General features: G+C 47.1%; 49 protein-coding genes, 2 pseudogenes, 2 riboswitches and 1 other annotated feature (2 of these 54 running past the window's edge). Of the genes and pseudogenes, 21 read left to right on the plus strand and 30 right to left on the minus strand.

Annotated elements, in window-relative coordinates; all coding sequences use genetic code 11:
- On the plus strand, positions 1-1,671 hold the 3' portion of the coding sequence (locus MKY59_RS30490) for an ATP-binding protein (protein ID WP_339275300.1). 1,440 nt of this gene lie to the left of the window's left edge; the window shows 1,671 of its 3,111 coding nt (coding positions 1,441-3,111); its start codon lies off the left edge, out of view; it ends in the stop codon at positions 1,669-1,671.
- A gap of 25 nt (positions 1,672-1,696) precedes the next feature.
- Here the strand turns inward: MKY59_RS30490 and MKY59_RS30495 are convergent, their stop codons facing one another.
- Positions 1,697-2,533 carry a helix-turn-helix domain-containing protein gene (locus MKY59_RS30495; protein WP_236413528.1) on the minus strand — a complete coding sequence of 279 codons (837 nt, stop codon included), beginning with the start codon at positions 2,531-2,533 and terminating at the stop codon, positions 1,697-1,699.
- Positions 2,534-2,908: 375 nt separating this feature from the next.
- Here MKY59_RS30495 and MKY59_RS30500 point away from each other — a divergent pair, with 375 nt between their 5' ends.
- A complete protein-coding gene (locus MKY59_RS30500) occupies positions 2,909-3,358 on the plus strand; it encodes an SRPBCC family protein (RefSeq protein WP_339275302.1) in 450 nt (149 codons plus the stop codon).
- A 113-nt stretch (positions 3,359-3,471) separates the two neighbouring features.
- Here the strand turns inward: MKY59_RS30500 and MKY59_RS30505 are convergent, their stop codons facing one another.
- The 11 genes from MKY59_RS30505 to MKY59_RS30555 form a co-directional block, all read right to left on the minus strand.
- Positions 3,472-7,428, minus strand: coding sequence for a collagen binding domain-containing protein (locus MKY59_RS30505; protein ID WP_339275304.1), 3,957 nt, complete (start codon positions 7,426-7,428; stop codon positions 3,472-3,474).
- Positions 7,429-7,707: 279 nt separating this feature from the next.
- Positions 7,708-8,508, minus strand: coding sequence for a transglutaminase-like domain-containing protein (locus MKY59_RS30510; RefSeq protein ID WP_339275306.1), 801 nt, complete (start codon positions 8,506-8,508; stop codon positions 7,708-7,710).
- A gap of 13 nt (positions 8,509-8,521) precedes the next feature.
- A riboswitch (cyclic di-GMP riboswitch) is annotated at positions 8,522-8,610 on the minus strand.
- Between the two features lie 61 nt (positions 8,611-8,671).
- A riboswitch (cyclic di-GMP riboswitch) is annotated at positions 8,672-8,759 on the minus strand.
- A 246-nt stretch (positions 8,760-9,005) separates the two neighbouring features.
- On the minus strand, positions 9,006-10,520 hold the full coding sequence (locus tag MKY59_RS30515) for a malate:quinone oxidoreductase (protein WP_339275307.1): 1,515 nt from the start codon (positions 10,518-10,520) through the stop codon (positions 9,006-9,008).
- 254 nt (positions 10,521-10,774) lie between these two features.
- Positions 10,775-11,140: a dihydroorotate dehydrogenase (quinone) gene (locus MKY59_RS30520; RefSeq protein WP_339275308.1), complete on the minus strand. Its 366-nt coding sequence runs from the start codon at positions 11,138-11,140 to the stop codon at positions 10,775-10,777.
- A 15-nt stretch (positions 11,141-11,155) separates the two neighbouring features.
- Positions 11,156-11,578 carry an Imm7 family immunity protein gene (locus tag MKY59_RS30525; RefSeq protein ID WP_339275309.1) on the minus strand — a complete coding sequence of 141 codons (423 nt, stop codon included), beginning with the start codon at positions 11,576-11,578 and terminating at the stop codon, positions 11,156-11,158.
- 38 nt (positions 11,579-11,616) lie between these two features.
- Positions 11,617-12,072: a hypothetical protein gene (locus tag MKY59_RS30530; protein ID WP_339275311.1), complete on the minus strand. Its 456-nt coding sequence runs from the start codon at positions 12,070-12,072 to the stop codon at positions 11,617-11,619.
- A gap of 376 nt (positions 12,073-12,448) precedes the next feature.
- The gene (locus MKY59_RS30535; RefSeq protein WP_339275313.1) at positions 12,449-14,176 is read right to left on the minus strand and encodes a diguanylate cyclase; all 1,728 of its coding nucleotides are present in this window, start codon (positions 14,174-14,176) and stop codon (positions 12,449-12,451) included.
- A gap of 298 nt (positions 14,177-14,474) precedes the next feature.
- The gene (locus tag MKY59_RS30540) at positions 14,475-15,254 is read right to left on the minus strand and encodes an AAC(3) family N-acetyltransferase (protein ID WP_339275314.1); all 780 of its coding nucleotides are present in this window, start codon (positions 15,252-15,254) and stop codon (positions 14,475-14,477) included.
- Between the two features lie 148 nt (positions 15,255-15,402).
- Positions 15,403-16,827, minus strand: a complete 1,425-nt coding sequence (araA, locus tag MKY59_RS30545) for an L-arabinose isomerase (RefSeq protein WP_339275315.1) — start codon at positions 16,825-16,827, stop codon at positions 15,403-15,405.
- Between the two features lie 66 nt (positions 16,828-16,893).
- On the minus strand, positions 16,894-17,589 hold the full coding sequence (locus tag MKY59_RS30550) for an L-ribulose-5-phosphate 4-epimerase (RefSeq protein ID WP_236413539.1): 696 nt from the start codon (positions 17,587-17,589) through the stop codon (positions 16,894-16,896).
- Between the two features lies 1 nt (position 17,590).
- Entirely contained in the window at positions 17,591-19,207 is a 1,617-nt protein-coding gene (locus MKY59_RS30555) for an FGGY-family carbohydrate kinase (protein WP_339275317.1), read from the minus strand.
- Positions 19,208-19,646: 439 nt separating this feature from the next.
- On the opposite strand from MKY59_RS30555, the gene MKY59_RS30560 reads away from it, so the two are divergent.
- Positions 19,647-20,738 carry a GntR family transcriptional regulator gene (locus tag MKY59_RS30560; protein ID WP_236413541.1) on the plus strand — a complete coding sequence of 364 codons (1,092 nt, stop codon included), beginning with the start codon at positions 19,647-19,649 and terminating at the stop codon, positions 20,736-20,738.
- 39 nt (positions 20,739-20,777) lie between these two features.
- Positions 20,778-21,086, plus strand: a complete 309-nt coding sequence (locus MKY59_RS30565) for a hypothetical protein (RefSeq protein ID WP_236413542.1) — start codon at positions 20,778-20,780, stop codon at positions 21,084-21,086.
- Here the strand turns inward: MKY59_RS30565 and MKY59_RS30570 are convergent.
- Positions 21,053-22,276: a HAMP domain-containing sensor histidine kinase gene (locus MKY59_RS30570; protein WP_339275320.1), complete on the minus strand. Its 1,224-nt coding sequence runs from the start codon at positions 22,274-22,276 to the stop codon at positions 21,053-21,055. The genes MKY59_RS30565 and MKY59_RS30570 overlap by 34 nt on opposite strands.
- A gap of 205 nt (positions 22,277-22,481) precedes the next feature.
- On the opposite strand from MKY59_RS30570, the gene MKY59_RS30575 reads away from it, so the two are divergent.
- The gene (locus MKY59_RS30575; RefSeq protein ID WP_339275321.1) at positions 22,482-22,661 is read left to right on the plus strand and encodes a hypothetical protein; all 180 of its coding nucleotides are present in this window, start codon (positions 22,482-22,484) and stop codon (positions 22,659-22,661) included.
- Between the two features lie 83 nt (positions 22,662-22,744).
- Here MKY59_RS30575 and MKY59_RS30580 read toward each other — a convergent pair whose 3' ends face one another.
- On the minus strand, positions 22,745-23,098 hold the full coding sequence (locus MKY59_RS30580; protein WP_339275323.1) for a helix-turn-helix domain-containing protein: 354 nt from the start codon (positions 23,096-23,098) through the stop codon (positions 22,745-22,747).
- Positions 23,099-23,235: 137 nt separating this feature from the next.
- Here MKY59_RS30580 and MKY59_RS30585 point away from each other — a divergent pair, with 137 nt between their 5' ends.
- Together MKY59_RS30585 and MKY59_RS30590 are read left to right on the plus strand one after the other, a co-directional pair.
- The gene (locus MKY59_RS30585) at positions 23,236-23,595 is read left to right on the plus strand and encodes a DoxX family protein (RefSeq protein ID WP_236413547.1); all 360 of its coding nucleotides are present in this window, start codon (positions 23,236-23,238) and stop codon (positions 23,593-23,595) included.
- 342 nt (positions 23,596-23,937) lie between these two features.
- On the plus strand, positions 23,938-24,780 hold the full coding sequence (locus MKY59_RS30590) for a hypothetical protein (RefSeq protein WP_339275325.1): 843 nt from the start codon (positions 23,938-23,940) through the stop codon (positions 24,778-24,780).
- Positions 24,781-24,931: 151 nt separating this feature from the next.
- Here the strand turns inward: MKY59_RS30590 and MKY59_RS30595 are convergent, their stop codons facing one another.
- From MKY59_RS30595 to MKY59_RS30610, 4 genes and pseudogenes are all read right to left on the minus strand, one after another.
- Positions 24,932-25,849, minus strand: a complete 918-nt coding sequence (locus MKY59_RS30595) for a phosphotransferase (protein ID WP_339275327.1) — start codon at positions 25,847-25,849, stop codon at positions 24,932-24,934.
- Between the two features lie 73 nt (positions 25,850-25,922).
- Positions 25,923-26,447 carry a hypothetical protein gene (locus MKY59_RS30600; RefSeq protein WP_339275329.1) on the minus strand — a complete coding sequence of 175 codons (525 nt, stop codon included), beginning with the start codon at positions 26,445-26,447 and terminating at the stop codon, positions 25,923-25,925.
- Between the two features lie 139 nt (positions 26,448-26,586).
- A pseudogene (locus MKY59_RS30605) lies at positions 26,587-27,591 on the minus strand (SMI1/KNR4 family protein); the annotation flags it as partial.
- A 65-nt stretch (positions 27,592-27,656) separates the two neighbouring features.
- Positions 27,657-28,016, minus strand: coding sequence for a MerR family transcriptional regulator (locus MKY59_RS30610; RefSeq protein WP_339275331.1), 360 nt, complete (start codon positions 28,014-28,016; stop codon positions 27,657-27,659).
- Between the two features lie 120 nt (positions 28,017-28,136).
- Here MKY59_RS30610 and MKY59_RS30615 point away from each other — a divergent pair, with 120 nt between their 5' ends.
- Together MKY59_RS30615 and MKY59_RS30620 are read left to right on the plus strand one after the other, a co-directional pair.
- Positions 28,137-28,775, plus strand: a complete 639-nt coding sequence (locus tag MKY59_RS30615; RefSeq protein WP_339275333.1) for a nitroreductase family protein — start codon at positions 28,137-28,139, stop codon at positions 28,773-28,775.
- Positions 28,776-28,899: 124 nt separating this feature from the next.
- Entirely contained in the window at positions 28,900-29,325 is a 426-nt protein-coding gene (locus MKY59_RS30620) for an exosporium protein C (protein WP_339275335.1), read from the plus strand.
- A 158-nt stretch (positions 29,326-29,483) separates the two neighbouring features.
- On the opposite strand, the gene MKY59_RS30625 is transcribed toward MKY59_RS30620, so the two are convergent.
- Positions 29,484-30,362, minus strand: coding sequence for a helix-turn-helix transcriptional regulator (locus tag MKY59_RS30625; protein ID WP_339275336.1), 879 nt, complete (start codon positions 30,360-30,362; stop codon positions 29,484-29,486).
- Between the two features lie 205 nt (positions 30,363-30,567).
- Here MKY59_RS30625 and MKY59_RS30630 point away from each other — a divergent pair, with 205 nt between their 5' ends.
- From MKY59_RS30630 to MKY59_RS30640, 3 genes are all read left to right on the plus strand, one after another.
- Entirely contained in the window at positions 30,568-30,870 is a 303-nt protein-coding gene (locus MKY59_RS30630; RefSeq protein ID WP_236413556.1) for a Dabb family protein, read from the plus strand.
- Positions 30,871-31,102: 232 nt separating this feature from the next.
- A complete protein-coding gene (locus MKY59_RS30635; RefSeq protein ID WP_339275338.1) occupies positions 31,103-32,119 on the plus strand; it encodes a hypothetical protein in 1,017 nt (338 codons plus the stop codon).
- A 27-nt stretch (positions 32,120-32,146) separates the two neighbouring features.
- Positions 32,147-32,305, plus strand: a complete 159-nt coding sequence (locus tag MKY59_RS30640; RefSeq protein WP_339275340.1) for a hypothetical protein — start codon at positions 32,147-32,149, stop codon at positions 32,303-32,305.
- A 195-nt stretch (positions 32,306-32,500) separates the two neighbouring features.
- On the opposite strand, the pseudogene MKY59_RS30645 reads toward MKY59_RS30640, so the two are convergent.
- The 3 genes and pseudogenes from MKY59_RS30645 to MKY59_RS30655 form a co-directional block, all read right to left on the minus strand.
- Positions 32,501-33,881, minus strand: a pseudogene (locus tag MKY59_RS30645) (FAD-binding oxidoreductase).
- Between the two features lie 245 nt (positions 33,882-34,126).
- On the minus strand, positions 34,127-36,307 hold the full coding sequence (locus tag MKY59_RS30650; RefSeq protein ID WP_339275342.1) for an AIPR family protein: 2,181 nt from the start codon (positions 36,305-36,307) through the stop codon (positions 34,127-34,129).
- Between the two features lie 343 nt (positions 36,308-36,650).
- Positions 36,651-36,995 (minus strand): helix-turn-helix transcriptional regulator, encoded by a 345-nt coding sequence (locus MKY59_RS30655; protein ID WP_339275343.1) that lies wholly within the window; start codon positions 36,993-36,995, stop codon positions 36,651-36,653.
- 202 nt (positions 36,996-37,197) lie between these two features.
- Here MKY59_RS30655 and MKY59_RS30660 point away from each other — a divergent pair, with 202 nt between their 5' ends.
- Positions 37,198-38,358 (plus strand): site-specific DNA-methyltransferase, encoded by a 1,161-nt coding sequence (locus MKY59_RS30660; RefSeq protein WP_339275345.1) that lies wholly within the window; start codon positions 37,198-37,200, stop codon positions 38,356-38,358.
- A 609-nt stretch (positions 38,359-38,967) separates the two neighbouring features.
- On the opposite strand, the gene MKY59_RS30665 is transcribed toward MKY59_RS30660, so the two are convergent.
- A complete protein-coding gene (locus MKY59_RS30665) occupies positions 38,968-40,767 on the minus strand; it encodes a hybrid sensor histidine kinase/response regulator transcription factor (protein WP_339278504.1) in 1,800 nt (599 codons plus the stop codon).
- Positions 40,768-40,970: 203 nt separating this feature from the next.
- Here MKY59_RS30665 and MKY59_RS30670 point away from each other — a divergent pair, with 203 nt between their 5' ends.
- The 3 genes from MKY59_RS30670 to MKY59_RS30680 are packed head-to-tail and all read left to right on the plus strand — an operon-like array spanning position 40,971 to position 43,569.
- Positions 40,971-41,882: an ABC transporter ATP-binding protein gene (locus tag MKY59_RS30670; protein WP_339275347.1), complete on the plus strand. Its 912-nt coding sequence runs from the start codon at positions 40,971-40,973 to the stop codon at positions 41,880-41,882.
- Complete coding sequence (locus MKY59_RS30675; RefSeq protein WP_339275349.1) at positions 41,879-42,814, plus strand: ABC transporter permease subunit; 936 nt, start codon at positions 41,879-41,881, stop codon at positions 42,812-42,814. The genes MKY59_RS30670 and MKY59_RS30675 overlap by 4 nt, the downstream gene beginning before the upstream one ends.
- A gap of 44 nt (positions 42,815-42,858) precedes the next feature.
- Positions 42,859-43,569: a hypothetical protein gene (locus tag MKY59_RS30680; protein ID WP_339275350.1), complete on the plus strand. Its 711-nt coding sequence runs from the start codon at positions 42,859-42,861 to the stop codon at positions 43,567-43,569.
- Positions 43,570-43,767: 198 nt separating this feature from the next.
- Here MKY59_RS30680 and MKY59_RS30685 read toward each other — a convergent pair whose 3' ends face one another.
- Positions 43,768-44,229: a MarR family transcriptional regulator gene (locus MKY59_RS30685; protein ID WP_339275352.1), complete on the minus strand. Its 462-nt coding sequence runs from the start codon at positions 44,227-44,229 to the stop codon at positions 43,768-43,770.
- A 160-nt stretch (positions 44,230-44,389) separates the two neighbouring features.
- Between MKY59_RS30685 and MKY59_RS30690 the strand changes: the two genes are divergently transcribed.
- The 4 genes from MKY59_RS30690 (at position 44,390) to MKY59_RS30705 (ending at position 47,868) form a co-directional block, all read left to right on the plus strand.
- Positions 44,390-45,142 (plus strand): SDR family oxidoreductase, encoded by a 753-nt coding sequence (locus MKY59_RS30690; protein WP_339275353.1) that lies wholly within the window; start codon positions 44,390-44,392, stop codon positions 45,140-45,142.
- Between the two features lie 57 nt (positions 45,143-45,199).
- The gene (locus tag MKY59_RS30695) at positions 45,200-46,120 is read left to right on the plus strand and encodes an alpha/beta fold hydrolase (RefSeq protein ID WP_339275355.1); all 921 of its coding nucleotides are present in this window, start codon (positions 45,200-45,202) and stop codon (positions 46,118-46,120) included.
- Between the two features lie 291 nt (positions 46,121-46,411).
- Entirely contained in the window at positions 46,412-47,149 is a 738-nt protein-coding gene (locus MKY59_RS30700) for a glycosyltransferase family 2 protein (protein ID WP_339275356.1), read from the plus strand.
- Entirely contained in the window at positions 47,149-47,868 is a 720-nt protein-coding gene (locus MKY59_RS30705; protein WP_339275358.1) for a glycosyltransferase family A protein, read from the plus strand. Before MKY59_RS30700 ends, MKY59_RS30705 begins: the two co-directional genes overlap by 1 nt.
- Positions 47,869-47,957: 89 nt before the next feature.
- Here MKY59_RS30705 and MKY59_RS30710 read toward each other — a convergent pair whose 3' ends face one another.
- Positions 47,958-48,899, minus strand: coding sequence for a YafY family protein (locus MKY59_RS30710; protein WP_339275360.1), 942 nt, complete (start codon positions 48,897-48,899; stop codon positions 47,958-47,960).
- A gap of 125 nt (positions 48,900-49,024) precedes the next feature.
- Here MKY59_RS30710 and MKY59_RS30715 point away from each other — a divergent pair, with 125 nt between their 5' ends.
- The gene (locus MKY59_RS30715; RefSeq protein ID WP_339275361.1) at positions 49,025-49,798 is read left to right on the plus strand and encodes an alpha/beta hydrolase; all 774 of its coding nucleotides are present in this window, start codon (positions 49,025-49,027) and stop codon (positions 49,796-49,798) included.
- A gap of 55 nt (positions 49,799-49,853) precedes the next feature.
- On the opposite strand, the gene MKY59_RS30720 is transcribed toward MKY59_RS30715, so the two are convergent.
- From MKY59_RS30720 to MKY59_RS30740, 5 genes are all read right to left on the minus strand, one after another.
- Positions 49,854-50,525 (minus strand): YdeI/OmpD-associated family protein, encoded by a 672-nt coding sequence (locus tag MKY59_RS30720; protein WP_236413573.1) that lies wholly within the window; start codon positions 50,523-50,525, stop codon positions 49,854-49,856.
- 161 nt (positions 50,526-50,686) lie between these two features.
- Entirely contained in the window at positions 50,687-52,351 is a 1,665-nt protein-coding gene (gene leuA, locus MKY59_RS30725) for a 2-isopropylmalate synthase (RefSeq protein WP_236413575.1), read from the minus strand.
- 79 nt (positions 52,352-52,430) lie between these two features.
- Positions 52,431-52,695 (minus strand) — a binding site (T-box leader).
- Positions 52,696-52,757: 62 nt separating this feature from the next.
- Entirely contained in the window at positions 52,758-53,609 is an 852-nt protein-coding gene (locus MKY59_RS30730) for an alpha/beta hydrolase (protein ID WP_339275364.1), read from the minus strand.
- A gap of 516 nt (positions 53,610-54,125) precedes the next feature.
- Positions 54,126-54,905, minus strand: a complete 780-nt coding sequence (locus MKY59_RS30735) for a class B sortase (RefSeq protein ID WP_339275366.1) — start codon at positions 54,903-54,905, stop codon at positions 54,126-54,128.
- Between the two features lie 19 nt (positions 54,906-54,924).
- Positions 54,925-57,671, minus strand: partial view of a carboxypeptidase regulatory-like domain-containing protein gene (locus MKY59_RS30740; RefSeq protein ID WP_339275368.1) — the final stretch only. The gene runs 3,670 nt beyond the window's last position; only the last 2,747 of its 6,417 coding nucleotides appear in the window; the start codon falls outside the window, past its right edge — the gene reads right to left on this strand; it ends in the stop codon at positions 54,925-54,927.

The raw sequence follows: 57,671 nt of genomic DNA on the forward strand, positions 1-57,671 counted from the left end.
ACAATTGGCCGACGGATGTCGCAGCTGGTCGACGATTTGCTTGACGTTATTCGGCTCAAGGAGAAACGCATCGGGCTGCAGTATAAAGACGTGTCCCTTGCCTCGGTCGTTTCGGGCGTGGTCAGCATGTTCCGATATATGGCTGAGGGCAAGCCAGTCAACATCGTCATGGAAATTCCGGATACGCTGCCGCTTATTCAGGCAGACGAAAGAAGACTGGTTCAAATCCTGTACAACCTGCTGCACAATGCCCTCAAATTCACCGATGAAGGGACGATTACCGTTGCCGTCGAAGCAACGATGGGAGTACATGCAACCATGCGGGTCTCCGATACGGGCATCGGCATGAGCGAAGAGATGCAAAACAGGATATTCGACGCTTATGAACAAGGGACTTCCAATGCCCGCCTGAGCGGAGGACTTGGATTAGGGTTGAGCATTTGCAAACAACTCGTTGAGCTGCACGGAGGGAGCATTGCGGTACATTCCGTTCTTGGACAAGGTTCTACCTTCATCGTACATCTCCCATTGGGGCAACCGGCTGCTCAGATTATTCCACCGGGACAACGGCAAACGCCAATCCGCCATGAACCCACGGAGACCAGTAATCGTTTGGATGATGAAAACACATTTTCCCGGCCCCACCCTTTCAACGCAGAATCCCATGAAAGGGCGGCAGCTCGAATTCTCGTCGTCGACGATGACCCCGTCAATCTGCGTGTGCTCGTATCCATGTTATCGAGCGAGTCTTATCTGATCCAGCCTGCGGCCTCTGCGCGGCAGGCCCTCGAATGGTTAGAGGGAAAACATTGGGATTTGGTCATTGCCGACGTTATGATGCCGCAAATGTCGGGGTATGAACTGACGGAGAAGCTGAGGGGACGATTCTCGGCTTCAGAGCTTCCAATTCTGCTGTTAACGGCCCGAAACGAACCAGCCGATATTTATGCAGGCTTTCTGGCAGGAGCTACCGATTACGTGACCAAGCCGGTAGATGCCATGGAGCTGAAACATCGTATCCGATCGCTGGTCGATTTGAAACAGTCCGTCGATGAAAGGTTCCGGATGGAGGCCGCGTATTTGCAAGCCCAAATCCAGCCCCACTTCCTGTTCAATACGCTGAATTCCATCATGGCGCTGAGCGACCTGGATACGGAACGGATGCAGAAGCTTGGCGATGCCTTTATTTCATATTTGCAGACGAGCTTTGACTTCCTGAATGCCGAAAACCTGGTTCATATCCAGCATGAACTGGAGCTTGTCCGGGCCTACCTGTACATCGAGAAGGAGCGCTTCCCTGACAGACTCAACATCGTATGGGACATACCGGATACCATTGACGTGCTCCTGCCCCCGTTAACGATCCAACCCCTCGTTGAAAATGCGGTGAGACACGGCGTTCTTAGCCAAGCAGAAGGCGGGACGCTCCGCATTCAAATGGAGGAGCAAAAGGACGGAATTCTCATTGAAATCCAAGATGACGGCGCAGGCATGGACGAGTCCCGGATTGCACAAGCGCTCACTTGGCCCAAGTCAAGAACCGGGCAACCGGGCGGGATTGGATTAACCAACACGAATCGAAGGCTCAACCAGATTTATGGTCAAGGGCTTCATATCGTCAGCAAACCAGGGAAAGGTACGAAAGTTTCCTTCATCATTACAAATGGTTGAAATGTGCTCTCAACTTCAGATCATTTTAAAGCCTCAATGTCTGCTCCAATAAATACCGCTCAGGCGTTTTGCCGATCACAGTCTTGAAATCTTTGCTGAAATGCGCCTGATCATGATACCCCAGCTCCACGGATAAACGCGCGAGGTCGGTGACCTGTCCAAGGTCCATCGCCTCCGCTGCGTTCTGCAACCGAAACAGCCGAATCACCGACTTCGGGTTAACGCCAACGTATTTCGAGAATAGGCGCTGCAATTGCCGGAGGCTGATATCAAAGCACTGCCCCAGCTGCTCCACTTTCGTGATCTCCCGGTTTCCTTCCATATGGTCGATGATCTGGTTAACAAGCGTAATGTTCTCGTCATACCGCGGCACTTTGGCTGCGAAACAGTCATCCAACACCTTGACCATCCCCGCATCATTGGACTGTGCCAGTACCCTCTCTTCCAATTCAGAACCCTGGATTCCCAGTACAGCAACCACGTCGATGGGTTTAACGATACATTCCGACATCTCCCTTTTTATATACGGGTAAAGCCCTCCCGGTCTGAATTTGGCACCAAAAACGACTCCTCTCCCTTCCAAACGCTGGGTGTATCGCTCCTTTGCCGGCCCATAGAAACACGTTTTCCCCTTTTCCACCACCAGGTTGGCGCAAGGGTTGGGGACAACATCTTGAAGGTGAGGCTGCTCCCCCTCCAAGTTCCATTCGACGATCCAGTAATGCTTGATGAATGGGGATATCGGTCCCGTAGCGGGATAACGATCCAAACGGAATTTGCCCCCGGCTCCGTAAAGTCCAAGAACGCCCATACTCGGGCGGGATTTCGAAATGCCCATGCTTTCTTCGCTCCGTTCCGTCAAGATTGTGATCCTTCAGTAATAGGGACAAGTTTCTGTCGCGTTTTTACAATACGTCTGCGTAAGGGTCAATTTATAATGAGTGTACCACACAGCCTCTGACAAACGCAGAAGTTATCTATATAAACCGCATAAAACAAACACACGTTAACGGAGAGGCAGAACCAATCTGGAGAAGCGAAGCGTTCTAAAAGCTTTCTGAAAGAAAGCTGTATCGGAAGCATAGGCCTATCACCGGATTTTCCCGTTGAACAAGGGAATCGAAAAAATCTGGGGATAACAGCGATCGGAAGATGGTACTGCACTCGCAGTGCCTTAGTGTGAATGATTAGTGCGGTTTATATAAAAAAAGTTGCACACTTAAGGAGGAGCATGATTATGGAATTACAGTACATTTTTTATATCGGCGCAACGCCAGAACACGTATGGAATACCCTGGTGAGTCCGGAGGGCACGCGCAGCACGTTTTTCGGCGCTGTCCTCAACACAACCCTGGAACCGGGAGCGGCTTTCCAGTATGTAGGCCCGGGCAACGACGGGGACGAGACGGTGCATGTCTACGGCACCATCCTGCAAGCCGTTCCCGGGAAGGTGCTCAGCTACCTTGAACATCCTGGAGCATCCTACCGTGAAAACCACGCCGATCTTGAATCACGGGTAACTTTTACCTTGGAACCCGTAGGCGGCTGCACCAAACTGACATTGACCAATGACCAATGGACCCCTGGGCACCCGTCCTTTGCCAATGCGAAGGAGCATTGGTGGATGATACTTAGCAGCATTAAAACGTATGCCGAAACGGGAAAAACCTTGGATTTTGGCTGGTAACGGACGGGATCAAACGTATTGACGCTGGACCTGCGTTGATTATGAATTAATACGCCAAAAAAGCCCCTATGTCCTGTCTAACAGAACAAAGGGGCTATATTCAATGCACAATGTTATGATTTCATAGCTTTTCGTTGAAGACCTAACCATGCTCCGATCAAAATCAGCCCCACACCCGCGAAATAAAACGGATATCTGCTTGCTTCGCCCGTTTGCGGAAGCGTCTTGATCGTAATTTCCGATGACGGTGTTTGTGGTATTGCAGTCTGCTGATCCGGCGTTTGCGGTTTCGCAGGCTGCTGATTCGGCGTTTCAGGTTCATTCGTCTGCGGTTCCGGCTCAACGCCGCCGCGCGGAATCTCACCCTCCTCGATCTCGATGGTCGGTGTCTCCGGATCGTTCGTCGAAGGCGTTTCTGGTATCGACGGTTCACCTCTCGGGGTCTCTTCATCCGGTACGTCTACTTCATCAGTCGGCGTTCCTGGCGTTGATGGTGTCCCCGGATCCGGCGTATTTCCAGGAGTTCCCGGGTTAACCGGAGTACCTGGATCCGTTGGTGTGCCCGGATGGGTAGGATTTGTTGGATCCGTCGGGTTCGTTGGGTCCGTCGGATCTGTCGGATCCGTCGGGTTCGTTGGATCTGTCGGATCCGTTGGGTCCGTCGGATCTGTCGGATCCGTTGGGTTCGTCGGATCTGTTGGATCTGTCGGATCCGTTGGGTCCGTCGGATCTGTTGGGTCCGTCGGATCTGTTGGATCCGTTGGGTCCGTCGGATCTGTTGGATCCGTTGGGTCCGTTGGGTCCGTCGGGTCCGTCGGATCAACAGGCTCTTCTTTTTCGTTCGTTACAGTTAATTTCACGACATTGCCCTTACTCACGATACTGGAGTCAATCTTGACGTCCCAAGTTGATTGACCAATCTTATATCCTTCCGGAGCCGCAAGCTCCTCCAACACATAATCGTCATAGAGCAGTTTCGTAAACAGGATCTTTCCTTCTTCATCCGTCGTTTTCACCATTGGGGCGCGTTTGCCTGCTTTGTCGTAAAGCACGAATTTCGCTCCTGCCAACAATTTCGTATCGTCATCCTTATCCACCTTCGTCACTTCCAGGCTGCCTGTTACGCCGCCGCCGGAACCCGAACCCGAAGAGGTACGAACGATGATTTCTTTCGTCGTTTCCCGCATCTCCGTCTTCAGCTGGTCGCCTTCAAGTGCCACCTTATTTCGCACGGCTTCCTTGTCTGCGGCAATAATGAATGACTGATATTCCAGAATATAGGCTGAAGAGATATCGTTCTTGAATTTCAACTCGAATATTTCCTGATCGCCTTCAAGTCTCGTGAACGTTAACGTATAATCTTTTCCTTCAGTCAACTCTCCGGCTTTGACCGCTTCTCCATTCTTATTAACGGATGTTGCATACAAATGGAAAGAGTCCTCGATCAAGATCTGATTTGCACTCGGCTCGTCAATGATCTTGGCGTTTGAAATATGGGATTGGCCTTCATTGATACGAATCGACCAATCGATCTTATTTCCATTTTGGGCACCGCTTTTTGTTACATACTCACCGCCGTGAGGAACAGATACCTTAGCATTCCAGGTAGCGGCTTTGTCGCCACCATTCCACAGTTCGGCCGTGTTATTCATGTCTTTGGTGATCACTGTGCCTTGCAGCGACGTTTTGAACTCGATCCAATACGCCGAGGAGGTTGGACCCTTGAAATGAACGGACAACTCGTTGCTATTCGTTTCGGTAGGTTCGGTCACTTCATACTCGGAAGCCGGTACCTCGGCGCCTTTCGAAACACCGTTCCACCACCCCAGCAGCTTCATCTCGTATACTTTGACCGAGCTCGGGACAAGCTTTTGCCCATCCTTCAGAACATCCTTCACAATCGCATCATTCAACGTGTTGAGGTTGTAGTTCATCTTGATGTTCCATGTGATTTCCTTGTCGACAGGATTGTAGCTGCCATCTTTCCCGCCGTTGTTTTTGGTATATCCGTCGGAGGCAAAGCTCGCATCCCTTTGAATGGGTCCTTTATCCACTCCGTTTTCGCTCCAAGTCATTGAAGCCCGGTTCATGTAATCCAAATTGCTTTTCGTCAACCATTCAATATTAAACTTGGTTTTGTATTCAATGGTATATGTGGTCTTTATGGTATTGAGGAACTTAATGACAAAACCCTGACGAGCATTATCATACGCGACCTCATATTCACGATCGGAAACCTTGGTCCCATCCGCTTTAACGATCACCGAATCGGGAATAAATTCAAGACCGCCCTGCGGGAACGTATCTTTAATGACTACGTTTTCCATATGGTATTTGCTGCCGTCCGGTTTGCTGTCGCTGTTAACCGTAATCATCCATGTTGCCGTTTTGCTGGCAAAATCGATGTTCCATGTTCCTTTCGTCAGCGCACGGCTGCCTTGAGCCGGAACCGTCACTTCTTTAATCGAATCGCCGGAGGTGACTTTATTTCTGACCTCTTTGCCGTCGGCAGTCGAACGATCGACCGGTTTGGTTTGGTAAACGATGGTGTACGCGGAATCAACATCATTATTAAATTGAAGTTTGAATCCGTTCGTTCCCACGGGATCGGCTTTATATTCCGTCGATGCCAACAAATTCTTCGCGTCGGTAGAATTGCCGTTATACACTTTCAGCGAATCGGCAACCCATTCATGAACGTTGCTGAACTGATCCATGATGACCGCCTGTTCTTGTGGAACGTGCTTTCCATTGAAATTATATTTGACCGTCCAAGTGATAACCCCGGTGTCGTTATTTTGCTTATATGTCTTATCCAGGAATTTCCCCAAATCCACCGTTACCGTTGCGGTCGCTTGGGCATCCTCAATGCCTTCGCCGGACAATACGGCCTTATTCTCAAAGCGGGCCTGTTCGCCGATTCGATTCGTCGTAAAACGAATTTCATACGCCTTGTTGATCGATTCGTCCTGGAATGCCAGTTCCAGCTTGGTGCCGCCGTTCGATTCAACCGTGTACTTTCCGGCATCTACTTTGCCCCCGAGGACGGTCGACCCGTCACCATTCACCTGCAATTGATACACTTCGACAGTGTCGGCTGCAAGCTCCAGACCTTCAGGCATGACGTCGGTAACAACCGCATGGTTGATCTTATTCAACGATTTGTTGATTTGAACCGTCCAATCAATGCGGTCTTTACCAACCGCTTTTCCCTGCTTCTCGATCTGTTTGCCGCCTTGCGGCTTCAGGTTCACGATAATCGTCTGGACTCCGCTTCTGACCGGAATGGCGATAACGACTTCCGTGCTTCCCGTAAGGACTTCTTTTTTGAACTCCGTGCGGATTTCCAGTTTACCGCTGATGTTGGAGTGACTCTCGACGTATTCATTGAAAGTCATTACCACTTTGCCGTTCCGGTCCACCGTGAATCGGCCGACTTCGCCTTGGTCAGCAACGAGCGGTTCGTCGATCTCCGTGTAAATTTCGAACTGCTGCGGCAGATCAAACGTAAACGTACTGCCATTCTTATACCCGTGTCCGTTCGGGAGTTCCCATTCATAACTCAGGTTTACCGCTGCGCCAATATCCAAAGTGCTGTCCGGATTGTATACTGCATCAATGACGGTACCGTTAGTATCTGTTAGTACCAGTTTGGTTAAAATATCGTCTGAAACCGGAATTGTCGCATCCTCGTTGTTACCGGCCTCCGGTTTCTTGATTTCTTCATCTACCGCCTCATCCGTATCACTGCCCGGTTCTGCGGCATCCACAGATCCCTCAGTGCCCTTGCTCGGATCTTCCGTTTCATCTACCGACTCATCGGTGCCCGTACTCGGGTCTTGAACTTCGTCTACCGATTCATCCGTGCTGCTACCGGGTTCCTGTTCATTGTCAACCGATGGTTGGACGCCTCCCGGTACTTGATCGCCATTTTCCAATTGCTGGGCCCCAACATCCGTTCCCTGCCCCTGCACGTTTTCCGCTGCACTGGCGATCCCAACAGATGCGCCAAACAGCGTTTGGATCATAAGCAGCAGTACCATTACGATTCCACTTACTTTTTTCTTCATAATCTCTCCCTCGGACTCGTCATTACCCTCGTTTTTCGGTTCCAATCTCGCTTTTGGTGCGCAATTCGAGACATGTATCCAGTGAACTACATGCCTATAAGGGACGTCTGAGTCCATCACCTCCACCTCGTTCAATTGGCGCACGATTCAAATGGTGTCTATATTTTCGTTCAGAACCAAATGGGCTTCCTGCATTATAACGCCATCGCATAGACATTTTCTTAACAAACCCGAAAAAGCCTTGGACATGTGCGTCCAAAGCTTATATTCACGAGAATATTAGTAAATTTTCGATGCTGTGTAGTGCGAAGCGTCTTTAATCATTTTGAACGAAGTACCTTGCGTTTTCCAAGCGGCATCGACGGTAGTATCGATGGTGATCCACTGCCCGTTGAGGTAAACTTCATTCCATGCATGGTATACATCTACATAATCCGAAGTACCCATTACCAATTTGGTCGGTATATCGAGACTCCGCAGCATGGATGCAAGCAGGGAAGCATAATCGTAGCACATCCCTTTGAGATCCATGATTGTGCGGACGTTATCTGGAAGATAGTCCGTTAACTCTCGCGATGCAAGTACTTTGTCATATCGAATGTTACCGATCACATAGTCGTATACAGCTTGTACTTTTTCTTGGTCCGTTTTTGCAGACCGGGCTAACTTTTTAGCAAGCTGTGCGGCTTGTTCATTATCAGACCAATCGATATTCTGAATCGAGTTCAGATATACGTTGTTGCTGTCCTTCAGATGAAGCTTGACGGCTCCTTCTTGAACGACCTTGTATTTGGTGCCGCTGACTTGTTCCAACACAGTGATTGTATAGTCTCCGTTCCCCATTTGAAGCGGGAAAACGTCCCGAGACTTACCCGGCAGCAGCGTATATGTATATTTTTCCTGTCCTTTGGCGATCATAAGCTTAGTCTTTACATCGGATTTCACGTCATAATGGATGACAACTGCTCCGCGATCAAGCTGGTCCAAACCCAGCCAATCTTCAGACTGCGCAGCTTGTACAACCGGTGCGCATAAGAGTAAGACAAATAGTCCTACAATGGCGAACACAGCGTTACGCATGCTGTAAACCCCCTTCGGAAGCCAGGCTGCCATTTGATCATGCATCAAGAAGGCCCTATAGCTTTGCGTCCCTGCCTTTCGACAGGTTTGCCATTATCGTTATTGAGTTTTACTGCGTTTTTAGTGGATATTTGTCCAATAAAAAACAAAAAAAGCACTTTCGTTCGGTAGCTGGCTGCCATTTGACAATACGTCAAGAAGACCCTGTAGCTTTGCGTCCTTGCCTTTCGACAAGTTTGCCGTTATCGTGATTTGCTTTTGGTGACTACATCATATCAAATACTGCCCAATTCGACAAGTAGAAATCTTCCAAATCGCGCTGCTTTTTGTCGAATAATCAAGGTTTCGTTTTGAACGTGCCAGTTTCATAGACCAATGGTATGCTGCCAGGGAGGAATTGTTGGGAGATTCGAACCATTAATATAAAAAACAAAGAGCTAAGCGCGGCTTGAAACCGGCTTAGCTCTTTCCTTGTATATGCACTTCAACGACAACGGTTACCCGTTCATCACCGAACTGGAGCCCCTCTTCTCTGCCAGGCCTAGGGCTTTGGCGGTCGAAGCATGAATTCTGTTGAGCAATTCCACGTTCTCCACCAATGACTGGCCGTAGGAAGGGATCATCTCTTTGATCTTAGGCTCCCATGCGCTTATATGCTGCGGGAAGCAGCGCTGAAGGATTTCCAACATGACATGCACAGCAGTGGATGCCCCCGGAGAAGCCCCCAGCAAGGCAGCGATCGAACCATCCGACGCAGTCACTACTTCCGTACCGAATTGAAGCGTGCCTTTGCCGCCTTGAGCGGTATCCTTGATTACCTGCACGCGCTGGCCGGCAACGACCAAATCCCAGTCCTCGCTTTTGGCATCCGGTACAAAGTCACGCAATTCTTCCATGCGCTGCTCTTTGGACAGCATCAGCTGCTGGATCAGATACTTCGTCAGCGAAATCTCCTTCACGCCGGCTGCCAGCATGGTCAACAGGTTATGCAGTTTCACCGAGGTGATCAGGTCAGTCATTGAACCGGTCTTCAGGAACTTCGGCGAGAAACCTGCAAACGGCCCGAACAACAACGACTTTTGGTTATCGATGTAGCGGGTGTCCAGATGCGGCACCGACATTGGCGGGGCACCTACCGAGGCTTTGCCATATACCTTGGCATGGTGCTGCTCGACGACCTTCGGGTTTTTGCAAGCCATGAAAATACCGCTTACCGGAAATCCACCGATGTGTTTGCCTTCCGGAATACCCGACTTCTGCAGCAAATGCAAGCTGCCTCCGCCCGCTCCGATAAAGACGAACTTGGCCCTGTGGCGCTCGGTCGCCCCGCTCTTGAGGTTTTTCACCGTCAATTCCCATAAGCCATCGCTCGTACGTTTCATGTTTTTGACGCTATGCTGATAGTGGATGCCCACATTGCTTTTCTTCAATTGTTCCATCAGCATACGCGTTAAAGCACCAAAGTTAACGTCCGTACCCGAGTCAATTTTGGTCGCTGCAATCGGCTCGTTTCCGGTACGCCCTTTCATCATCAGAGGAATCCATTGCTTCAGCTTCGCCGGATCGTCCGAAAACTCCATGCCTTTGAACAAAGGATGGTTCGACAAGGCTTCATAACGTCTTTTCAGAAACTGGACGTTCTGCTCGCCATGCACGTAACTCAAGTGGGGAAGCGGCATGATGAAATCCTGCGGATTTCGAATCAGGCGGCTGTTGACGAGATAAGCCCAAAATTGCCGTGAAATCTGGAATTGTTCGTTAACCTTGATGGCTTTGCTTATATCTACGGAACCGTCCGGCCGTTCGACGGTATAATTGAGTTCGCATAGCGCAGCATGCCCTGTTCCGGCGTTATTCCATTCGTTGGAGCTTTCTTCTCCCGCAGTGGCGAGCTTTTCAAATACCTTTATCTTCCAGTCGGGTGCCAATTCTTTCAGCAAGGTTCCCAATGTTGCACTCATAATTCCGGCACCAATCAAGATCACATCTGTACTCGTTTGTCCGTGGCTCATTATTAACCGTCCTTATACCCTAAGATTTGCCGAAAGGATGTAAGCGCTGTCGATATGGCATTGAAGCAAGCCGGTCTGTGGAGCTGGCTCACACCTTTTCTGTATAAATAATGCTCTACACATAGTGTATCAATATTATGGATAGAGTTAAATATGTAATTTGAAGATATTTGCTCTAATAGTTAGTATACTCTAATTTGTTCCCCTCCGCTAACCCGCTTATATCCCTGAAAGATTTCTTTTTTCAAATAAGCTTACTCATCAGCAATCCATACAGATTCGTTTGATTCCCAGGAGTTGGACAATATATTACAAAGCTCTACAAGTAAGTCCTTGGCCTCCGCATTCAAATGCTCGGTTTTTATTTCTTGTAGCTGTTTTAATACGATTTGTATATTTGGAATCTTCCATGGTTTTTCCCACCAAGGCTCTTCAACATGGTAATAATATGCCAAACCTGTCCACCCGTCTTGCTCCGGCTGTATTCCCCCCATTATTTCGTCAAAATAACCATCCCATATTCTTATTACATACTTATCTCCATTTGAGAGGTGCCTTATAAACTGTATTTCTCCTTCCCCCTCATAACCTTCATAATATTTCCTGTTTATTATTTCCACAACCCCATCTCCTTGTTACGGGTATGATTCTGAAAGACATTCTGGGTCCGGGTCTTCTAACTTCGGTATAAACGGCGATAGAAATGGATCATCATGCCCCCTTACTTCTCCTCGAATTAGTGTATACACCTTAAATATATTAAATGACTCAACGTCATCACTATCCCTTATGTACAAAATTCCGTATGAACCCGGAGCCATATCTCCAATCTTCTTGAATACATTGATCGGATCAACTCTTTCCGAAGGCTTATGATTATCTAATCCAGCGATCCACACTTGGAAATCCCCGTTTACTGCTCTAATATCCAACACGCCGCTAGTCCAATTCATTTCATGAATGTAATCTTGTATTTCTTGAACAATCGGGGCTTCATCCATATCATCATCAAAAGAAGCACTCGCTCGAATTGTCGCCCAACCATGGTACTCATACATCGCATTTTCACCCTTCCACGCTTGTAGATGCTTACTATTTAACTCTCAATCATATCGATCGCTACGATTGTTTCGTTTATCCAATCTTCGAATAGTTCCGCATGTCCTTTATCCATGACGCCTCGGTGTCTTTTATATTGAACATTTCTCTTGGCCCACACAAGAATTATTCTCATGTATTCTACTGTATCAATAGTACACGTAGGATCTTCCACGCCTTCTTCAGCGAATATGTCTTCAAAAGTAGTGTACTTCGCATCAGAATGGATTAGGTTCACATTGCCACCACCGCCATATGAGGCTACTTTCCCTGTAAACAACTCGAGTAACCCCCTGATCTCTTCCTGAATAGCAGCAAGATCTCCAAAGATATCAGTCCCGAGCGAATTAGTGATCAGATAACCATTTTTTAATGACTTATCCAAACTAAAATCGAGTATCACTTCGTTGAAATGCTCATTATATTCAATACTGTATATATATCTAATATTCATACTCCCCCCGTAACCAAAACTTAGCCTTTTAGTGCTTGTATTTTATAAAATAAAAAGTAAAACACGGGTAACTGACGCATCTCTAACTCTCGAATATTGGGCGCAATCTTTAGAATGTATAAGCTGCTGACCCTAATGGTATATCTGAGCGCTTTATTGATTCACCTAGACGTATGCCTCCTATTTTTTTGTCAGTTAGTGAGCTAGTGAGATGGGTAAGGCTCCTGAGACCATCCCGTCTTGTCACAAGCATATTCTGATACAACGAAAAATACAGGCCAATTCTTTGACGAATGGCCTGTAAATAACAAAATAATGCTTTCATCACAGCGGCTTTATCACCATAGACCACAGTCCCGTCGGCAGCCTTCACTTCTCAAGAGACTTCCGTCTCAGACGAACCATCTCCCGCTGCAATCCATTTCAACTCCGCAAATTCAACTCGATTTCGTCCGTTATGCTTGGCTTGGTACAAGGCTTTGTCCACGGCGGCGAACAATTGAACCAAAAATCCTTCCGGACTGTCAGGCACTTGAACGGTTTGGAAATCCTCCACCGATAAAATTCCCATACTCACCGTTATGGAAACCGGTTCCTCGTCCTCCCCCAGTGCCATGGGATTTCTTTCCACCGATAATCTCACGCGTTCCGCGACCTGTTTGGCCAAACTGCTGCCTGCATGCGGAAGATAGATCATAAATTCCTCCCCGCCGTACCGGGCCAGAATATCGGTGCTGCGGATGGACTGTTTGACGATGAGCGCCATGCGATGGAGAACTTCGTCGCCGATGACGTGCCCGTGCTTATCATTAATCCCTTTGAAGAAATCAATATCAAAGAGAATCATTGAAAACGGGATTCTGTACTGCATGTTAGTGATCACTTCATGCGTCAACTGCTGGGTCAAGTAACGGCGATTATAACTGTCCGTCAAACTGTCCGTAACGACCAGTTCTTCCAGCTTCTGATTAGCTTTGGACAACTCGCTGCTGATGCGGTCCAATGAATGGTTTCGTTCTTGAAGCACTATGTTCTGTCGATTCAATTCTTCAACGAGATATCGCTCCTGCGAAACATCCTGAAACGTAAGGATATGTCCGATAGGGACAAGGCGCGAATCAACGATTGGCGAGGATTGCAAAATAAACCGGCGAACAAAGTCCCTCTCCACGATGATTTCGATCTGGGACAAAATGTTTTCTTTTCGTTTGTAATGCTCCGCAAACTCGCGGACCTTGCCCTCCGCCCGCACGGATTCCAAAAATGCATCCAAATCAAACGTATCGCCCACGTTCATATCCATGAATGACCGCAGTGCCTTGTTGACTTCAACAATGGTTTCGTTCTCGTCCAATACAAGAATTCCGTAAGGAATGGTGTTAATGACATCCTCGTGCGCAATGGAGACGAGATCAAACACGTTGTATTTTTTAATGACATAGACAAAGAACAGCCCGGACAGAAAGATTCCCAAGGAGGTCAGTCCCGGAATAATCGGCAACCATGGTCTGAATACGACGTTAAGCAAGGCATCCAAACCGGCAAATGCAGCCAGCACGAAGAGACCCCACAATGTGAACACGACCTGCTTCTTGATCGCAGGCAGCGTCCGGGAAGAACGAAGCGCTCCGAACAAGACGGAGAGGGATGCCAGAAAGTAGCTCACGAGAATTGCAAGGATCACCCAAAACCATGGGCCGTAGGAACGTTCTGCATATCCGCCGCCCAGCGGCGTCACGAACCAGTTCCACGGATTTAGCACGACGCCTATAGCTCCAATGACCGCAGGGACGAACAAAAAGACGGTTTTCCTTTTCCTATTCCTTAATCGATCTGTTTCGCCTGTCAGGAAATAGGTTAGCAACAACCACCCGCTTCCGAGCAGCGATACGGCAACAAAGGAAAGCGTCACGTAAAACCATTGCAAGCTGAGATTGCCCGTCAGGTCAATGGCAAACTGGCAGAACGGCCAGATCATCATCAAACCGTGAAAAAGAAAGTACACCTTATGTAAGTTCGTAATTCTAACGGTAACAAAAACATAGACATATAACGCAAACAAGAGGACGAATAGAAAGAGATCATACCACGCTGATGGGCTCACAAATCTTCTCCTTTGTCGATTCAACAACTACGATATCATGGAACAGTATACTCCTTGAATCTGAAATGAACCTTTAATAAGACTTCAATAGCCTTCAGAAAGGATTGCCTCACAGTTGTTATTGGTTAATTAAACCACATCTTATCACACCGCAAAGAGACTGAGTAGCCCACACAATGGCAGTCCAGCCAACCTCTGAGCATTTCTGAAATCAATTCCGTGAAGTTTTGACGGCTTTTGAACGTTTCAAACCAGGCTTGGCACAGCCATGGGAAATTCTGCGATTCATGGTCCTCCGTTACCGCGTATGGTCGTACAAATCGTCCAGCGGTTCATTATCCGAGAACAGATCGGGATTTTCCCGCAGCATCCCCGTGATCACCTCTGCTACTTTTGCAGCATTACAAACTCTCACCACCGCATCGCCAAGTTTCCTTTTGTACATCGCCCCTTCTCGCTCCAGCACCTCGTCCACCTTCCAAAAATGCTCGGACCAGGACAATCCGCAATGTCTGCGTGAAGGTACCTGTATCTTCGTTCCATCGGGCAGAACGGTGCATAACTGTTCATGTCCGTCCGTCAACCGGCCTGGGATGTCCACCCACTCTTCCACGCCATGAATAAACGTATTCCGCTTCAGGTCAACGCCCACCAAAATAATGGTCGCTTGGCGATCCAGCAGTTTCCCCCATGCCGAACCTCTCGCACAAGGCGTGTCGAACAGATGATCATCTTTCGTAAACGCTTCTGCATCCCGACCGAGAGCGGCTACCGAGTGCGTCGGATGCCATGAACGAACCACGCCAGGGCGTTTGCGGAAAAGCTCTGGCAAAATGCCGACGCAGCATGGCGATGATTCCACGTGGAACATTGGGTTACTCGCATTGATCGTGGACCACGTATGCGTGGGCAAAACGAGCAGTCCCTCTTTCATGTATTCGGTTAACGCATCAAGTACCGTGTCGGCTCCGCCCTCGACTTCACCTATGCTTTTCATGGAAGAATGCATGAGCAACGTGCCCTTGCCGTCGATGCCGAGCTGTTGGAGCTGCTGAAGCAAGCTTGCTTGAGTATGCATAACTATCAATACCTCCTTTTAAGTATTATAAAAGAAAACCGTTGACCGTTGTACAATGGAAGGATAAATTATCCAACCACATAAGAAAGGGCCGGAGGGTTGCCTCCGGCCGCTTCATAAGAAATCGTATGCGTGAATGATGGCCAAATTACTTAATGACCACGTACTCCAAATTAACCAGTTTGGCATAGGTCACGATTTGATCTGTCGTCAAATTCAGGGATACCACGGTATGATGACCGCCGCCATTTTCGATCCAGGCTTTGACCCCATCCTGGAAGTTCGGCTTCACGTTCCAAAGTACGCGGGCCACCGGCAGTTTTGGAGCCGGAACCGTCGGTTCGAAGGCAGAGACTTCGTTAATCAACAATTTGTAGTGTGTCCCGAAGTCAGCCATGGAAACAACTACGCCTTCGCCGGCTTTACCGTCAAATACGAGACGTGCCGGATCTTCGCGATCGCCAATCCCAAGTGGGGACACGATGATTTTCGGCTTGTTGCTCGCCAGCGTCGGATCAACTTCAAGCATGTGGGATTGCAGAATCGCTTCCTGACCTGCTGCCATCTCGTAGGTGTAGTCTTCCATGAAACCGGTGTTTTCGTTATGAGCCATCACTTTCAGCAAACGGTCAAGCGCAGCCGTTTTCCAGTCGCCTTCGCCGGCGAATCCGTAGCCTTGGGCCATCAAACGTTGAACGGCCAGACCCGGTAGCTGCTTCATGCCGTGCAGATCTTCGAAGTTTGTCGTGAAAGCGGTGTATCCGCCATCATCCAAGAAACGTTTGATCGCGATCTCGTAGCTCGCTTGCACGCGCACGCTGGCTTCCCAATCTTCTTTACTGTACGTGCCGTAGTCGAATTCATACAGCTCTGCATACTCGCTCATCAGATCGTCGATCTCTTGCTCGGACACAGCATTCACGTACTGCACGAGGTCGCCGATGCCGAAGTAGTCCACGGTCCAGCCGAACTGGATTTGGGCCTCCACTTTGTCGCCTTCCGTAACGCCCACGTTGCGCATGTTGTCGCCGAACCGAGCCACTTTAATGTTGAAGCTTTCGTTATAAGCAACGGCTACGTCCATCCAATCCGCGACTTGCTTCTGCACTTCAGGACGCTCCCAGTAGCCAACGACGATTTTATTTTGTTTTTTCAGGCGGGCATTGATGAATCCATACTCGCGGTCGCCATGCGCCGCTTGGTTCAAGTTCATGAAGTCCATGTCGATCGTCGCCCAAGGGATGCTCTCATTGAATTGGGTTGCCAGATGGAGCAGCGGCTTTTGCAGCAATTTCGTGCCGCGGATCCACATTTTCGCCGGGGAGAACGTATGCATCCACGTGATTACGCCCGCCACCTCGTCGCGATAGTTGACTTCTTTCATGATGCTTGTGATTTTGTCCGCGCTGACGGCCAGATCCTGCAATACGAGCGGGTATGGCAGAACGCCGCTTGCGTTCAGGGCATCCGCGATTTTTTGTGCATTCGCTTTAACCTCGCCCAGCGCCTCATCCCCGTACAGATGCTGCGAACCTACGACGAACCAAAATTCTTTAGCTGCTGTTGCTGTCATATCGATCATCCTCTTTTCCATGGTTTATGTTTTTCAAACATTGTTCCGCTTGTGCTGATGTCCGATTTATTTCTGCCCGTAATAGGCGTCTTTGCCGTGTTTGCGCAAATAGTGTTTATCCAGGATGCCTTGCGGCAGCTCCTTCGCAAAGTTGTTCAATTGACGGGCGTACAGATTCATTTTGCACACTTCCTCCAGCACGACACTGTTCACGACCGCCGACTTGGCATCTTTGCCCCAAGTAAACGGTGCATGGCCATGAAGCAGTACCGCCGGGATCGCCATAACGTCCAAACCGCGTTGTTCGAACGTTTCAATGATGACGCGGCCTGTTTCGGCTTCGTATCCGCGGTCGATTTCCTCCTGGTTCAAAAAGCGTGCGCAAGGCACGGGGCCATAGAACGTGTCCGCATGCGTCGTACCCATCACCGGCACATCCAGTCCGGCTTGCGCCCAGATCGTTGCCCATGTGGAGTGGGTGTGCACGATACCGCCGATCTCCGAGTAATGCTTATACAATACGGCATGCGTCGCCGTATCGGAGGAAGGTCTCATCTCGCCTTCCACCACGTTGCCGTCGAGATCGACAACGACCATGTCGCTTGGTTTCATTTTGTCATAGCTGACGCCGCTCGGTTTGATGACGAACAGACCGCTTTCCCGGTCGATCGCGCTGACATTGCCCCAAGTGAATTTGACAAGGCCGTGCTTCGGCAATTCCAGATTCGCCTCGTAGACTTCCTGTTTCAGTTGTTCCAACATGTTAGTCCCTCCCGTTCTCTACCAGATGGTCGACGGCGGCCTGCTCGATGGCCAATCCCTTCCGGTAGCGCTCGATAAATGCTTCGAATCCTTTGACGTCGGATGCATCCGGCGCAACTTCCTCTCCAGAAACATCGCTGAACACTTTCTGCTCAAGGAAGACGTCCAGGCTCTCTTCTTGATCCTTGTTGATCAGGTAGGAAGCCAGGAGCGCCATGCCCCATGCTCCGCCTTCGCCTGCGGTGGACATGACCGATACCGGCACGTTCATGGCCGCAGCCACGATGCGTTGTCCGACGACAGGCGTTTTAAACAGCCCGCCATGGGCCAAAATGCTATCAATGGCCACATTCTCGTTCTTCGTCAAAATGTCCATCCCGATCTTCAGCGCGCCAAAGGCGGTAAAGAGGTGCGTGCGCATAAAGTTCGCCAGGTTGAAGCGGCTTTCGGGCGAACGGACGAACAACGGACGGCCTTTGTCGATGCCCGTGATGTTCTCGCCGGAATAGTACCCGTAACTCAACAAACCGCCGCCATCCGGCTCTGCTTCAAGCGCCTTGTTGAACAGGACGCTGAACAGCTTGCCGGTATCGGCTTCGAATCCCATCGCTTCCGAAAATTCGCGGAACAAGCCGATCCATGCGTTGATGTCGCTCGAGCAGTTGTTTGCATGCACCATGCCCACAGGGCTGCCGTCCGGCGTCGTGACCATATCGATCTCGGGATATACTTTGGACAGCTCCTTCTCCAATACGATCATCGCAAATACGGACGTGCCGACCGAGATGTTACCCGTGCGCTTTCTCACGCTGTTCGTCGCAACCATGCCGGTTCCGGCATCGCCTTCCGGAGGACAGAGCGGAATGCCTGCCTGCAAATCCCCCGATGGATCGAGCAGCTTGGCGCCCTCCTCGGTCAAGTCGCCTGCACGTTCTCCGGCGAGATAAACTTTGGGAAGCAGATCCTCGACCTTCCATGGATATCCTTTGGCAGCAATCAGCTCGCTGAATTGCTTGATCATGGATGGATGATAGTCATGCGAGGCCTCGTCGATCGGGAAAATCCCCGAAGCATCGCCGATGCCGATCGCTTTGCTGCCCGTTAACAGCCAGTGGATGTATCCGGCAAGCGTGGTCAGGAAATCAATGCGAGGCACATGTTCTTCCCCGTTCAGGATGGCTTGGTACAAGTGGGCAATGCTCCAGCGTTCTGGAATGTTGAACCGGAACAGCTCGGTCAACTCTTTCGCTGCGGCGCCGGTCGTGGCGTTCCGCCATGTCCGGAACGGCACCAGCAGCTCGCCTTTGTTATCGAACGCCATATATCCGTGCATCATGGCGGAAAATCCGATGGAACCTACGGTCCGCAGGATCACTCCATACTTTTGCTCGACCTCTTGCTTCATTTCGCGATAGGCCGTCTGCATGCCGGCGATGATATCTTCCTGGCTGTATGTCCAATATCCGTCTTTCAGGAGATTCTCCCATTCGTAGCTTCCGGACGCGACGGTTTCAAAACGCTCGTTGATCAACACGGCCTTGATCCGCGTAGATCCAAATTCGATCCCAAGCGAAGTCGCTCCCTTGGCAATCGCTTCTTTCATGTCCAAATGACTCATGATCACGGTTGTCCCCTCTCTGATCGCAAGTTTTAAATCCGAAGGATGGCATCGCTAAAAAGCGCAAAAAATATATTGAATTCATGAATTCGTATCGAAAATAAGCGGCCTTTTACTCGAAGAACTTTTTCGTCCCCTTCAAGAAGGCGCTTTCTCCAACTGACAGCCTTAGTATATTTTTTGTACGTACATTTGTCAATAAAATATAATAGTTATACCTACATAGTCCGTGAAAATTGCCGCAATAGTGGACTATCCTTACATTTACCAGGCTATACTGTTAAGTACACATCCCTGTTTCACCCGCAATTTGTACGGTTCATTTCGAAAATATGTACCTTTCGTTCCCATCCCGCCGCAATCATGATAAAATATGTACGTACAACTATTTCGATAACGACTTTTTATATATGAAACGACAATGAAAGAAGTGGATGACGTGAAGCCAAAGTATCAAATCATCATCGATGACATCAAAAGCGATATCCTCGCCGGGACATACAACGTGGGAGAACAAATCCCGACCGAGTCGGCGTTGCAGGAGAGCTATAACGTAAGCCGCCAGACCGTACGGAAAGCCATTTTGGAGCTGTCGAACGAAGGTTTTCTGCGAAGCGAAAAGGGCTCGGGGACCTATGTAAGCAACCAATACAGGCTGCGGTCCGGCGGCCACGCCTCGAAAAGAACGATCGGTGTCATCACGACTTATATCTCGGATTACATCTTCCCTTCCATCATCCGCGGCATTGAAAGCCGATTGAATGAAGACAACTATTCGCTGCTGCTTGCCAGCACCAACAATGATGTCGCCCAGGAGAAAAAGGCGCTTGAAATGATGCTGTCCTACGGCGTGGACGGTCTCATTGTCGAGCCTACCAAGAGCAATTTATACAACCCTAATATCGCGTACTATCTTTCTTTTAAAGAACAGGACGTGCCGTTTACGATGATTAATGCCTATTATGAGGAGCTGGAGGTGCCCTTCTTCTGTCTGGATGACGTGCAGTCCAGCTATCTCGCCACGCGGGAACTGATCGCCAAGGGCCACGCCCAGATCGGCATTATCGCGAAAATGGACGATTTGCAGGGGAAATACCGGATGAAGGGATATATCAAGGCCCTGGGAGAAGCCAAATTGCGTTTTCATCCCGAGCAGGTGCTTTCGTTCGATACCGCATCCAAACCGGATCTATCGACCAGTCTGGAAACGTACTTAAGCGAAAACAGGGACGTTCTGACCGCCATTGTCTGTTACAACGACGAAGTGGGGCTGGAGGTGGTTCATACTTGCCGCAAACTTGGCATTTCGATCCCTGACGAGCTTTCCATCATCGGCCAGGACAACTCGTATATCGCCAAAAACGCCAACATCAAGCTCACGACGCTGACCCATCCCCAAGAGCAGATGGGACGCGACGCCGCAGACTGGATCATCAAAACACTGCAAGGCAAGAAAGACTTGGCCGCCCATACCTATTATCAGCCTGTGCTGGTCGAAGGGGAAACCGTTAAGGAAATCGAAGTGGAGTAACGCAGTGGCAAACGCCAAGGCGGATGAGTGGCAGAAAGCATGCATGATTGGTTGCGATCTGCAAGGGTGTACCCCGCACTGCATGATACATTGGGATTCAGAGGGAGGGAAGCGGAATGGCATGGTTTGGACGGCAGCATCGACAAGCTCGTTCAGTCCACCGGACAGTTTGGCGAAACGGCAACCGAGCTTTGTCTGGTCAATGCCATTTGCGATTACCGTGAAGTGGAAGGCGAACATACCTTTCCGTATATGCTGTTCGCCCACAAAACCGACAATGACGGAGATCTCTGGGAGATCTCCTTTTTGGTTGGTTATGGGCGGCTCCCCTTTGCTGCAGGAAATTGAATCGTAACCGTGGTGCCACGCCCTTTCGCACTGTTATAGCGAATCTTTCCATCATATTTTTCCACGATGTTAAAACAGATCATCAATCCCAAGCCGGTTCCGCTGCTTTTCAACGAATAATAGGGCGTGCCCAGCGACCTTACCTCATCTTCGGACATTCCACTTCCTTCATCCATGACTTTAATCTCAATGAATTCATGCTCTCTCTTTGCCATCACCGCAACCGATTGTCCTGCATCGGAAGCTTCCAACGCATTTTTGATCACATTCATGAGCAGCTGCTTGAATTCGATTTCGTTGATGAAAATCAAGCAATCTTCCTCCGCTTGGATACGGAGGTGTTTGTCGGACAGCATCGCGTAGGAGCCGATCAGCCCCTCAACGCTCTCCACGACATCCTTTACATTTACCTCCTCCGGACGCTGGTCTACACTGGGCTTCGACAAGGTCAGAAATTGGGAAGTAATATGTTCCACCGTATTCAGTTCATCGATCATCAATTGAAATTTGTTCTTGGTTGACTCGGAGAATGAAGGGTCCTCTTTAAAAAACTGCAAGAACCCCCGGACTACCGTAACCGGGTTGCGAATTTCATGGGCAACGGCGGCCGTCAAATGCGCGACCATTTTCAGCCGCTCGGATTGTTGCAATTGTTCGTAATAGTGCTGCTGTTTCCGCATCCTCACGAAGGAGAGATGAAAGATCAGGAACATTAATAGTTGAATCGCCACGATGTTGATCAGATTGCCCACCACGTCCTGGTGCAAGTAGGCATAGGCATTGCGCTGATCCACCAAAAGGATGTACGAGAACGTGAAGGCGATTAAAATGCCGTTGACCGTGAACGAGAAATAGAACAGCTTGGAATCAAAAAACAGGATCGATAATGCGGGAAAGAGAGAAATGAAAATATACGTGGTCCACGTCTCCGGATACATAAAGAACAGGGTGTAGAAATAAGCAAACCCCGCCAGAATGATCACTTTTCGAAAAAAATGGGTCTCGCGCCTGGGATACATCCATAAACATGCCGATATTCCTGCTACGCACAACAAATGGATGATGTATCCGAGGTTAATCTCCTCCAGCTCGGTCGTAGACAGAATCAATCCGCCGAACATCAGCACGATGACGACAGACATGATGATATAATATGTTTTGCGGTTCACTTGACTGTAAAATTCCTTCATGAATTCACCACTTAACCCTTTTATTGATGTCCTTCCTTTGCAATGAATGAAAAGATCATCCATATAGCCCAGTTTCATCTTTGGTTGTGTACAATATAACAAGCTTTTTATTATTATGTAATTTTAATTTTTCCACAGCTGGGCAGGAAATACAGGGAGTTGCCATGAACCTCTTTATTATTACGAGTTTTCAGGAGGTTGTTACGTGCAAAAGGCATGGGGCGGGCATTCCGTGTCCACTACAGCCGATAGTTCCATTGAAGACTACTATGCCTTAAATTTTGGAAAAGAGGCTTTGGATTATCCGCAACCTTTAACGATTGCGATCGATCAATACTGGAATCCGATCATGGATTCGCAGTCTGTTGAACTGATTTCGAACTAAGAAAACATGTAACACAACAGAAAGGCATGATGGGGGGATTAATCTCTCATTCATGCCTTTTTCGGGTGCGCCGATAAGCGGCTTCATTCCGATTTCTTTTCTAAAGGATCGTTTTTATATAACTTGCTCATATGTTCAAGATGAGTGGCGCCCCAATCATTTAATGCCTGCAACACGGAGCTTAAACCTCTGCCGTACTCGGAAATGGAATACTCCACCTTCGGAGGAATCTGATTGTACACCTCGCGATGCACGATATCGTTGTATTCCAGCTCTCTTAATTGCTGAGTGAGCATTTTTTTGTTGATATCCGGTATCGCCTTTTGCAGTTCGCTAAACCGCATGGTGCCTTTCGAAATAAGCTGCAGCAAAATGACCGGTTTCCACTTTCCCACCAAAATGTTCAATGCCGATTCGAATTTACAATATTCTTCCATGGAACGCTTCACCCCTTATGTTTCATAAGGTCACTTTTTGTTAACCAGGTTTAGATAAAGTGCCTACTTCCTGAGTCTTGTCGTTAGGCTCTATTATACCTTGTGTAACGAATAAAGTGATCAGGAGGTCTATGTTCATGAATGTTGTATTATGGATAATTCAAGGGGCTGTGGCATTCGGCTTTGTTTACTCCGGGTGGTTGAAGGCGTTTCAGCATGAAAAAGCCAAAGCATCTTGGGGGTGGGTCAAAGACCTCCCCAAAGGTCTCGTCATCATGATCGGATTGGCCGAGTTATTAGGAGCGCTAGGCGTTATCCTGCCTCAGGCCACGAATATTTGGCCTGTTCTGACGCCAATCGCCGCGACTGCGCTGGCAATCATCGTTCTTTTGGGCGCTCTGCTGCACATTACACGCAAGGAATATCGGGAGATCGGCGTGAACGTCGTCTTTTTCGTCCTGGCTGCATGGGTTGCCATCGGTCGTTTTTTAGAATGATATGCCCTTCTGATGGCGAAAAGCATCGTATGAGCAGCGCTTTGATTGTTTTTACTGCGCTTTAATGGTAATCTGAACCATAGAGATGCAAACAAAGGAGCATATACCTTACCATGTGGACTACGCTGTAGAGATTACGAATTCAAAAGGATGCCACGAATTATGGGTGAATACACTCGTTGATTTGGCATGCTTGGAATTCATCTTGCAGGGTATGCAGGAAAGGTGCATCATACACCCATTCTGCGGATACCTGACGGTATCTGCTTTTTATTTTTTGGGAAACCGCGTCTCTATGATTCTTGCCTGCTTATCCTCCAACCACGAAGGAGGAACTTGATTATGCAATCGAAATTAGTGCTCATCGAAGGGCTGCCTGGTTTCGGCAAAACGACAACGGCTGGGCTCGTCCATGAAATTTTAGCGGAAATGAACGTTGCATCCCGATTGTTTCTGGAAGGCAATTTGGATCATCCTGCCGATTATGATGGCGTTGCCTTTTTTATAGAGCATGAATTCATTGAATTGCTGCGTTCATATGGACCATTTCAAGATCTATTGAGCGATCACGCTATTCGAGAGGGTCATCATTACTTTTTGGAATATCGAAAAATGCAAAATAAATTCGGTGAGAGCTTGCCCGATGAATGGATGAAATCCATTTTCAAACACGATATCTACGAGCTGCCATTTGAACAGAACAGAAAGCTGATCACGGATCGGTGGAAGAGGTTTGCCGAGAGCGCGTGGGCCGGCCCCGATCCCTTTGTGTTTGATTGCTGTTTCATCCAAGTAACGATCGGGATGATTAAGCATCATGCAAAGAAAGAAGACGTAATGGGCTATGTTACGCAACTGGCGCACATCGTGGAACGTTTGAATCCATTATTGATTTACGTGGAACAGCAGGATTTGGGTTGTTCTTTCAAGAAGGCCATACAAGAACGGCCGCGGGAATGGTCCGAGGGGTTTATCGATTATTACACGAACCAAGGCTACGGCAAACGTCATAACCTCACAGGCCTGGAAGGCACGTTAGAGGTCCTTGAAGCACGGCGTGAACTGGAACAGGACATATTCGCCGGCTTACATATAGCCAAGAGAAAGGTCGACAACTCGTCCTATGGCATGGAGGAATACAAACACGTTTTACGCGGGATTTTGGTGGAACATTTTCATGGATAAATGATGTTTCCGTACTTGATGTTGAGGCAAAACGTAGGGCCATCCTTTAGAGGACGGCTCTTTGTTTGAGAAGCGGATAATTTCATCGCCTCCTTGTTGTACGTATACTGCTTGAAGGAATATGGCAGGTAGGTTTGCATATGTAAAATGGTTATATATTTCCATGTAGTAAATGTCGTTTCTTCTGAAAGCCATCCACTGCTTTGCGCAAAGTTAAAATATTTTCCTCCAGAAACGTTCGATTTTTTTCGATCCCTCTGTTCTTACACCAAACCACTGCACTGAAAGCATCGTAAAAATCATAAAAGGGCAGCACCGTTTCCAGATCCAACATCGGTCGAATCGTTTGATAACCTTCGATGTACGACGCTTTTGTTCCCGGATTGACCTCCCAAATATACCGATTAACCTTCGTAAAATCGATTTCCGAGGATCCGCCGCGAGCGCTCTCGAAGTCGATCATGCCAGCAACCTCGCTGCCATTCACTAATATATTTCCAGGTCTGAAATCCATATGAACAATGCATGGTCCATCAGGATCGGGCAAAGCTGAGAAAACACGATCAAAGTGCAGAACACTTCTTTCGTATAATTCGGGGTCAAGCATTTCTTGGCATGGCTCTTTCCACTTTTCAAAATTGTTTTGGATATGCAGCCGCCAATCATTTGGATCAAAAACTTTAAATCCATCGGTCACATGGCAGCCGTACCCTGGCATGCTGACTTCATGGAGCATGGCATGATGCATCCCGATCTGAAAGGAAAGTTTCTCGTCAATGTTTTCTGTACAGGGCATGCCTTGAATCGCCGAAAGCAGCAATGCTCCAGTCATATGTTCATCCCCAGACCAAAAGTCCAATACTTCAGGAACAGGCAGCACGTCCTTCAACGTTTCAAGCATCTGAAATTCACGAAACAGTTTATTTCGGTTAAACGGAATTTTGACATAAACATGTTCACCGCCAGCAAGCGTAAGTTTGTACACTTCTGAACTAAACGAATCCGGAACGCCGTCGATGCTTAACACGTTCAATTTCATCTTTTCAATGACGTTCATAATGGAACTCATGGGGCACCTCCTGTTTAAATATAGCCTCAAAACGGAAAAGCCCCTTCCGTCTCCAAAGGGGCTGAGTATCGGACTATCCCTCTTGCTCTTCGTCCTGACTAGGCGGAGCCATCAGGCTTTGGACGGCACCCATAAACGGCCGGATGGACTTGATCATGCCATACCCCATCTTTACGACCGGGACGAATCGTTGGATCATGCCAAACAGCCGCATACCGTTGCCAAGTAAGCCTCCAGCCGAAGCCGCACCGCCAAGTCCTCCGAAACCGCCGAACAGCGAACCAATCATGGGCATAAAAGACGAAACCTGCGCGCGCTGTGCCTTGCGCGAATGGGTTGGCATCTTGCGCGTGCTGTTCACCCGTCCCCGGTTCTGCGAACGAGCGCCCTTGCTGCGTGAACCGGTCTTGCGCTTGGAAGAACGTGAACCCTCCCCTGTCGCCTTGTGCGGTAGCGTTCCTCCACCAGTAAGCACTACGCCTCCGTTATTTACGTCAGTTATATAACCGACATATGTCTCGCCACTGTGAAGAGTGACGCAGACAGGCCGATTTTTGTACCGCTTAGCCTTTACGCGTATTGAGTTGGTTTTAGCCATGAAATCTCACCTCGCTCCACTGAAATCTAATTCAGTTTACGCGCTGGGTGGACTACTTGCCTGTGCGAATAGGACATCCGCATGCCGAAATGGCCGGGACAAGAGTAGTTCCGTCCTATCCAACATCATGTTCACAAGCCTCCAAGATATACCCTGCATAACGCAGCGTTTCCTGGTCCTCAACCCGGTCAAGCTTTTTTAAAATCACGGGAATAAACCCCGTCAAATCCTCGGTTTTACTGTACGCGTGCAGAATCCTTAAAGCTTCCAGAAAACCCCCATGCCCATCTGATTGCAATAGTCTCAAAAGATATTCTGAACCTGCACCAAAAGAAGTTTTGCAGATGAGCCGAATGGCTGTGGCGTGATTTTTGGAGCCTTGAGCCGCGATATTTTGCAAAAAACCAAGGGTTTCCTGAGAGACCTTCTTAAACTTGAACATTCCATCAAGCGCCTTAGCCTGGATTTCTTCGTTTGGAGCGGTTTCATAAATCCTGATCAACGCCTTCTCGTCACCCGGCATTCGGCTGCCAAACCACCCGATATCATAATCCAGAATAATTTCATCCAGCCAGCGCTCATACCAGTCCAGAAAGCTGTCCTCATAGACAAAGAAAAAGGGATGATCGGGATGGAAATCGGAAGTGTATACTACTTTCCCCCGGTGTTTTCCTTCAAGTACGAGATACATATCATATTCGCAGCCTTGTGTCCCTATGCACAGCATGCCGCCCAGCACCTTATTACGGGTATCGTCGTATTCCTCATCCGAGATGTCCTCATCCTTGGTCAGAGGTTCAATCAGACCGTTCCATTCCTCCGTAGCCATCCCGGGATACAGCACGGATTTTGCAAGGAGAGCCTGACTTTCGGTATAGGAAGTCGCCTTTTCGATCGAATAGATTCCATAATAGGGTCCGGCGCCTCCATTGCCGACTTCTGTCAAAAACGATGCGAAAGGCTCTGGCAGGTTGACCTGATTACGGGCTTGCCATTCAGCCAGCTCTTTTGCTGTAAGCCTATCCTTCACTCTGTACCGATGTGAGGATGCCCCAAACACGGAGAACGATGTGTCTTTGCACATGGCTTGATTCAGTTTGTCTTTTATGCGCTCCAGCTGCGTTTCTGTATTCCCCAATCCCATCGATCGGCCCCCCGTTAACTAGCCTGTTTTCGTATTCATTTTCCTTTTCCTCTTATTCATCCATTTTAGCATTTGGTTTGGAAACTTGTTTTTCCTTCCAATGTGGCCTGCAGGAATTTTTTCGACTTTTTCAACCGCTTCTGAATCTCTTCAATTTCTTTGATTTTCTGTTCAACCAGCTCTTTCTTTACCTCATACGATAGATTGAGTTGTTGATCGACTAGTGAACGTAACTCTTCTACAGAAAATCCTACGGATAAAAGGGCCTTCACATCCTCTAGAAACTCAACAATATTCTCCGAATAGATCCGATAATTATTTTCATCTCTCTTCACAAAGGTGTCTGGAATCAGGTTTTTACGTTCATAAAATCTCAATGTCGATATAGGCAGGCCCGTTAATTTGGAAACATCATTGATTTTCATCCTATGGCCTCTCTTTATTGGTTTGCTATAAACCTAGGTTCATAGTTCATAATGCGAATATGATAACGAACGACATGTACAATGTCAAAAAAATGGGTCGTTATCCAAAGGAGAGATTCGATGTTTAGCCATATTGTTAATAACGATTTCGCAAGTATAGTCAAGGGACGACGTTCTGTGCGCCATTATGATGAACATATTAAAATATCGAAAGAGGAGCTCAGCGAAATCATCTCGGAAGCTAGTCTGGCTCCATCCTCTGCAAATATGCAGCCATGGCGGATCGTTGTGGTGGATACTCCGGAAGGAAAAGAAAAGCTACGACCTCTGATGCGTTTCAATACCTTACAAAACGATACTTCATCTGCCATGGTAATCATTTTCGGTGACACCCAGAGCTATTTACATGTTGAGGAAATTTACAATACAGCCGTGGAACAAGGAAAAATGCCAGCTGAAGTAAGAGACAGCCAACTTGAGACCATTCTATCGATGTATCCAACTCTCCCCCAACATATCAAAGTTGAAGTTGCAAAGATCGATAGCAGCCTCTTTGCTATGCAGCTCATGTTAGCAGCGCGCGCACATGGGTATGATACGAATCCAATGGCAGGTTTTGAAATGGATCAAGTCGCACAAGCCTTTGATTTGGATGGAAAACGCTATGTTCCCGTCATGGTTATTTCTATAGGTAAAGCCAAGGAGGAAGGGTATGAGTCCGTTCGATTAAGTTCCGACAAGATTACATTCTGGAGATAACGGGCTATTCTAAATCTATTCACTACTTTTTCTTCAAAACAACTCTTCTAAACAGGCTAATGGTGCCCAATCATTTCTCTGAATCTCACATACATTGGAGCATCATATAAGAGGGGTTGATATTGTGGTACGTATCCTTGATAAAGCGGCAGTTCAGCCGCTTAGTCGCTTTAACCCGGCCAAATCGTTTACGATTCGACGTTCCCCGCAAAAATCCGGCATAGCAACGATCCCAATACGGATTCCGGCGAATTCCCAGCCGAACCGGGTAGATTTGGTAGCCTCCATTGGGGTGAGAGGTGTCAAAGGCATTGCTCAAGTTCGCTTTAGAGTCTTCCGCGGCAACAAAGAAATTTTCAACACACAGCAAGGGATCGAATCTACGGGTTCAGAGCAAAATTATATCGTTACTTTCCAGGCTGAGGATCGAAATGTCCCAGCAGGTACGCATGCGTACACAGTCACAGCCGAAAACCGTACTCCAAATACAAGAGTAGATGTCGTAGGACCCATATCATTTAGCGGGTTAGCGGTTAAAACCAGAAACTAACACCGCCTCTGATCCCCGACCTAGCTCTCAATATCTTTCTGCTGCTTAAGATGGTTCGAGCAGGAAAAGCAAAAACAGTGCGCCTCGATAGAAGGTGCACTGTTTTTGCTTTTCCTGCTCATTGGGGTATGGTTCAGCTTAGTCCAATTACCTCATCACTAAACTCTTTGGGAGAGTTCAAGCTCCACTGAATGCTGGCTCCGATAATCGAATAACAGCCGCTGCATCTTTTCAACGGTGCCGTCTCGATGGGGAACATGAATGGAAACAGTCAAATTGGAATCGTTTAAATACTGAAACGAAACCATGTCAAAATTCAATGTCCCGAGATTCGGACATTGGAGTGCCTTTGGGGCATCGATGGCATCCAGAACCTCATAGGATTCCCAGAATTCCCGAAACTCGCTGCTGGCTTCGCACAGCGCCTCGAACTGCTCTGACCACCAAGGGTCATCTACGTGCCTGGCGTACCCGGCATGGAACTTGGCGGCGATCCTCCGGGCATGCAGCTCCCATTGGTCCCCCTTGATGTAGCGAAAACGGGGAGAAGTAAACGTCATCCAGACAAAATTCCGTTCCCGTTCAGACATCGCCGCAAGGTTCCCGTTCAGCGCGCAATAGGCTTCATTCCATGCAATAATGTTCATGCGCTCATCCATGACATTCGCCGGAGATACGTTTTGGCTATCCAAAAAACGTTGAAGTTCCGGTGTTGCCTTAGAGGTTTTCCATGTTTCGTTCAAAGGCAGCTGCTTGCGGGCAAGGTAAAACAGATGCCTGCGTTCCGATTCATTCAACCGCAGCACTTCGGCTATTCGATCAAGAACCTCAGCCGACACATTGATATGACGCCCTTGTTCCAAATAGGTATACCAATCCAAGCCCACATCTGCCAACATCGCCACTTCGCTGCGGCGAAGTCCGGGTGTCCGTCTGCGTCTGGTCTCCGGTAATCCAATCTGCTCCGGAGTAATCCGTTCCCGGCGCATGCGTAAAAAGTGAGACAACTCCTCATAACGGTCCAAGCTGTACGTCATGATCCCTCTCCCCTCCTTCGAATTCATGAACGTAGGATTCCCCATCCTACGATAACCAGATCTCTTCCTAGCCTCTTCAGGTCCATTTATACTCAGTTTATGTCTTCCTTCGGGAGAATAGCAAGAATGGAAAAGACATCGTACATCGGCTATCTAGGCGAAAACTGCAAAGTCAAATATAACCAGAATTTGAGGAGGGAAAAGGATGTTTGAGCATATCGTGCTTTTGAAATTTAAGCCCCATGTCTCCAACAGCGAGAAAGAAGAAGCGGTAAACCGCGCTCACGACTTCAAAGGAAGCATTCCGGGGATCATCGATCTTAGCGCGGGGATTAATGTTACGGAGGAAACAGAGCACGTTCAGGGCTATACGCTGGGAATCAGAGTTACCTTTGAGAATCAGCAGGCTTGCCGGGATTATATTCAGCACCCCCTGCATCAACGTTTATTGCAATCCATCGGACCGCTAGTTGAGGGCATCGTCGTTATGGATTATCCGGTTGCTTAGACCGAAGAAATGGAAAACAAGCGGCGGTCGCCTCCGGCAGGTGACCGCTTCAATTTTGATGGCTGTTGAAACATTTCTCTATCTCGCCCTCTTTGATAAGGTTCAACTGTTCTTTGTGATAAAGCATTGGGACAATTCTTAATTACAAAATTACTGATTTAGTTCTACCCTCTAGGTAAATTCGTTATAATAAACATAATTCAGGTCGTAATCATTTTGTAGAGGTGTTAGGATGAATAGTTTTGTAAAGTTCTTATTCATTGTTATTGCTCCAACTCTTGCGTTAGCTGCAACATCCCATGGTACACTAATACTGGATAAACCTTTTAAAATCGAAAATGAATTTATTAAATTAGATACTACTTGGGCAACAGTTATTTTAATACTTTATGTTGCTATTTCATCTGCATTCTTTATATATTCACGTGTAATGGAGATTCTGAATGAAAAGAAAGAACAAATTAATTCTTTAATTTTAGAAAATACTGAGCATAAAAGAAATCTCCAAGACAATGCAAGCGGACTTTGGAGAGAACTTAAATACTTAAATAAGTACAAACAAAACGAAATATTAGCAAATATAATGGAAATATTCACAAAGAACAACACACCAGTGGTTTCCGTTCAAATGTATGAATACTTTATTAATAAAAGTAACCTTCTCGGAGTAACTGAAGTTAAAATTAATCATACTGTTGGAGTTGCTAAAGAAGGGCAAAATCAAAATGCAATTTTGCAATCGTATTATTCCATCCCGACCTATATTCTTAATGCTTTTTATAAGGCAAGAGCTACTGCTGAACTGGGTTATCGAAACTTAGCTAGAGCTCTACATCGCTTTGCTGTAAGGTATACAAGACAATTAAACTCACGAACAAGAAGTGCTTTGAAAAAACAAGATGTCTTTTTACTGGCATTACTAATTCTTGCTCTAGAGAAATTAGACCTCTATGACGACCTGAGGATTACTGAGCACGATGATACCCTCCACAAACTTCAAAAAAATGGAATACTAAGGGGTATCATTGATAATGGAGAATATTACACGTTTACATATAAATCATCTGAAAATATGAATAATGAAAAAGTTACACGGACATATTTAACTAAGAAAATAACCATAAACGGATTACAATGCATATTTGTAATCACAGCGGACATTCAGGACCAACAAATTAATTTACATCAATTAGGCAATCAGTTTACTGAGCTTTTGGTTGCCAGTGACCTAAAAGTTGAATATACTTAAATTAAGGTGAAACAGGAGGTGGCATTGATGAGTTTAAAATTAACGGATCAACAAAAAGCACTTATAAAAAAAGATCTCATTAACGCTGGTGCAATTCAAAGGGAAAAGCCTCTGACTCCCCGTGATTCTTATTATTCAAAAAGTATAGGTAAAACAAATACTACCCCAGCAAAGGTTAGAATATAGGTGTTTTAATAGCCAGAGACGGCACTTACGTGCTGTCTCTTCTTTATTTTAGTCAGAAATTCTCCACATAGATCTCTCTCCCTCCGCCTTACCTGTACTTGTCATACAGCTCTCCGTAACGGGTCAATCAGCAAATGGCTAAAAGGAACTGCCGTAGTCAGCTCCTTGTTTTAATTCGGTTTGGTGTGCCTATTGTCATTTTCTGACCTGTTTTCCTACTGGAATACTCTGAGCAAAACGAAACACATTATGAGGTTCGTACTTTCGCTTCACCTGCTTCAATCTCCCAAAGTTCACACCATAATACGTGGACCAGTTCTTAATCTGCAGATCAGGAAAATTCACATAGTCTCCTTTAACAAAGGGACACAACGCTCTACGGAATCTTTTCACCCACTGAATATTCCGCTTTTGCTCCCTATCGTTTCTCTAACGGGCTGACAGTTCGTAGATTGTCTCCGCCTTCCGATGAGGATAAGCCGTTGAAGTAGGCGATACCCGACTTACCGCGCTTCCTGCACCACCTAGGCTCTGACTCCACACGCTAGAATGTTTGTTGGGCGCTTTGGCTAAAAAGTCACGTATAATTCGTACTCCTTCCAGCGGCAAAGGTCGGAACCCATAGGCTCCGGTTATTTTAAACTTTGGTTCCAAATTCAGGTCCGATTCGGCAAAGAATTTGGTTGCTTCAATAAAAGGAACTGTCTTCACCATCACCATCACCTTCACCGGAGTGCCTGCTCGTAAGAGCGGTCTAATCCATCGCCGCAGCTCCCCTGCACCGCCAAGCAATTCCCGGTAGATACAATGGTTCCTACCTGCTTGGCCGCCACCTCAATGGTTGAGGTTAAGCGGTTCGTGACCGATGGGGCCCAGCGTTGCCAAGCCGGCAACACCTTCTCAAGATCACTCCATTTCCACGTAATGCTATATATAGAAACCGATGAAATCGGTCTAACCCGAAATGTATATTCTGTAGTAACCCCAAAGTTCCCTCCCCCTCCGCCTCGTGATGCCCACAACAGATCGGAATGTTTCTTTCGGTTTGCCACAATCGTCTTTGCCCCATACCGCCCCGAAACTACGACCATCTTTACTTGTTTCAAGTTATCGCACGTAAGCCCATATTTGCGGGAAAGCAGTCCAATGCCACCTCCCAGAGTAAGCCCAGCTACCCCTACGTCGGGCGCGGTCCCCGCCGGAATTGTCACACGCTTATTCCACAGCTTTTTGTACACCCGGGCAAGTGGATTTCCCGTTTGCACAATGGCCACTCTATTTTTTCGATCAACCTTAACTTTATTCATCTCGCTCACATCGATAATAATACCGCCATTTACAGCTGAAAAGCCTTCATAGCTATGGCGTCCGCTGCGCACTCGCAGCCGTATGCCCCGCTCACGAGCCCATTTGACAGCGTTGATCACACCTGGGTTCGCTGGCAAAAAACAATGACTCTTGGAAATTTGGAGAAGCGCCTATTGTACTCCATTCTGGCCGTATTGTATGACGGATTGCCCGGAATTACGATCCTACCGGTTAATCGTGTACTTTTCTTTTTCAACTTTCGTGCCATCTACTTTACACCATCCCTGCTCATGACATAAGCCTTCCTCATCAGCTTATTCCTATGTTAGTGACACCCGTCCTAGTAACGGCAAACGCCCAGTTCCTTCCAGACATGATTGGAGACTCTCCATGTCCCCTGCTCAGGTAAATGCTTAAAAATTTCGCGGTTACTTGTGATACGGTTCAGCTTAACTTCTGCAAGGCGGAATGTACAACAAAGAAGCACACCGAAATTGGTATGCTTCTTGTTATTTATTTTATAAATTCATGAGACATTTGAATAAGTTTTCCAATTTCTTCAAACCCATTAACTACAATTCGACTTTTCGAATCAGCGTTTTTTTTAATCCATTGTTCAAATTGAGGATTGTTAAAAAGAACACTCCTGTAATTTGTACCATATACATTAAACTCAAAAGATACAATTAGCTTCGTGTAATAAGCAATCCTAAACAAAAACTTATCTGATGCAGCTTTTTCTTCATCCTTATAATAAAATTGAATATTTGATGTGTAGGTAAAACTATGGTTACTAGAATCATAAATATCCTGTATCCATTTTTGGACAAATTCTTTAGCAGGTCTGTCGTCTTCATTTATTTTTGTATAAAACTTCTGTAATGAAACTCGTTGATATCGTGTTAAGGAACCGATAAGAGATATATCAAACTCATTCTCAACTGGCCCTCTTGTATATTGGGAAATATTCTGGTTCTTCTTTTCCAAATTTTCAATTACCAAAGAATATAATGATCTTATATCATTGGGACTCTTAAATATATTAACAGGTGACTTTTCTAGTTCAGATGCAATTGGTATAATCTCTTCAACTATATCTAATATATTTGCCTTCAAAGATTCAATATTCTGTATGTTCTCTATACCAATTTCATATTTACTGATGTTATTGGAACCTATCAGATCAAATACTACCTTACTAATTAATTCCTTACCATGAACTAATATCGCTTTCTTCTCATCAGTAACCTCATTTATGAGAACTCTTATTCCATCATCTACCATCCTTTGGAAAAACACACAATTCCACACGTAGTACCCTGTAACACTAGGATTATAAAGCTTTTTATACCGTGCGTGGTTAAGGTCAGAATATATTAGCCCAATTTCTCGACTAACTAATATTGTAGCCTCAATATCCTTTGCAAATGATAGAGCCCTCGTTGCTTCTCTAAGAGAAAAGCTATCTCTAGAGATTACTTCATCCTCTTCACCACGCATTAAATGATACGTTATCCCTTCGAATTGAAGAGTTCTCTCAATCTTTTTCTGTACCTCATCAAGAACTACAAAATCTCTATTTTCGATCCTATTTTGTCTATTATTTTTACTAGTAACCTCTGCAGCAAATTTATCATCTAAGTATTGTTCGCCTTCTTCGTCCGATCTTTGCATTGATATAATCCTAAAGGGAAGGTAGACTTGACCAAGCTTTTCTTTACTCTCGAGCGATGACTGACCAAATTTACCAATAACCCCCACTGTTTGAGCTCCATTAACTATACTGATACCTTTACATTCAAATACTCCCATGTCTCTCGAATTACCAAAAACTCTCTTCTTGTCGACTTCCTCGCATACTAAAGTAATGCCATTATTGTAGTACCAAAACAACTCTGGCTCTGTTTCTAGAGTGTCATTCATCTCATTATTTATGTCAGTATTCCCCAACAGTCTTCGAAGGTTATACTCATAGAGGGAATTCCCATAATTTTCCCACCATTCGCAAAGTTGGTCTGCTGAAATTTGTCCATAAAAAGCTTCCATCTCGCCTTCATAGCGTCCCCATTGTTTCAATTGAACTTCAACGTCAATATTCCGTGAGGTATTCGAACTACCTATAGCACTATAAACACGTTTTTGATTAAGAATTTCTAGATCAGCAACTGCTCTAAAATCATTAAGCTCCGCAAGCAGATCGTCAAACTCACGTCTTGAGTGCTGAGACAAATTAATTGCAGTATATACTAGAACGATTTTAAATTTAACTTTACTTTTATTTAAGGCTTCAGTTATCTCGTCTTTAAGAGCATTTACCTTAGCATTAAATTTGAAATATTTTAAGGCTATCAAATCCTTAATACCGACTATAAACTTTGTAATTTCGCCTAAATCAGGCTCAGAGTCCCCATTTCCATTAAATTTAGACTGCACAAAACATAATTCGTTGGTATCCCTATTATAGTAAATCAAGTCAATTCCATTATCATCTGGACCATCAACTAAATATTTCACCACTTCATTCTTATCTGCTTGAGGATAGAGAATGTTTATACTATATGCAGCTAAAGCCTTTGAAAGAAAATTTTTCTCAATTTCCTCTTCTCTAGTAGAGGGAATACTACCCATATTTATGATTCCATCGTAGTGTTCATGTAACTTCCGCTTAATTTGGTTAACTTCGAGAATACCCAATGTTTTCATCCCCCTTGGAAATTGGAAATATTATTTCTTACATTTTGAATGTTCTGCGAAGTATACCTTATGGTATACAGTTCCCAGTTTATAAAACTGGTCCGTTTCGAACTCCCTGCTAAACGTGAGTAGAGCCACTGGTAGATTGCACCAAGGAAATAAAGGATCTCCCCTCTTCTACGTCCTTCTGTAATCTGCCTGATGGCCAGGCTTGGTCCGGTTCTCTTTGGTCTCCTGGGCAATCTTAGCAATTCATTACCCGATGAGTCAATGGACGTTTAAAGCTGATGAATCTCCACTTGTGCAGGTTAAAAGATTACCCCAGCTGCCACGATAGTTATTTCTATAATTTATATTTATTTTTTTCCCAATCAAGTATATTTTTTACTAATGTTAAGACCATAGCGTGATCCTCTTTAGGCCGAGAGTAAAGTATTTCAACCAGTTGTCTTATTTCATCCGGCTGATGAATTGGGTCTATACAATAAAACAGTTCTTCAAAAGAAACATTAAGACCAGTAGCAATTTTATTGAGACTTTCAATTGTTATATTTTTCTCCCCACGTTCTACTTGACCAATATAATTGTTATGTAGACCAGATCGTTCTGCCAAAATATCTTGGCTTATATTCTGTTGTTTACGTAACTGTCTGATTCTTACACCTATTCGAAAAATTAAATCGTTCATAGTTCACCTCAATTAGAACATATATAAATATTTCAATCAAATAAACAATCTATAAATGTTTATTGACATAAAATAAACATTTATAGATAATAATATTATTAGATAAAGTACTCCTTGACTTTTTTTTGCTTTTTTAACCTTTTGCAACTACAATTGCTTATTCATATAGTTTGGATTAGTGTTAATGTACTGGAGGAGTAAAATGAAAGAGCAACTTTTTTCTATACTAAGCTTGAATAATCGAGAAGATGTTAGGATATTTGCCAAAAAAATAGGTGTTAGTGTTACTGAACTTGCTTATTATAATGATAATTGCATTTATCCAGATTACAACATAATAAAAAAAATACTTAATTATAATCAAAATCTTACAGAGTTTGAGCTAAAGATACGTTTAGGCCATATCGACTCGGAAATATTAAGTTACTTACAAAAAAATGTTAAGAAAATTAGCTCGCTTTGCAATCCTGTCGCTAAAGAAACAAATGCTAGAAGGAAACTTCCCCAAGCCCAATTTAGTACTTCTTTAGGCAAGCTATTTAAGGCCGACTGTCTAGAAGTTATGGGAAATTTACCTGATGAATCTGTAGATCTAGTTTTCGCAGATCCACCCTTTAACTTAAAAAAGGAATATGAATCCGGTGTAAATGATGGATTAAGCAAAACCAGCTATTTAAATTGGTCTGAAAAATGGATTACTGAGAGTATTAGAATTCTTAAAAAGGGTGGCTCCTTATTTATATGGAACTTACCTTCATGGAATACTTATACCGCTGAAATATTGAATAAGTATTTAAGTTTAAGACATTGGATAGCTGTTGATATAAAATATAGCTTACCAATTCCTAACAAGCTTTACCCATCTCATTATTCACTTCTTTACTATGTGAAAGGCGATAAACCTACTCGATTTAATCAGGAGAGATTACCATTAGAAATCTGTCGCCATTGCGGTGGAGATATAAAAGATTATGGTGGCTATAAAAGCAAATTAAATATTGAAGGAATCAGCCTTACAGATGTTTGGAGAGATATCTCACCAGTTAGACATAAAAAGTATAAAAATCGTACTAGTAATGAATTACCCCTTAACCTATTAGAGAGAATTATAAGCATATCAACAGAAGAAGGTGATTTAGTATTCGATCCTTTTGGTGGTAGTGGTACTACTTATGTAGTAAGTGAAATTTTAAAAAGGCGCTGGATTGGAACAGAGATAGGACCAATTGACATTATAGAGGATAGATTTAAAAACCTTGAGTTCCCTTCCTTATTAATTCAGCAAATTCAAAGTTCCAAAAACCAACTTTTCACAGAACAAATGAAAGAAATAAGAACTAAAAATGGTTACTGGTTATCTTAACGAAGTCTTAATGATTAAAAGGGCTGTCCCAAAAGTCATCGCAGCTGACTAAGAGGCGGCCCTATTTTTCATTTAGTTAAACAAAAATAAACCAATCCTTAGTAAAATGGAAGTGTCGAGCAGCCATTCAAATAGGAGCGGTTTCTATTGTACATTCAATATACCATGGATTTACTCTGTCAGCCAATGGATTTAGAAGTAGACATCCCTTAAAATCATATCGTTCTATTGGTTAATGCTTCGAATTGGTGACAGCTTCTTCGCCTCTGCTTACCCTGGTGGGGAAGAGATAGCTACCACCCCAAGATGCTTACCAAAATCCTCACATACGCGCACACTCAACGGATTTACTAGTCTTGCCTAATTGCCAAAGCTGTACGACATCATGTGGATTTCCGGCAGCATCTGAACTTCCACACCATCCCCGTTTTCGTTTCGAGCGGATGAAAGACAGAGGGATTACAAGCCAAAGCATTACTTTGTCGCGGTACCTAGACAATATTTATATAGTCAAGGTGCTTCCTTGTGGTATATTTTTAAAGAATAGCAAACATAAATCTTTGCCTTACCTGTGATACAGTTTACAGTAACAGGGCCATTGGCCAAATTTTACGGGTACCTGTTAAGCAGCGGAAACTCTGCCTTTACCTTCTCTACAGCCTCTTCGCGGCCACCTACCTGCAGTTTCAGGTAGATGGATGAGATATAATTCCGAATGGTTCCCTCCGATAGATGCAGTCTCTGCGCGATCTCCTTGTTACGAAGCCCTTCTGTCAGGCACCGGAGAACATCGATTTCCCGTTCAGTCAGCTCGTACGGATTCGGCGCTTTATCCCCCTTCTGGTTTTGGAATAATTGATGGGCTACATCTTGCGAGATAAACGTCCCCCCGCCGTATATGAGCCGGATGGTTGCTGCCAGCTCCTTAGGGTGTATGGATTTCAGCATATAGCCTTCCGCCCCGATTCGAAGCGCCTCCGACGCCAAAGAAATATCTTCAATCGTTGTGATCATAATGATCCGAATGTCCGGCCATGTCTCTTTAATGGACCTGGTAGCCGCGATGCCATCCATTTCCGGCATGTTGATGTCCATCAAAACAATGTCGGGACGATCTTTCCCGCATTGCGCAACGGCCTGTTTGCCGTCGCCAACAACCACAACTTCAAAATCCTTCTCTTCTCCCAACAGGAGCCTCAGGCTCTCACGGATCAAAGGTTGGTCATCAGCCAAAAGAATTTTGATCTTCTGTCCGCCTTCACGAGATGGATTGGGAATCGTGCAGGTAACCATCGTGCCCGCCTCGGCTTGCGAATGGATATAGAGTTGGCCTTGCAATGGGGCCAGCCGCTCCTTCATGCCTGTCAGACCAAATCCATATTGAAGGTTATCGTCGCCTTTGCCGTTATCCTGGACCTGCAGCATCACCTGCAGATGATCGTACTGAAGCAGGACTTGAATCGTGCTGGCTTGCCCATGACGGCTGGCATTGGTCAACGCTTCCTGGAGGCAGCGATACAAAACAAGCTTGACTTGCTTCATGACAGGGTAAGGCTCGCCCATCGTACGAAATACGACCCGAATCCCGGTGTTCTCCTTGAATTCGTCCAGCATCTGAAGCAGCGATCGATCCAAAGGCAGCGCCTCCTCAATTGGATCCATCTGATGCACCTGATGGCGGATATCGTCCAGCCCCGTTCTCGCCAGCTTGAGCATGCCCTGCAACTTGGCTTCTCCCTCGTCCGAATGAATATGGGACTTCAATGTCTCCATCCCCAAAATCAAGGAAGTAAAGGTATGTCCAATGATATCATGCAGCTCGCGAGCCATTCGGTAACGTTCCTCCAGCAGCGTCATTCTCTCGATCTGCGAGGAATATTGCTCCAAAATCGTATATTGTTCTTTGATTAACGCCAGCCTTTGCCTGATGGCATTGATCGCCAAAGCCCCCTTTTGCAGCGCATAACTGACACCGTAGAGGATCATCGCGTCGAATAAGCTTTGCCATATGACAGAGTGAGACAACGACGAAATGGCGGAATTCCCCGCGCTCAGAACAAACAATGTTACAGCTGCGGGCAGCGAGTACCAGTGGGCTCGCCCCCGGCTATAGAATGCAATCGTAAAGAGAGCCGGCGGAAACAATCTTATCAAACCAAGGTCGTAAGCAAGAAATAAGGATACTCCTCCAGCCAGCAAGCATTCCGCAATCAGATATTGGGAGTATCGGCCCTTCACAAAGAAAAAGGGGATAAGATTACATAGCAAAAGTGGAGCAAACACCATCCAAAAAGGAAAGACAGGCTGGTCTTGATACATCAAAATGATCACGGCGACGACCCATAAGATGCGAATGGCAAGCATGGTCCAATCCGGCCATGACCACCGTTTTGGGATAAGAAAACGCATATGTACAACTCCGTTCACTCTTTTTGAATTGAGCGACAAACCGGCGGGAACAGGCCCGATTTTACTTGTCATTCGAGAGTATGACTCCTTGTCACTCGGCTTTATGACAGCTGTTCTGTTACGTTGAGGGCGCTTGAGATGAATCCCCTAGAATACGGAAAATTATATCTCATTCCAATTGCCAATAAAAGGAGCTGGTTGCATTGTCGCTGCTGCAAATTCGCGAACTCACAAAAAGGATAGGAAACAAAGTCATTGTTGATCGGGTAACGCTGGGTATGGAAGAGGGGGAAATCGTGGGACTCCTCGGCCCGAACGGAGCAGGAAAAACGACGACGATTCGGATGATCGTGGGCCTCATGTCCAAATCGGGAGGTGAGGTTCTGATCAACGGTATGGATGCTCATACACATTTTGAACAAGCCATGAAACACGTTGGCGTCATCGTGGAAAATCCGGATTTATACAAATATCTATCAGGTTATGACAATTTGATTCACTTCTCCCGCATGACGCCGGGCGTGACAGAGGCAAGAATCCGGGAAGTCATCGCTCTTGTCGGGTTGGAGGTCAGCATTAATGATAAAGTGTCCACCTACTCTCTAGGCATGCGGCAGCGGTTAGGCCTTGCCATCGTTCTCGTCCATAAGCCTTCCCTGCTTGTCCTTGATGAACCAACTAACGGACTCGACCCGGCAGGGATCCGGGAGCTGAGAGGCCACTTGAAGCATCTCGCGCATAAAGAAGGCGTGGGCATTATGATCTCCAGCCACCTCATGTCCGAGATGGAAATGATGTGCGACCGGGTCGCGATTTTGCAAAAAGGGAAGCTGGCAGGCGTTCATCAAATATCGGATATGGCGGACGACGAACGAACCCAAGTCCGATTCGAGGTCGACCGGCCGGATTTAGCAGTACAGATCCTGCAAGCGATCATGGCAGGCGATGAAATAACGGCCGATCAACACCACATTCAAATCCGCATCGCCAAAGGGCATATCCCTGAGATTAGCCGAAAGCTGATGGAGGCCGGAATTAATGTGTATGGTGTGAGCACGATCAAGAAGACGCTGGAAGACAAGTTCATGGAGGTAACAGGAGGAGAACAACATTGATTCCACTTATTCGCAATGAAAACATGAAGATTTATAAACGAAAGCGTACGTGGGTGATGATTGCTATCGTTTTGTTATACGTGCTGCTTCAAATCGTAAATTTGAAGACAGCCGGAAACAGCTTGACAGGTGACAATTGGCGAGCACAGCTGGAACAAGAAAATGTGCAATACAGCCAGGAAGCTGCCAAGCCGGATGCGCTGAAGATTGAAATCAAACAGGCCGAGAAACATATCCTGCTGAATCAATACTATTTAGATCGCAACATCCCGCATAGTACTAATGCCTGGAGCTTTGCAGTAGACCAAGTGCAGAATATCATTTTTGCGGCTTCTTTAATTTCGGTCATTATTGCCGGCGAAATCGTTGCCGCCGAATTCGTATCCGGCACGATCAAGCTGCTGTTGACCCGTTCCGCCAGCCGCACCAAGATCTATCTGTCCAAGTACATCGCCGCCATTCTGTTCGCCCTGTTGTTATCTGCGGCCGGCATACTCTTGGCCACCATCTTAGGGGGTTTCATATTCGGTTTCGATGGATTAGCGGACAGCTATTTCTATGTCAAAGACCAAGCCGTAAGGGAAGTACCCACGCTGCAGATTTTGTTGGCTGGATATGTTCTTCATATTCCATTCTTGCTGATCGCAACTACGCTCTCTTTCATGATTTCCGCTGCTTTCCGCAGCACGACCTTCTCCATCGTGATTTCCCTGCTTGTTGCATTGGCTGGATTCGTAATCGCGATCGCGATGGACGGCTGGGCATGGACGAAATACTTCGTCTTCTCCCACACTGACCTAACACCGCTCCTGTACGGAAATCCTTCTGTTGATGGGGTAACGTTAGGATTCTCCCTTGTATTTATCGTGCTTCATCTCGCACTCATGCATTTGATATCATACCCCTTGTTTGTAAAGCGGGATGTAACCTAAGAGCAAACCTGTTTAAAAACCTCATTAAGAAAAGGGTGATATATATGAAAAGAATGAGATCAATCCAAGGCTTGATGATTTTAGCGGCATTATTGCTGCTGATAACAGCCTGCCAAGCAAAAGAAGAAGCGGAGAAAAAGACCCTCGAATTACCCGCAAACAATTTATCCAAGCTCGTCATTGACCATCGAAATGGGGAAATTCAGATTACAGGCAGCGCCGATTCGGATAAGATCGAAGTGATTGCTCTTGCTAAAGCAAAAGGAATAAGTATGGACAAATTGAAGTTTACACTGGAAGCGCAGCAAGAAAATGCTTATCTGGATGCTCGGTTTGGAGAGCAATTCCTTGCCATGGGGTCTGGAGCGGTCGATTTGGTCATCAACATTCCGGAACAACTCCAAGTGGACATTACTTCACATCGCGACGGAAATATTCACCTCTCGGATTTATCATCCAGCGCCAAGCTCGACAATATCAATGGCGATATTCACGTGTCGAACCTATCCGGGTCCCTTGAAATCGACAATCGCGACGGTAACCTGACCGTTCAAGATATCGGTTCAGATGTAATCATTCATAATATCAATGGACATATTCAGATCGATCGCGTAGATGGTTCAGCCGAGATCCATGTCGGAGACGGCAGCCTGGATATGGATCACGTGATGAAAAATGCAACCATAAAGCAATCCGGTAACGGAAAAATCAACATCGGCGAGGTGAAAGGCGATATCTTCCAAAATAAAGAATAGAATAAACCACTCTACCATATGTGGTTTATTTCCCGCCTGCAGAGGAAGGCGTCCTCATCCCATAAAAAACAAACAAAAGGAACTGCGTGCGGCAGTTCCTTTTGTTTGAGTTCGAGATCAGACACTCGGGGGTTTTCCTGATGAAAGCAAAAGCCCTCCGCCGTTTTGACGGCAGGGCCTGTTCTATGTCCATCATGGTCAAGGCGACGGGGCTTTACAAGACGAAGACTTTGTTTTTTCGGCCAGCCTAGAAATCGACTCGATGTCTTGATCCGTTAATTGATCAAAAAAATGTCTGCGTATTGCCTTCGAGACGACGGGACGTGCATCATCAAGCGCTGATTTCCCTGCCGGAGTGATGGTGACTTGAACGCCACGATCCGTGTTCAGCGGTTTCCTCTTCACGAGTCCACGTTTCTCCATCCGCGTCAGATGATGTGACAATCGGCTCTTATCCCAGCCCATCGAGTCGGCTAAATCCTGCTGGCGAAGGCTGCCTTCCCCTAACAGGTCTAACCGGTCCAAGACTCCAAAGTCCCCTTCGGATAGCCCTGTATTCTCAGACATGTCTTTGATTACGCGGCCGAAGATGGTCTGGAAGGAACCCTTCCACATATGCCATATTCTCATTTCTTCTTCGTTCATCTCGTTCTTATCCATGAAAACATCATATCATGGTTGACGCATCAACCACAACATGTTACAGTGGATACCAGGTTGACATATCAACAATAACAAATTCTGATCATCAAGTTGATACATCAACCTTAAGAGATTTACTAAATACACACTTCGATACACAAAAAAGGAGACGATTACGATGCAAAATAAACCGGTCGCCCTGGTTACCGGGGCCAACAAAGGAATCGGTCTTCAAATTGCAAAGGATCTCGCGGGGCACGGCTTTACCGTGCTCGTCGGATCTCGCAATCTCGATAATGGAGAAACGGCGGCGAAGAGCATCGGAGCGGATGCCCGCGCCCTCCAACTCGACGTCACGAGTCAGGCCTCCATCGCAGCCGCTGCAGAGCGCATCGGCAGCGATGGAGGCCGTCTTGACGTGCTCGTCAACAATGCCGGCATCTCTCACGCGGGCAAGCCAGGCCGGACGCTTGAGGAGATCGGGAATTCAGGTCGGCCTAGCGCTGCGTCTCTGGACGAGGTGCGGGCAGTGTTCGAGACGAACGTGTTCGGCGTGATCGCCGTCACGCAAGCGATGCTGCCGCTCTTGCTTAAGGCACCGGCTGGACGCATCGTCAACGTATCAAGCGGCGCAGGCTCGCTGACGTTGAACGCGGACCCGACCAATCCGCACCGTCCGATGTTCGGCGCCGTTTACAGCCCGTCCAAAACCGCCCTGAATGCGATCACGCTCTCTTTTGCCATCGAACTCGAGTCCACAGGCATCAAGGTCAACGCCGTATGCCCGGGCTTCACTTCCACGGACCTCAACAACTTCGAGGGTACGGGCAATGTCGAGCAGGCCGCCCGTCAACCCGTGCGCCTCGCACTCCTCGACGAGAACGGCCCGACGGGCACGTTTTCGAACGAGAGCGGCCTGCTCCCATGGTGATACAGCCTGGACGTTATGACTTAAAACCAATTTCTCTCCAAGAAAGGAATCTTATTTATGAATATCAACGTTAATACGCCTACTCCGGTCATTTCAATAAAACCGGTAGTTCTATCCGCCCCGGACCGGGGTGAGGATCTGCAAGTGCGGGTATCTGCGCCCGCGACGGGACACAACCTGCCTATTGTGGTTTTCTCCCACGGCTTTGGCTCGTCGATGGACGGTTACGCCCCGTTGGCTGACTTCTGGGCCGCTCACGGCTTCGTGGTCATTCAACCCACCCACCTCGACTCCAGAACGCTGAATCTTCCTCCTGAAGATGCCCGAACACCACTGATCTGGCGCGTTCGAATCGATGATCTGAAACGCGTCCTCGACCAGCTTGATCAGATTGAGGCTTCCATTCCCGGCCTCAGCGGGCGCCTGGATCGAAGCCGCATCGCCGCAGCTGGCCACTCTTGGGGAGGCCAGACGGTAAGCACGCTGCTCGGCGCGCGGGTTCTCGATGCCGACGGCAAGCCGGGCGAAGACATGTCCGACCCGCGAATCAAGGCGGGCGTGTTGCTTGCCACGACGGGCAAGGGCGGAGCTGACTTGACCCCATTCGCTGCCGAGCATTTTCCTTTCATGAACCCGAGCTTCGAGGACATGAATACGCCGACCCTCGTGGTGGCAGGAGATAAAGACCAGTCCATGCTTTCCACTCGGGGACCGGATTGGTTCACCGACCCATACTTTTTGAGCCCTGGCAGCAAGAGCCTACTTACTCTTTTCGGGGGAGAACACTCGCTTGGCGGAATCCCCGGGTACAGCGTCACGGAGACGACGGACGAGAGTCCCGAACGGGTCGCCCTGCTCCAACGAATCACATGGGCTTACCTGCGCAGTGCGCTGGGCATCGACGATTCCAGCTGGCAAGCAGCCCTGGCAGATCTTGAAGAGGACGACAATGCTCTGGGTCGCATCGAATCCAAGTAAGGGCCTGGCGGCGATACCGACTTTATGCAATGACCATGGAACATAGCAGATGCACCATTTCGAAGGTGCATCTGGCGAACTTTATATACCGTTTCCACGGGTACAAATCCAAAACAATACTCTTGAGCGGACACTCTTAAAGTGTTCGCTCTTTTATGCTTTTTCCTAATTGCTTTATCGCGCAGTCAAGCTTGAAGATGATTATCTACTAATAGCCGTTCCTCTTTTCTACCGTTCACATAGATTATAGGAAGATAGTAAACGATCATCACTGGTAAGGGGAGCGATAGGATGGGAACCCGCACAGGAAACACCATAAAACAGCAGGGAGTCTCTATTATTGCCTGCACGAAACGCCAAAGCTATATACGAAACTTGTTTAATAATTTCAGCCGGCAGAACCATGCAAAGAAAGAGCTTATTATTATCGTCAACAACGATAAGATCCCACTTGAACCTTATCGCACGTTAGCCAAAAAGCATCAAAATGTACAGGTTTATCGGGTTCCGGAACGTTCCTCGCTCGGTGCTTGTCTGAACTTTGCCGTCAAGAAATCGAAGTACAGCTATGTTGCCAAATTCGACGATGACGATTATTACGCCCCCTACTATTTGACGGAAAGCCTTGAGGCCTTTCAAAGAACCAACGCCGATGTGATCGGAAAGCGGGCACATTATATGTATTTGCGTGGATCAAAGACCCTGGTCCTTCGTTTTCCGCAGGATGAAAATCGACCCGTAACCAAGCTCCCTGGCGCAACGCTTGTCATTAAACGGGACGTTCTTAACAACGTTCGCTTCCCGGATCGAAATGTCGGCGAAGACGATCTTTTTTGCTTAAGAAGCAAGCGGAAGGGGTACAACGTTTATTCTGCTGGAAAGCATAATTTTGTGGCCATTCGCCGGAAAAACTCATCCAACCATACATGGATCGTCAGCGATAAAAAGATCCTCGCTCACAGCAAAAAAATCCCCCCTGTTAAAAATTACGAGAAGTTTGTGCAAAAAAAGCCAAAGGGTGCATTATAATGCCAAACCCGGATAATCCCCGTGAACACAATGCTGTTTCCATCATTACGTGTACCAAAAGGCCGCAGTGCATGGATACCCTTTTTCATAACTACAGCAGACAAAATTATAAGAATAAAGAGCTGATCGTCATATTAAATCAACGTAATCTGAAGGTCAGCGAGTATATAAAGGCGGCAAATCAACATCCAAATGTGAGGATCTACAGCTTGCCGGAGCACATATCGCTTGGCCATTGCCTTAATTACGGGGCTTCATTAGCTAAATACGGGCTCATTGCCAAATTTGACGATGACGATTATTATGCTCCCGGCTATTTAACGGACAGTGTGCGAACCCTGTTAAAGACCAACGCGGACATCGTGGGAAAGCGGGCCCACTATATGTATTTGAGCGGCAAAAAACTCCTCCTGCTTCGCTACTATAACAGGGCCAATCAATATGTTTCCCTCGTTCAGGGAGCAACCCTTCTCGTCAAACGTCATGTGCTAAGCCAGGTTGGGTTCCCCGATCAAAATCGAGGGGAGTGCGTAAAGTTTTGTGCCGACTGTCTTGCAAAAGGGTACAAGATTTATTCGGGCAGCCCATCCAACTTCCTCGCGATTCGCAGCAGGAACGCCAAAGACCATACATGGGTCGTAAGCGAAAAAGAGCTTTTATCCCGCAACGTTAAAGTATTGAAAACGAGAAACCCCCAAAAATTCGTATGTCAAAATTAAATAGTTCGCCGGTATTGGTGAAAAATACAAAAGGAGCTTGTCGCAGCCCGACAGCTCCTGAAAAAACGCTCCATGTTCGACGTGAATATCTAGCTGTATAGTAACCGTATAGCCTCTGCTTTTTCCTGAATGTACGTTATCGCTTCGAGCGGCCCCTTTATTTTGACTTCACTGCCGAGGTTCCAGATCAAGTCTACATAGAAATGCAGATCCTCCGTGGCGATCTGTACCGCTGCCGTTCCGCTGCCGTCTTCGTTGCGCTGTATGCCTGAAGCAAAACGAGGATTGGATTCCAGCAGCCATATCCCCTTCCGTGTCAGCTCCATCTGAAGCGTCGTCTGATCCAGATGCCCTTTTTCCGGCTTATTCATCAAAGTCATCTTGCGGATGTCCTCCCGCGAAGGGACCGATTCGTTGAGTGATACAGAAAGGATCCGATCCGCCCTGAACTGGCGAATATCTTCCCGATGGAAGCAATAAGCCGGGCAGTACCAATAACCCGAGCTTGTATAGAGACCAATGGGCTGAACATTCCTCAGGCCAACCCCGCTGCCGGAATTGTACTCCAAGGTGACCACGCTGCCAACCATGATGGCCTGCAGCAGTGTTTGAAGAATCCCCGGGGCCATGGAACGGTACGGACTCCACAACATGATTCTCCCCTTCAGGCGGTCGATCTGTTCCTTAATATCGGCAGGCAGATAATGATAGAACTTGTGCAATGCAGACTCGGCCCCATCTCCAAAAGGCAGGGAACTGAAGAAATCCAATGACTGGCACGCAAAAAACATGGCGATGGCTTCGCTTTCAGAAAGGCTGATAGGCGGGAGCATTCTTTCTTGAAGCAGTTTATACCCTCCGCCTCTTCCTTGGATGGAATAGATCGGTATACCGAGTTCACTCAGTTCCTGCAAGTCCCGAGTAATGGTTCGGGTGGATCGCCCAAATTCATCGGCAAGTTCCTTTACGGTAAATGACTTTTTGGCATTGATCGCCATAATTAATTGAATGAGACGCTGGGGCTTGTGCATGGTCATCTCCTCCTCAAGGTTTTTCCATTATACCCTCCAAATAAGACATGAACTGTCTTATTTGTGTGATACGCTCTTCACGTAAAGCATTCTTAACCATTAACCTGCGAGGAGAGTTAACTCATATGCATAAGCACACAAATGAAGAAATCGGTTTTGTATTCGTCCATGGTGCGGGATTAGGGAGCCAAATATGGAGCAGCGTCGTGAAAGGACTGGATCATCCTGCTCTGCTTCTTGAGTTTCCTCTTAGAGACAGCTCCGCGGATTCCGGGAGCAGTCTGACGCTAGAAGATTATGTGGTCCATATGAAAAAGCAAGTGAATGAATGGAGCACTCCAAGGTTTGTTATCGTAGCCCATTCGCTTGGGGGGGTTCTTGCCCTGAGACTCGCATCGGAGTTCGCTGATCGAGTGGCGGGATTTGTTGCTATAGGGGCGGCTATCCCCAAGAACGGCGGTTCATTCGTATCTGTCCTTCCATTCCCGAAAAGAATGATCATGTCGGCCATAATGCGCAGATGGGGCACAAAACCTCCCGAATCCGTAATCCGCGCGGGATTATGCAATGACTTGTCCGAGGATCAGACAACGGAAATCGTAAAAGGGTTCATCCCCGAGGCCGTACGCGTATACACAGACCGGGTTAATGCAGGCGTCCCGCTTGTTCCCAAGCTGTACGTCAAGTTAACGGAGGATAAGGAATTCCATCCTTCCTTGCAAAATAAAATGATCGCAAACCTTTCCCCGCAATCTGTCCAGCATTTGCAGGCCGGGCACTTACCGATGATCAGCAGTCCGGATCATTTGAGGCAGCTATTGCGGTCTTTCCTGAACAGCCTGGATGAATCGCGCAGGCCCGCTGCCCAATCGTTCAATGCCCGTGAACAGCGAACGTAACCCTTTGCCCTGATCCGGAACCAACCGGCCTTATGCCTGCAACGGTCTTCCTGCTTTACGGGTGGTCCCTTCGGTAAGTATCGATGCTTTTGTACCCTTCGCCTAAAATCTTTTTCATTTCGGTTCGTCGTTTGGCCCGGGTTGACTCCTGTACGGCACTGTAGACATAACGAGCCCAATCCTTCCGGTATCCGGGAGTAAGGGATCGATAGAAAGCCAGTGCCTCAGGACGATCGCTCAAATCCTTTTCTATAGCAGGAATCAGCGCTGCATAATCATCCACGCGTTGACTTGGCTTAGAGGGTGCATCCTTCTTCTTTTGTGCCTCTGCTTTGAAACCGACAACGGTAAACACATCGTTCAAGCCCACCATACGTGCAAACTTCAGGCTGCTCGTTCCAATGTAGCCGTCCTCATCGGCTCCCACCCCTTCAAAAAGACTGTCTCTATGAATATAGGTTGAGTACACTTTGTTCCCCTTCTTGGGGTAAGCTGCGTACAAATAGCCTCCTTGATTCAAGTTGTTCTGATCAATCACTTGATGGACGAGGTCCCGAAGCGATTCGATATTAAACACGTAAGCAAAAATAAGATCATAGGGTCCGCCCGTTAATTCGGTATCATAGTCAGATAACCCCGATAAGCCGTGTTCACTCTCCGGTCTGTACAACACTGCAACCCTCTTGAATTTATGCAGATTCAACTTTTCCACAATCGTTTTTGTCATGTACAGAGCCCCCTTCGTAAATATCTTGATTATACGAGATAGAAAATATGCATTCCAGTTAACTACCCCGACCTTTCCTTCATGGCAATGAATAAGAAAGAAAATCCCCGTCTGGACGACCAGACGAGGAAATTATGCGAGACGAATTTTTGTATTGTTGTTTACGCATTACGGCTGAATTGATTCACTGCACTGAACAGGGCTTTGACAGATGAAGTCATGATATCAACGTCAATGCCGCATCCCCAATATACGCTGCCATCCGAAGCCGTGACCCCGATATAAGAGACCGCTTGGGATTTGGAGCCTGTTTCCAGAGCGTGCTCCGTATAGGTCAAATCGCTATAAGCCGTTCCTAGCTCGGTTTGCAGAGCATTGCTGATCGCATCAAGTCTTCCGTTTCCGGTACCTGTAATTTCCTTGATTTCATCACCGACACGGATCGTAACGATCGTTTGAAACTCCTCATCGTCCGCAGAGCGATATTTGACAAACTCCACCGGGGTTTTTATGTTTACATATTCCTTCAAGAAAATATCGTATATTTCATCAGGCATCAGTTCCTTCTGCTGCTGGTCCGATACGTTTTTAACAAAGTATCCGAAATTTTCGCGCATTTTCGCCGGGAGATCGAGCCCGTATTTCAGCTGCAGCACGTAACCGATCCCGCCTTTGCCGGACTGGCTGTTGATGCGAATAATGTCGCCTTCATACTCCCTGCCGATGTCCTTGGGATCAATCAGCAGATAAGGGACCGACCAATGCTGAGGCTCCTGTTCCTCCCGATGCTTCATTCCTTTGGCAATGGCGTCTTGATGAGAACCTGAGAAAGCGGTAAATACCAGCTCGCCTCCGTATGGATGTCTCTCGCTTACTTTCATTTTGGTCAGCCGTTCATAAACGGAGATGATCGCAGGGATATTCTCAAAATTCAGCTTCGGGTCCACCCCGTGAGAGTACATGTTCAGAGCCAGCGTCACAATGTCCACGTTCCCTGTTCGTTCTCCGTTTCCGAACAACGTGCCTTCAACGCGCTGGGCTCCGGCCAGCATGCCCAGTTCCGCGTCTGCGACACCGGTTCCCCTGTCATTATGCGGATGGACCGACAAAATAACATGCTCACGGAAGTTCAGGTGCTCGCTCATATACTCGATCTGGCTCGCGTAGACATGCGGCATCGACATGGATACCGTCGCGGGAAGATTGATGATCACCGGGTTCTCCGCCGTTGGCTGCCATATGTCCAACACACTGTTGCAGATGTCCAGCGCAAACTCAATTTCTGTGCCTGTAAAGCTTTCCGGCGAATATTGGAACTGGAAGTTTCCTTCCGTTTCCTCCGCGCACTGCTTCAACAGCTTGGCACCGTTCAAAGCGATGTCGATGATTTCCTGTTTGGATTTGCGGAATACCTGTTCCCGCTGTGCCACGGATGTCGAATTGTACAGATGTACTACGGCTTTTTTGGCGCCTTTCAGCGATTCAAAGGTTTTGCGGATAATATGTTCTCTCGATTGGGTAAGCACTTGGATCGTTACATCGTCCGGGATCAATTCCTGCTCAATCAATGTGCGCAAAAAAGCAAACTCCGTTTCCGATGCTGCCGGAAATCCGACTTCGATCTCCTTGAAGCCGATATCTACAAGCAATTTGAAGTACTCCAGCTTTTCCTCCAGATTCATCGGAACGATTAATGCCTGGTTTCCGTCACGAAGGTCGACGCTGCACCAAATCGGCGCCTCTGTAATATACTCCTTCCGAGTCCAATTCAAGCTTGTCTCCGGCGGCATAAAATACCCTCTGGCGTACTTGTTAACATTTTTCATGGATATCCTTCCCTTCATCGATTTTCCTGTGCTTACCCGCCTAAGATGGAACGCGCAAAAAAAGCCTTTCATCTCTTTAAACAGAGACGAAAGACTTTGACATCTTACGCGGTACCACTCCGAATTCATGCCATTACCGGCATGCACTCTACGGATCCGAGGCTGCATAAACGAACAAACCTTGGTTCCTCCTGATGATAACGGTCAGGCTCCGGCTCCACCTACTTAACGGGTTCAGTGAGCAACTCCAAGGCGAGTTCCGATTTCCTCCACGGCTGTTTCACACCATCCAACAGCTCTCTGTTCGCTTGGAAAACCGTACTATTCCTTTTCAACGTAGTTTAATTATTAGGAATATGCTATATCACCTATACTCTGGTGTCAAGTGTTAATTGACAACGATCGGTTAGCTGAGCGAATTTGGAATTGAAGTAAGCTTTGAAATCGCATCGATGATTATTCCCCAGTCATCCTCATGTAGCTCATGCCCTGCACCTTCCAGTGTCAATAAAACCGCGCCCGGAATTTCACTCGCTATATGTTTTCCATGTTCATAAGGGATAATGGGATCTTCCGTACCGTGTATGATCAGAGCGGGTACATTGATTTCACTCGTCCTAACCAGATAAGATTCTCCACCAGTCACCAAGCCGTGATTGCTCATGCTGGCCATATTGTCACTTCTTGCGAACTCTTTTCCGGCCAACATGCCCACTTTCTTCTCATTAAAAATATGCTTTGAACCAACCAGGATTCGGGACCGATCAATCGCAAATTTGATTACCGATTCGCTGTTAGTCCAATCGATCGCCCCCATATTCGAGAAAAAATCCATAACCCTTTCCTCCATCGGGGGGAGATGAGGCGCAAAATTGGACGTTGCCAGGAGCGTAATGGTTAGAACTCTCTCCGGATGCCGTAAAGCGATCATTTGAGTCAGCATACCGCCCATGGACATACCCATGATATGCGCTTGCTCAATCTTGTAAGCATCCAGTACTCTAACGGCATCATCGGCCATATCTTCGAAAGAATAGCCCGGCTGACCCGGTTCGTACGTGGTTGAACGGCCGACATCGCGGTTATCATAACGAATAACAAAGCGCCCTGTGTCTGCCAGACGTTGGCAAAACTCTTCTTCCCACCAAATCATTGAGGATTGGGCACCCATAATCAGCAAAATGGCCGGATTACTTGGCTCTCCAAAACTGTCTGTACATATATGAATTCCATCTACGTTTACGAATCGTTCGTTCATATTCGAATCCTCCAATGACTAAATTAAAATAAAAAAACACAGGCTATTGGCCTGTGCAAACTGTAATCGAATTAGAGAATTTGAAAATGAACGCCATAAGATCATATTCCCTCTGGAGGACCCGAAGTTCGGTCACGGGACAGATCGCAAAAGGCTGCATGACATGTTCTTCAAATTCAGTTTATATGACAAGAAGGAGGAATTATTCCCTACCTTCAATTACATATAACAATCCAGGTTACCGTAAGGCAAACCATTCTTCGATTACGATGCACACTAAATAGCCTTAAACCACCGTTTAATTCATTGTGCAAAGAATATCGAAGAATTAGTTCAACACACGTAACCCCTCCGTTCATATCGGTTAGGCTGATCCTAACATAGGGTACGGATCTTTGTCAATACCTGGGAATCCACCCCAAGATAACATAGTCTGCCCAAAAAGAAGCCTAAAAAAACGCGTCCTCCAAGGGAGAACGCGATATTAAAACAGCTTGTCGCCGGGTTTCAACATAGTCATTTGCGTTTTCGAGCGACCACCGCTAAACGACCGTTTTCGGTCGAGTACTCGCAGGTAGACAGTACAACAAGCTTGTCACCATATTGGGCATTTACGCCCGTGTCATAAAGAGCAAGTTTTTTGATGCTCTGAACATACGAATCGAACTCGGCGGGCGTATTTACATTCTCAATCTGGTAGTATTTAAAAACGTCGTCCGATTTTCGATAAACTTGGGACAAGATTACGGCAACAATCTCATACTCTTCCTTTTCGTAAAGCGTGCTGAACTGGAACGCAGCATGCTCTTTATAGAAGCTTTCGTTCTTGTACTTCATTAAATCTTTAAACATCCAGCCGCTTTTCATGTGGTGTCCATGAATCAGCAAAATGTCCGAATCGTTGACCCGGCTATGCTCGTCCAAAAAGGGGAGACCGCCTTTGTTTTCCTTTTGATCGAAATCATGATTGAGATAGTACCCCGCATCCTGCGGATTCTGCATAACCGGGTACTCAATTCGAGTGCCGTCAATCTTCAGCCAGCCGACAATGTCCGAGTTTCTCTCGTAAAGCGCTCGAAATTCGGGAAGCATGACCGGCTCATTCTCCGTATTGAACAAAAGGGAGGGGAATGCATCCCCTCCGCCTTTATCAGACCCTTCCTCCCAAACCTTGGTCAACTCTTCGATTTTCTGTTTCTCCGCATAATCCCCCAGAAAGGTTCTTGCCAGATTAACGAGGGAAAATACCAACACAAGGGAGGAAACGGCGATAAGAAACTTTTTGGTTTTGCTCATTTTCTTACCGCCTTTCCGGTCATTGGATGTGCTTTCTCTTTTTGTTGCCGAGTAGACAGAATCCGATGATCACCATGGACATCAGCGCCAAAATCATATAGAAGATTGGCGATACGCTGTTGTCTCCGGTTTGCGGAGCATCGTCCAGCTCGTTATTTGCATTGCCCGCACCCTTATCGGCTAAGTCGCCGACATTACCAACTCCGTTGTCATCGTGATCAGCCACGTCGTCGATGTTGTTAGTCCCATTGTTGACGCTGCCAGGTTGGTCAGGAACAGGGCTGACAGGAACCGGATTCACCGGCTCTGGTTCAGGGTCCACAGGAACCGGATTCACCGGCTCTGGAGCAGGGTTGACAGGGCCTGGATTCACTGGCTCTGGTCCAGGGCTAACAGGACCCGGATTCACCGGCTCTGGTCCAGGGCTAACAGGGCCTGGGTTCACTGGCTCTGGTCCAGGGCTAACAGGGCCTGGATTCACTGGCTCTGGAGCAGGGTTAACAGGGCCTGGATTTACCGGATCTGGTCCAGGGTTAACAGGGCCTGGTACGCCGCCGGTGTTTATCGGCTTCATTGGCACGTCTTTTCTGACAATGTCAAAATCGACAGAAATCGTTTCACTCTTGTACGTCTCGTATCCGTCTTTCGTTACGATCAGATAGTAATCCGCTTCAGGAAACACCATGTATGCATAGAAGCCATTTGCGTCGCTATCCTGCTCCGGACTTTTGTTGTCGTGCGGCGCAAAATTCGGAACCGGAGGAAGCGTTACTTTTGTATCCGGAGTACGGCCTTTATCTCTATTCCGCTGCGTATCCGCATAGTACAGGGTAACTGTGGCTCCTTCAATTTTCTTGCCAGTGATGGCATCTCCTGTCGTTTCATCATAAACCGTACCGTAAGGGTCGACCAATGCCTCGGAAATATTCAGCTCTCCGTTAGCCTTCACGTTCAGCTTCGTCACGTTGAAGAGAAGTTCCTCGCCGGTCTCAGCTTGATAGCGAACTTCCATGGTGTACTGCTGCTCGCTTAACCCTTCCACGGAGAAGGTTCCGTTCGGATCCATCGGAAATGCCTTAGGAAGATAATTGCCGTCCTTGTCCTTCAAATAGATACGCATCTGGCTGGTAAACGAATCATTGAATAGCTCTTTGGTTCCATCCAGCTGCTTGAACAGAACGATCCCTACCGCCGTAATGTCCGCCGGAACGGTCTCGTCCGTCACGCCGTTGTTCACGTTTCCTTTTTGGGTGAACTCGACAGGGACATCCTTCCCGCCAACGTGATACAACTTCGTATATGTGATCGTATAGTTGGTATCCGCTGCGGCCAGGACCGAATATTCACCATTTTCGTTCGTCCAAATCGTTTGCTGTTCGTTGGTCTTCTTGTTCGTCACGATGATTTTCGCGTTCGGAATGATTTCGCCTGTGTTGTTGTCACGCAGCACGCCTTCCAGAACTGGAAGCTGACGGGTATTAACAAAGTGTGCTTCAGCCGCGCTTTTCGCCGGAATGGAGCCCGTGCGAACGAAACTTTCAGGATCCGTCACATAGCCGTCTTCCGAATAATCATCTTGGGTCACCTTGTACTCGAGATACGTTGGAAGTCCTTGCATAACGAGCGTCTGGCTATCAGTAAGCTCGAAGGTATCCCCGCTCTTAATCTTGCCCTTGGTGCCGTCCGACTTAACATAGTCGTAGGATTCGTCTGCTCCCTCGCCTGTGAAGACGACGGTGTACTTGAACACCTTCGTTTTGTCGCCGGCATTACCTTTAACCGCGTTGCTGATGAGCAGGCCGCCCTTCAAGACTCGCGTGTTCGTGAACGGGGCATCTTCATCAGTGCCTTTCATAACTCCGGTATGGTTCCGCTCCTGAGGAGTAGTTACGTACTCATCCGCTGTGTAGTCTTTCTGGGTAACCGTGTATTTCAGATTCTTCGGCAGACCCACAATTTCCAGTGTCTCTCCATCCTTGAGTGTGAAGGATTCGCCAGACTTGATCGTGCCCGGTGTACTTGTCTCGCCATCCGACTTCGTATACGCGTAGCTTCCATCCTTGCCTGCATCCTCAAAAATGACGGTGTACTCGAATTCCTTCGTTTTGTCGCCGCCATTGCCCATGACCGTATTGCTAACGGTCAACTTGCTGACAGCCCGTTCATTCACGAAATCTGCCGTGCGATCGGCGCCCGCCATAACTCCCTTATCAGACAGCGCAGGAGTGGTCGCGTAGCCGTCGTTCTTGTAATCGTTCTGGGTAATATCATACTTCAGATTGTCGGGAAGGTCCTTAATTATAAAGGTCTCACCATGCTTGAGCTCGAAAGTGGCGCCGGATGTGACCGTGCCCGTCGTGCCGTCTGAAAGCTCGTAATTGTAAGTTTGACCCTTACCTGCACCGTCAAAGGTCACGGTGTACTTGAACGGCTTGTCCGATTCTGCGCCGTCCCCGGTTACGGTATTGCTGACGGTCAGATTATAAACGTATCGTTTGTTGACAAAATCTGCTCTGTGATCACCTTTATTCTCGATCTTGCCTGACAACTCTCTCGTCTCCGGCTCAGTCGTATAACCGTCAACAGTCGTATAATCGGCCTCGGTTACGGTATAGACCAGACCCGCAGGCAATGTCGGAAATACAACAGATTCCCCGTTCTTGAGGATGATCTTATCTCCGCTCTTGAACTTAACAGTGCTAACTTCACCATCTGGCTTCTTAAAGGTGTACTCTCCGTCCTCGCCCTCTCCGGTGAAGTTCACGG

Source organism: Paenibacillus sp. FSL W8-0426 (genome assembly GCF_037969725.1).
Taxonomy (GTDB): domain Bacteria; phylum Bacillota; class Bacilli; order Paenibacillales; family Paenibacillaceae; genus Paenibacillus; species Paenibacillus hubeiensis.

Coding starts and splice junctions, on each gene's coding strand:
- MKY59_RS30610 (WP_339275331.1), bottom strand. CDS start 28,016: ATGAAAATCAATGATGTTTCCAAATTAACGGGCCTGCCTATATCGACA.
- MKY59_RS30500 (WP_339275302.1), top strand. CDS start 2,909: ATGGAATTACAGTACATTTTTTATATCGGCGCAACGCCAGAACACGTA.
- MKY59_RS30580 (WP_339275323.1), bottom strand. CDS start 23,098: ATGGAAGAATATTGTAAATTCGAATCGGCATTGAACATTTTGGTGGGA.
- MKY59_RS30600 (WP_339275329.1), bottom strand. CDS start 26,447: ATGGCTAAAACCAACTCAATACGCGTAAAGGCTAAGCGGTACAAAAAT.
- MKY59_RS30625 (WP_339275336.1), bottom strand. CDS start 30,362: ATGACGTACAGCTTGGACCGTTATGAGGAGTTGTCTCACTTTTTACGC.
- MKY59_RS30720 (WP_236413573.1), bottom strand. CDS start 50,525: ATGACAAAAACGATTGTGGAAAAGTTGAATCTGCATAAATTCAAGAGG.
- MKY59_RS30530 (WP_339275311.1), bottom strand. CDS start 12,072: ATGAATATTAGATATATATACAGTATTGAATATAATGAGCATTTCAAC.
- MKY59_RS30680 (WP_339275350.1), top strand. CDS start 42,859: ATGAAAAGAATGAGATCAATCCAAGGCTTGATGATTTTAGCGGCATTA.
- MKY59_RS30635 (WP_339275338.1), top strand. CDS start 31,103: ATGAATAGTTTTGTAAAGTTCTTATTCATTGTTATTGCTCCAACTCTT.
- MKY59_RS30690 (WP_339275353.1), top strand. CDS start 44,390: ATGCAAAATAAACCGGTCGCCCTGGTTACCGGGGCCAACAAAGGAATC.
- MKY59_RS30715 (WP_339275361.1), top strand. CDS start 49,025: ATGCATAAGCACACAAATGAAGAAATCGGTTTTGTATTCGTCCATGGT.
- MKY59_RS30685 (WP_339275352.1), bottom strand. CDS start 44,229: ATGGATAAGAACGAGATGAACGAAGAAGAAATGAGAATATGGCATATG.
- MKY59_RS30510 (WP_339275306.1), bottom strand. CDS start 8,508: ATGCGTAACGCTGTGTTCGCCATTGTAGGACTATTTGTCTTACTCTTA.
- MKY59_RS30700 (WP_339275356.1), top strand. CDS start 46,412: ATGGGAACCCGCACAGGAAACACCATAAAACAGCAGGGAGTCTCTATT.
- MKY59_RS30615 (WP_339275333.1), top strand. CDS start 28,137: ATGTTTAGCCATATTGTTAATAACGATTTCGCAAGTATAGTCAAGGGA.
- MKY59_RS30655 (WP_339275343.1), bottom strand. CDS start 36,995: ATGAACGATTTAATTTTTCGAATAGGTGTAAGAATCAGACAGTTACGT.
- MKY59_RS30590 (WP_339275325.1), top strand. CDS start 23,938: ATGCAATCGAAATTAGTGCTCATCGAAGGGCTGCCTGGTTTCGGCAAA.
- MKY59_RS30705 (WP_339275358.1), top strand. CDS start 47,149: ATGCCAAACCCGGATAATCCCCGTGAACACAATGCTGTTTCCATCATT.
- leuA (WP_236413575.1), bottom strand. CDS start 52,351: ATGAAAAATGTTAACAAGTACGCCAGAGGGTATTTTATGCCGCCGGAG.
- MKY59_RS30540 (WP_339275314.1), bottom strand. CDS start 15,254: ATGCATACTCAAGCAAGCTTGCTTCAGCAGCTCCAACAGCTCGGCATC.
- MKY59_RS30555 (WP_339275317.1), bottom strand. CDS start 19,207: ATGAGTCATTTGGACATGAAAGAAGCGATTGCCAAGGGAGCGACTTCG.
- MKY59_RS30640 (WP_339275340.1), top strand. CDS start 32,147: ATGAGTTTAAAATTAACGGATCAACAAAAAGCACTTATAAAAAAAGAT.
- araA (WP_339275315.1), bottom strand. CDS start 16,827: ATGACAGCAACAGCAGCTAAAGAATTTTGGTTCGTCGTAGGTTCGCAG.
- MKY59_RS30585 (WP_236413547.1), top strand. CDS start 23,236: ATGAATGTTGTATTATGGATAATTCAAGGGGCTGTGGCATTCGGCTTT.
- MKY59_RS30595 (WP_339275327.1), bottom strand. CDS start 25,849: ATGAGTTCCATTATGAACGTCATTGAAAAGATGAAATTGAACGTGTTA.
- MKY59_RS30505 (WP_339275304.1), bottom strand. CDS start 7,428: ATGAAGAAAAAAGTAAGTGGAATCGTAATGGTACTGCTGCTTATGATC.
- MKY59_RS30730 (WP_339275364.1), bottom strand. CDS start 53,609: ATGAACGAACGATTCGTAAACGTAGATGGAATTCATATATGTACAGAC.
- MKY59_RS30665 (WP_339278504.1), bottom strand. CDS start 40,767: ATGCGTTTTCTTATCCCAAAACGGTGGTCATGGCCGGATTGGACCATG.
- MKY59_RS30550 (WP_236413539.1), bottom strand. CDS start 17,589: ATGTTGGAACAACTGAAACAGGAAGTCTACGAGGCGAATCTGGAATTG.
- MKY59_RS30565 (WP_236413542.1), top strand. CDS start 20,778: ATGCATGATTGGTTGCGATCTGCAAGGGTGTACCCCGCACTGCATGAT.
- MKY59_RS30525 (WP_339275309.1), bottom strand. CDS start 11,578: ATGTATGAGTACCATGGTTGGGCGACAATTCGAGCGAGTGCTTCTTTT.
- MKY59_RS30710 (WP_339275360.1), bottom strand. CDS start 48,899: ATGCACAAGCCCCAGCGTCTCATTCAATTAATTATGGCGATCAATGCC.
- MKY59_RS30515 (WP_339275307.1), bottom strand. CDS start 10,520: ATGAGCCACGGACAAACGAGTACAGATGTGATCTTGATTGGTGCCGGA.
- MKY59_RS30735 (WP_339275366.1), bottom strand. CDS start 54,905: ATGAGCAAAACCAAAAAGTTTCTTATCGCCGTTTCCTCCCTTGTGTTG.
- MKY59_RS30660 (WP_339275345.1), top strand. CDS start 37,198: ATGAAAGAGCAACTTTTTTCTATACTAAGCTTGAATAATCGAGAAGAT.
- MKY59_RS30695 (WP_339275355.1), top strand. CDS start 45,200: ATGAATATCAACGTTAATACGCCTACTCCGGTCATTTCAATAAAACCG.
- MKY59_RS30630 (WP_236413556.1), top strand. CDS start 30,568: ATGTTTGAGCATATCGTGCTTTTGAAATTTAAGCCCCATGTCTCCAAC.
- MKY59_RS30570 (WP_339275320.1), bottom strand. CDS start 22,276: ATGAAGGAATTTTACAGTCAAGTGAACCGCAAAACATATTATATCATC.